The 57671-nt window shown below is 56.7% G+C and carries 57 protein-coding genes (2 of these 57 cut by a window edge); 46 read left to right on the top strand and 11 right to left on the bottom strand.

The genetic code is table 11. From position 1 onward, the window contains the following. Positions 1–1298, bottom strand: the 5' portion of a protein-coding gene (gene kup / locus QZ766_RS04795) for a low affinity potassium transporter Kup (protein ID WP_297198031.1). It extends 574 nt beyond the left edge of the window; only the first 1298 of its 1872 coding nucleotides appear in the window; it begins with the start codon at positions 1296–1298; its stop codon lies off the left edge, out of view. Between the two features lie 219 nt (positions 1299–1517). On the opposite strand from kup, the gene ravA reads away from it, so the two are divergent. Further along, entirely contained in the window at positions 1518–3014 is a 1497-nt protein-coding gene (gene ravA, locus QZ766_RS04790; RefSeq protein ID WP_297198029.1) for an ATPase RavA, read from the top strand. Next, positions 3014–4465, top strand: a complete 1452-nt coding sequence (viaA, locus tag QZ766_RS04785) for an ATPase RavA stimulator ViaA (protein ID WP_297198027.1) — start codon at positions 3014–3016, stop codon at positions 4463–4465. Before ravA ends, viaA begins: the two co-directional genes overlap by 1 nt. On the opposite strand, the gene asnA is transcribed toward viaA, so the two are convergent. Continuing rightward, complete coding sequence (gene asnA / locus QZ766_RS04780) at positions 4466–5458, bottom strand: aspartate--ammonia ligase (protein WP_297198024.1); 993 nt, start codon at positions 5456–5458, stop codon at positions 4466–4468. A gap of 149 nt (positions 5459–5607) precedes the next feature. On the opposite strand from asnA, the gene asnC reads away from it, so the two are divergent. The 22 genes from asnC (at position 5608) to phoU (ending at position 27481) form a co-directional block, all read left to right on the top strand. Next, positions 5608–6066: a transcriptional regulator AsnC gene (gene asnC, locus QZ766_RS04775; RefSeq protein ID WP_045853727.1), complete on the top strand. Its 459-nt coding sequence runs from the start codon at positions 5608–5610 to the stop codon at positions 6064–6066. 89 nt (positions 6067–6155) lie between these two features. Next, positions 6156–6596 (top strand): FMN-binding protein MioC, encoded by a 441-nt coding sequence (gene mioC / locus QZ766_RS04770; protein ID WP_297198016.1) that lies wholly within the window; start codon positions 6156–6158, stop codon positions 6594–6596. A 382-nt stretch (positions 6597–6978) separates the two neighbouring features. Further along, positions 6979–8868, top strand: coding sequence for a tRNA uridine-5-carboxymethylaminomethyl(34) synthesis enzyme MnmG (gene mnmG / locus QZ766_RS04765; protein WP_297198012.1), 1890 nt, complete (start codon positions 6979–6981; stop codon positions 8866–8868). 101 nt (positions 8869–8969) lie between these two features. Continuing rightward, entirely contained in the window at positions 8970–9593 is a 624-nt protein-coding gene (gene rsmG / locus QZ766_RS04760) for a 16S rRNA (guanine(527)-N(7))-methyltransferase RsmG (RefSeq protein WP_297198009.1), read from the top strand. Between the two features lie 613 nt (positions 9594–10206). Beyond that, a complete protein-coding gene (atpI, locus tag QZ766_RS04755; RefSeq protein ID WP_297198006.1) occupies positions 10207–10587 on the top strand; it encodes a F0F1 ATP synthase subunit I in 381 nt (126 codons plus the stop codon). Between the two features lie 7 nt (positions 10588–10594). After that, the gene (gene atpB / locus QZ766_RS04750; RefSeq protein WP_297198003.1) at positions 10595–11413 is read left to right on the top strand and encodes a F0F1 ATP synthase subunit A; all 819 of its coding nucleotides are present in this window, start codon (positions 10595–10597) and stop codon (positions 11411–11413) included. Between the two features lie 49 nt (positions 11414–11462). Then, the gene (atpE, locus tag QZ766_RS04745; RefSeq protein ID WP_000429386.1) at positions 11463–11702 is read left to right on the top strand and encodes a F0F1 ATP synthase subunit C; all 240 of its coding nucleotides are present in this window, start codon (positions 11463–11465) and stop codon (positions 11700–11702) included. A gap of 35 nt (positions 11703–11737) precedes the next feature. Beyond that, positions 11738–12208, top strand: coding sequence for a F0F1 ATP synthase subunit B (gene atpF / locus QZ766_RS04740; RefSeq protein WP_297197987.1), 471 nt, complete (start codon positions 11738–11740; stop codon positions 12206–12208). Positions 12209–12222: 14 nt separating this feature from the next. Further along, positions 12223–12756, top strand: coding sequence for a F0F1 ATP synthase subunit delta (gene atpH, locus QZ766_RS04735; RefSeq protein WP_297197985.1), 534 nt, complete (start codon positions 12223–12225; stop codon positions 12754–12756). A 12-nt stretch (positions 12757–12768) separates the two neighbouring features. After that, the gene (gene atpA, locus QZ766_RS04730; protein ID WP_297197982.1) at positions 12769–14310 is read left to right on the top strand and encodes a F0F1 ATP synthase subunit alpha; all 1542 of its coding nucleotides are present in this window, start codon (positions 12769–12771) and stop codon (positions 14308–14310) included. Between the two features lie 50 nt (positions 14311–14360). Beyond that, positions 14361–15224 (top strand): F0F1 ATP synthase subunit gamma, encoded by an 864-nt coding sequence (gene atpG, locus QZ766_RS04725; RefSeq protein WP_297197979.1) that lies wholly within the window; start codon positions 14361–14363, stop codon positions 15222–15224. Positions 15225–15250: 26 nt separating this feature from the next. After that, positions 15251–16633, top strand: coding sequence for a F0F1 ATP synthase subunit beta (atpD, locus tag QZ766_RS04720; RefSeq protein ID WP_297197976.1), 1383 nt, complete (start codon positions 15251–15253; stop codon positions 16631–16633). A gap of 20 nt (positions 16634–16653) precedes the next feature. Beyond that, positions 16654–17073 carry a F0F1 ATP synthase subunit epsilon gene (locus tag QZ766_RS04715; protein ID WP_297197973.1) on the top strand — a complete coding sequence of 140 codons (420 nt, stop codon included), beginning with the start codon at positions 16654–16656 and terminating at the stop codon, positions 17071–17073. A gap of 538 nt (positions 17074–17611) precedes the next feature. Further along, a complete protein-coding gene (glmU, locus tag QZ766_RS04710) occupies positions 17612–18982 on the top strand; it encodes a bifunctional UDP-N-acetylglucosamine diphosphorylase/glucosamine-1-phosphate N-acetyltransferase GlmU (RefSeq protein ID WP_297197970.1) in 1371 nt (456 codons plus the stop codon). Positions 18983–19199: 217 nt separating this feature from the next. Further along, positions 19200–21029: a glutamine--fructose-6-phosphate transaminase (isomerizing) gene (gene glmS / locus QZ766_RS04705; RefSeq protein WP_297197966.1), complete on the top strand. Its 1830-nt coding sequence runs from the start codon at positions 19200–19202 to the stop codon at positions 21027–21029. Positions 21030–21470: 441 nt separating this feature from the next. Then, complete coding sequence (locus tag QZ766_RS04700; RefSeq protein WP_297197963.1) at positions 21471–22154, top strand: hypothetical protein; 684 nt, start codon at positions 21471–21473, stop codon at positions 22152–22154. A 14-nt stretch (positions 22155–22168) separates the two neighbouring features. Further along, positions 22169–22603, top strand: coding sequence for a hypothetical protein (locus QZ766_RS04695; RefSeq protein ID WP_297197960.1), 435 nt, complete (start codon positions 22169–22171; stop codon positions 22601–22603). Positions 22604–22972: 369 nt separating this feature from the next. Next, complete coding sequence (pstS, locus tag QZ766_RS04690) at positions 22973–24013, top strand: phosphate ABC transporter substrate-binding protein PstS (RefSeq protein ID WP_297197957.1); 1041 nt, start codon at positions 22973–22975, stop codon at positions 24011–24013. Between the two features lie 61 nt (positions 24014–24074). Continuing rightward, entirely contained in the window at positions 24075–25034 is a 960-nt protein-coding gene (gene pstC, locus QZ766_RS04685) for a phosphate ABC transporter permease PstC (RefSeq protein ID WP_297197954.1), read from the top strand. Further along, entirely contained in the window at positions 25034–25924 is an 891-nt protein-coding gene (gene pstA / locus QZ766_RS04680) for a phosphate ABC transporter permease PstA (protein ID WP_297197951.1), read from the top strand. Before pstC ends, pstA begins: the two co-directional genes overlap by 1 nt. A 45-nt stretch (positions 25925–25969) precedes the next feature. Then, the gene (gene pstB / locus QZ766_RS04675; RefSeq protein WP_297197948.1) at positions 25970–26743 is read left to right on the top strand and encodes a phosphate ABC transporter ATP-binding protein PstB; all 774 of its coding nucleotides are present in this window, start codon (positions 25970–25972) and stop codon (positions 26741–26743) included. Positions 26744–26755: 12 nt separating this feature from the next. Next, a complete protein-coding gene (phoU, locus tag QZ766_RS04670; RefSeq protein WP_297197945.1) occupies positions 26756–27481 on the top strand; it encodes a phosphate signaling complex protein PhoU in 726 nt (241 codons plus the stop codon). A gap of 41 nt (positions 27482–27522) precedes the next feature. Here the strand turns inward: phoU and yieH are convergent, their stop codons facing one another. Continuing rightward, positions 27523–28188, bottom strand: coding sequence for a 6-phosphogluconate phosphatase (gene yieH, locus QZ766_RS04665; protein WP_297197942.1), 666 nt, complete (start codon positions 28186–28188; stop codon positions 27523–27525). A gap of 169 nt (positions 28189–28357) precedes the next feature. On the opposite strand from yieH, the gene QZ766_RS04660 reads away from it, so the two are divergent. Then, positions 28358–29686 (top strand): NCS2 family permease, encoded by a 1329-nt coding sequence (locus QZ766_RS04660; RefSeq protein WP_297197939.1) that lies wholly within the window; start codon positions 28358–28360, stop codon positions 29684–29686. A gap of 47 nt (positions 29687–29733) precedes the next feature. On the opposite strand, the gene QZ766_RS04655 is transcribed toward QZ766_RS04660, so the two are convergent. Both QZ766_RS04655 and QZ766_RS04650 read right to left on the bottom strand, forming a co-directional pair. Continuing rightward, a complete protein-coding gene (locus QZ766_RS04655) occupies positions 29734–30300 on the bottom strand; it encodes an NADPH-dependent FMN reductase (RefSeq protein ID WP_297197936.1) in 567 nt (188 codons plus the stop codon). 27 nt (positions 30301–30327) lie between these two features. Then, on the bottom strand, positions 30328–31062 hold the full coding sequence (locus tag QZ766_RS04650) for a phosphopantetheinyl transferase (protein WP_297197933.1): 735 nt from the start codon (positions 31060–31062) through the stop codon (positions 30328–30330). Between the two features lie 299 nt (positions 31063–31361). Between QZ766_RS04650 and QZ766_RS04645 the strand changes: the two genes are divergently transcribed. From QZ766_RS04645 to QZ766_RS04620, 6 genes are all read left to right on the top strand, one after another. Continuing rightward, positions 31362–32273, top strand: coding sequence for a metal ABC transporter substrate-binding protein (locus QZ766_RS04645; RefSeq protein WP_297197931.1), 912 nt, complete (start codon positions 31362–31364; stop codon positions 32271–32273). Between the two features lie 2 nt (positions 32274–32275). Next, a complete protein-coding gene (locus tag QZ766_RS04640) occupies positions 32276–33067 on the top strand; it encodes a manganese/iron ABC transporter ATP-binding protein (RefSeq protein WP_297197928.1) in 792 nt (263 codons plus the stop codon). Beyond that, positions 33064–33921 carry an iron/manganese ABC transporter permease subunit SitC gene (gene sitC / locus QZ766_RS04635; protein WP_297197924.1) on the top strand — a complete coding sequence of 286 codons (858 nt, stop codon included), beginning with the start codon at positions 33064–33066 and terminating at the stop codon, positions 33919–33921. Before QZ766_RS04640 ends, sitC begins: the two co-directional genes overlap by 4 nt. Next, complete coding sequence (locus QZ766_RS04630) at positions 33918–34757, top strand: metal ABC transporter permease (RefSeq protein ID WP_297197922.1); 840 nt, start codon at positions 33918–33920, stop codon at positions 34755–34757. Before sitC ends, QZ766_RS04630 begins: the two co-directional genes overlap by 4 nt. Before the next feature lie 243 nt (positions 34758–35000). Then, complete coding sequence (locus QZ766_RS04625) at positions 35001–35444, top strand: DMT family transporter (protein ID WP_297197919.1); 444 nt, start codon at positions 35001–35003, stop codon at positions 35442–35444. Then, positions 35438–35902 (top strand): DMT family transporter, encoded by a 465-nt coding sequence (locus QZ766_RS04620; protein WP_297198072.1) that lies wholly within the window; start codon positions 35438–35440, stop codon positions 35900–35902. The genes QZ766_RS04625 and QZ766_RS04620 overlap by 7 nt, the downstream gene beginning before the upstream one ends. A 6-nt stretch (positions 35903–35908) precedes the next feature. Here the strand turns inward: QZ766_RS04620 and QZ766_RS04615 are convergent, their stop codons facing one another. The 6 genes from QZ766_RS04615 to rpmH all read right to left on the bottom strand — a co-directional run bounded on the left by QZ766_RS04615 (position 35909) and on the right by rpmH (position 40683). Continuing rightward, positions 35909–36832 carry a LysR family transcriptional regulator gene (locus QZ766_RS04615; protein WP_297197917.1) on the bottom strand — a complete coding sequence of 308 codons (924 nt, stop codon included), beginning with the start codon at positions 36830–36832 and terminating at the stop codon, positions 35909–35911. A gap of 38 nt (positions 36833–36870) precedes the next feature. Next, positions 36871–38235: a tRNA uridine-5-carboxymethylaminomethyl(34) synthesis GTPase MnmE gene (gene mnmE / locus QZ766_RS04610; RefSeq protein WP_297197914.1), complete on the bottom strand. Its 1365-nt coding sequence runs from the start codon at positions 38233–38235 to the stop codon at positions 36871–36873. 69 nt (positions 38236–38304) lie between these two features. Beyond that, positions 38305–39948, bottom strand: a complete 1644-nt coding sequence (gene yidC / locus QZ766_RS04605) for a membrane protein insertase YidC (RefSeq protein WP_297197911.1) — start codon at positions 39946–39948, stop codon at positions 38305–38307. 2 nt (positions 39949–39950) lie between these two features. Beyond that, on the bottom strand, positions 39951–40202 hold the full coding sequence (gene yidD / locus QZ766_RS04600; protein ID WP_297197908.1) for a membrane protein insertion efficiency factor YidD: 252 nt from the start codon (positions 40200–40202) through the stop codon (positions 39951–39953). Then, complete coding sequence (rnpA, locus tag QZ766_RS04595) at positions 40166–40525, bottom strand: ribonuclease P protein component (protein WP_297197905.1); 360 nt, start codon at positions 40523–40525, stop codon at positions 40166–40168. The genes yidD and rnpA overlap by 37 nt, the downstream gene beginning before the upstream one ends. A gap of 17 nt (positions 40526–40542) precedes the next feature. Further along, a complete protein-coding gene (rpmH, locus tag QZ766_RS04590; RefSeq protein ID WP_000831330.1) occupies positions 40543–40683 on the bottom strand; it encodes a 50S ribosomal protein L34 in 141 nt (46 codons plus the stop codon). Between the two features lie 608 nt (positions 40684–41291). Here rpmH and dnaA point away from each other — a divergent pair. From dnaA to QZ766_RS04515, 15 genes are all read left to right on the top strand, one after another. Next, a complete protein-coding gene (gene dnaA / locus QZ766_RS04585) occupies positions 41292–42686 on the top strand; it encodes a chromosomal replication initiator protein DnaA (protein WP_297197888.1) in 1395 nt (464 codons plus the stop codon). A gap of 4 nt (positions 42687–42690) precedes the next feature. Then, complete coding sequence (dnaN, locus tag QZ766_RS04580) at positions 42691–43791, top strand: DNA polymerase III subunit beta (protein WP_297197883.1); 1101 nt, start codon at positions 42691–42693, stop codon at positions 43789–43791. A gap of 188 nt (positions 43792–43979) precedes the next feature. Continuing rightward, on the top strand, positions 43980–45053 hold the full coding sequence (gene recF / locus QZ766_RS04575; protein ID WP_297197880.1) for a DNA replication/repair protein RecF: 1074 nt from the start codon (positions 43980–43982) through the stop codon (positions 45051–45053). Positions 45054–45082: 29 nt separating this feature from the next. Beyond that, positions 45083–47497 carry a DNA topoisomerase (ATP-hydrolyzing) subunit B gene (gyrB, locus tag QZ766_RS04570; protein ID WP_297197877.1) on the top strand — a complete coding sequence of 805 codons (2415 nt, stop codon included), beginning with the start codon at positions 45083–45085 and terminating at the stop codon, positions 47495–47497. A 101-nt stretch (positions 47498–47598) separates the two neighbouring features. Further along, positions 47599–47994: a YidB family protein gene (locus QZ766_RS04565; protein ID WP_297197874.1), complete on the top strand. Its 396-nt coding sequence runs from the start codon at positions 47599–47601 to the stop codon at positions 47992–47994. 163 nt (positions 47995–48157) lie between these two features. Then, complete coding sequence (gene yidA / locus QZ766_RS04560) at positions 48158–48970, top strand: sugar-phosphatase (RefSeq protein WP_297197871.1); 813 nt, start codon at positions 48158–48160, stop codon at positions 48968–48970. A 186-nt stretch (positions 48971–49156) separates the two neighbouring features. Next, on the top strand, positions 49157–50152 hold the full coding sequence (locus tag QZ766_RS04555; protein ID WP_297197868.1) for a hypothetical protein: 996 nt from the start codon (positions 49157–49159) through the stop codon (positions 50150–50152). Next, on the top strand, positions 50152–51294 hold the full coding sequence (locus QZ766_RS04550) for a BamA/TamA family outer membrane protein (RefSeq protein ID WP_297197865.1): 1143 nt from the start codon (positions 50152–50154) through the stop codon (positions 51292–51294). The genes QZ766_RS04555 and QZ766_RS04550 overlap by 1 nt, the downstream gene beginning before the upstream one ends. Positions 51295–51371: 77 nt before the next feature. After that, positions 51372–52421: a DUF4056 domain-containing protein gene (locus tag QZ766_RS04545; protein ID WP_297198069.1), complete on the top strand. Its 1050-nt coding sequence runs from the start codon at positions 51372–51374 to the stop codon at positions 52419–52421. 224 nt (positions 52422–52645) lie between these two features. Next, complete coding sequence (gene dgoR / locus QZ766_RS04540; protein WP_297197862.1) at positions 52646–53335, top strand: D-galactonate utilization transcriptional regulator DgoR; 690 nt, start codon at positions 52646–52648, stop codon at positions 53333–53335. Further along, a complete protein-coding gene (locus QZ766_RS04535; RefSeq protein WP_297197858.1) occupies positions 53332–54210 on the top strand; it encodes a 2-dehydro-3-deoxygalactonokinase in 879 nt (292 codons plus the stop codon). Before dgoR ends, QZ766_RS04535 begins: the two co-directional genes overlap by 4 nt. Then, positions 54194–54811: a 2-dehydro-3-deoxy-6-phosphogalactonate aldolase gene (locus tag QZ766_RS04530; protein ID WP_297197855.1), complete on the top strand. Its 618-nt coding sequence runs from the start codon at positions 54194–54196 to the stop codon at positions 54809–54811. Before QZ766_RS04535 ends, QZ766_RS04530 begins: the two co-directional genes overlap by 17 nt. Further along, positions 54808–55956, top strand: coding sequence for a galactonate dehydratase (gene dgoD / locus QZ766_RS04525; protein WP_297197852.1), 1149 nt, complete (start codon positions 54808–54810; stop codon positions 55954–55956). Before QZ766_RS04530 ends, dgoD begins: the two co-directional genes overlap by 4 nt. Before the next feature lie 79 nt (positions 55957–56035). Continuing rightward, positions 56036–57373, top strand: coding sequence for an MFS transporter (locus QZ766_RS04520; RefSeq protein ID WP_297197849.1), 1338 nt, complete (start codon positions 56036–56038; stop codon positions 57371–57373). A 54-nt stretch (positions 57374–57427) separates the two neighbouring features. Beyond that, positions 57428–57671 carry the 5' end (the start) of a DUF3748 domain-containing protein gene (locus QZ766_RS04515; RefSeq protein WP_297197846.1) on the top strand. It continues 977 nt past the right edge of the window, so 244 of the gene's 1221 nt are visible here — the first part of the coding sequence; its start codon is at positions 57428–57430; its stop codon lies off the right edge, out of view.

Raw genomic sequence — 57671 nt, 5'->3', positions numbered from 1 at the left:
ATCACCAGCCCCAGGCTCAGCGGCAGCCAGCCGCCGGAGAGCAGCTTATCGAGGTTGGCGGAGAACAGCGGCACGTCGATGCACAGGAACGCCAGCATCAGCAGCCCGACCAGGTATTTATTCCAGTGCCAGTTCTTGCGCGCGACGGTGGAGAACAGAATAGTGGTCAGCACCATGGTGCCGGTTACCGCGATACCGTAGGCCGCCGCCAGATTGCTGGAGTGTTCGAAGCTGACAATCACAATCACTACCGCCACGTACAGCAGCCAGTTAATGAAAGGAATGTAGATCTGCCCGGACTCCATTTCGGAGGTGTGGATAATGCGCATCGGCGACAGATAGCCCAGGCGGACGGCCTGACGCGTCAGGGAGAAGACGCCGGAGATAACCGCCTGGGAGGCGATAACCGTGGCCAGCGCCGCCAGAATCAGCAGCGGGATCAGCGCCCAGTCCGGCGCCAGCAGGAAGAAGGGGTTTTTAATCGCTTCCGGATGCTTGAGCAGCAGCGCGCCCTGGCCGAAGTAGTTCAGCACCAGCGACGGCAGCACTACGCAAAACCACGCCACGCGGATAGGCAGCTTGCCGAAGTGGCCCATGTCCGCATACAGCGCCTCAACCCCGGTGATTGAAAGCACAACCGCGCCCAGCGCCACGAAGGAGACGGTTTTATACTCCATAAAGAAGTGTATCGCCCAGTAAGGATTTAGCGCCTGTAACACGATTGGGTTGTCGATAATGCTGCGCACGCCGAGTCCGGCCAGCAGCACAAACCAGATAAGCATAATTGGGGCAAACAGCTTGCCGACCATGCCGGTCCCGTGCTTTTGAATGGCAAACAGCAGCGTCAGGACGACAATGGAGATCGGTACTATCCAGGTATCCAGCTGTGGCGCGACTATCTCAAGACCTTCAATCGCCGACATCACCGAAATCGCCGGGGTGATGACCACCTCGCCGTAGAAGAAGCTACCGCCAATGAGCCCGAGGATCACCAGAAACGACGTGGCCCGAGCCGAGGTGTTGCGGCCCGCCAGCGACATCAGCGTCAGGATCCCGCCTTCGCCGGCGTTGTCTGCCCGCATAACGAAGGTAATGTACTTCAGTGAAACGGTGAAAATTAACAGCCAAAGAATAAGAGAGAGGAAGCCAAAAACCGCATCCTGCTCAACGCCGAAGCCAAACTGGCCTGACAGGCACTCGCGGAGCGTATACAGCGGGCTGGTGCCAATATCACCATACACCACGCCTATTGCCGCCAGCGTAACTGCCGGTAATGATTGCTTATTATCAGTGCTCATAGACTCGTCTTTCATTTAATAAGACAAATGTGACCCTGATCCCTGGACCCACGAAAAGCGCACAGTATGCACGATTCATCACTAAATCGTACTCTAAAATGAGCCCACATTAACCTTGCTCAAAGAAAGCAGTATCACCGATCGCTCTGTTATCCACCAATAGCAAACGGCTATAATCCGTTGAAAGCTGGATAGATAGAGAAAGGACATCACTCAATTATGGCCCAACCGCACTTATTAGCAGAAAGAATTTCCCGCCTCAGCAGCGCGCTGGAAAAGGGGCTTTTTGAGCGTAGCCACGCGATTCGCCTGTGCCTGCTGGCGGCCCTTAGCGGAGAAAGCGTCTTTCTGCTCGGTCCGCCGGGCATCGCGAAAAGCCTGATTGCCCGCCGCCTGAAATTCGCCTTCCGCAGCGCCCGCGCCTTTGAATATTTGATGACGCGCTTCTCCACGCCGGAAGAGGTGTTTGGCCCGCTGTCCATTCAGGCCCTTAAAGATGAAGGCCGCTACGAGCGGCTTACAGACGGCTATTTACCCGAGGCCGAGATTGTTTTTCTGGATGAGATCTGGAAAGCCGGCCCGGCGATTCTTAATACGCTACTAACCGCGATTAACGAACGCAGCTTCCGCAACGGCGCCAGCGAGGAAAAAATCCCGATGCGCCTGCTGGTGGCCGCGTCCAACGAGCTGCCGGAGTCGGACAGCAGCCTCGAAGCGCTGTATGACCGCCTGCTGATCCGCCTGTGGCTCGATAAGGTGCAGGAAAAAGCCAATTTCCGCTCGCTGCTGGCCAGCCAGCAGGACGAAAACGCGAATCCGGTGGCGGAAAGCCTGCAGGTTACCGATCAAGAGTTCAGCCAGTGGCAGACCGCCATCAACAATATCGCGCTGCCCGACAGCGTGTTTGAGCTGATCTACCAGCTGCGCCAGCAGCTCGACGCGCTGCCTGATGCGCCCTATGTATCGGATCGCCGCTGGAAAAAGGCGGTGCGCCTGCTCCAGGCCTGCGCCTTCTTTAGCGGCCGGGAAACGATCGCCCCTATCGATCTTATTCTGCTGAAAGACTGCCTGTGGCACGATGCTAAGAGCATGAATCTTCTACAGAACCAGCTAGAATTATTGATGACCGGTCATGCATGGCAGCAGCAGGCCATGTTGACCAAACTCGGCGCGATAACCCAGCACCGCCTGCAGCTCCAGCAGCAGCAGAGCGATAAAACCGCGCTAAAGGTAACCCGCGCGGGCAGCATGTTTAGCCGCAGGCCGCACTATCAGCTGCCTGACGAGGTGCAGGAGCCGGTGTTGACCCTGCTTTTGCAGCAGCCGCTGAAGCTGCACGATATGAACGTCGTCCACGTTACGCTTGAACGCCCGGCGCTGGTCCAGTGGCTGGAAAAAGGCGGCGAGATCCGCGGCAAGCTCAACGGTATTGGCTTCGCGCAAGTGTTGAATATGGAAGTCGATCAGAGCCTGCACCTGGTGGTGCGCGACGTCAGTTTGCAGGGATCGCGCCTGGCGCTGCCGGGATCCGCATCGCCGGAAAATATGCCGGCGGAAGTCAGGCAGCAGCTTGATGCCCTGCTTGAGGAGTGGCATCAGCAGCACAACCGCTTTAGCGAGCAGCAGAAGTGCCTGTTTATTCAAAACGACTGGCTGGGGCGGATTGAAGCCAGCCTGCAGGATGTCGGCAGCCAGATTAAGCAGGCGCGTCAGTAATGCTCAGCCTGGACACGCTGAACGTCATGCTGGCCGTCAGCGAAGACGGGCTTATTGAAGAAACCATCCTCGCACTGCTGGCTTCTCCGCAGCTGGCAGCGTTCTTCAAAAAATTTCCGCGCCTCAAAAATGCGCTGGCAGAAGATCTTCCCCGCTGGCGGCAAACCATCAAGAGCCGCTTCAAAGAGACGCTGGTGCCGCAGGAGCTCAGCGATGAGATCGCCTGTTTCCAGCAAAGCCTGCCGCTTTCCACCTCTCAGTTTACGATCCAGCTCCCGCAGATCCTTGAACTCCTGAAGCGTGTTCACTCCCCTTTTGCGGGTCAGGCGCAGCAGCTGGTCAGCGGCAATCCGCGCTTCACGCCAGCGCTGCATACGCTGTTCCTGCAGCGCTGGCGCCTGAGCCTGGTGGTGCAGGCCACCAGCCTTAACCAGCAGCTGCTGGACGACGAGCGCGAGCAGCTGCTGAGCGAAGTGCAGGAGCGGATGACCCTCAGCGGGCAGCTGGAGCCGCTGCTGGTGGATAACGATACCGCCGCCGGCAGGTTGTGGGACATGAGCGAAGGCCAGCTCAAGCGCGGCGACTGGCGGCTTATCGTCAAATACGGCGATTTCCTCAGCGACCAGCCGGAGCTGCTGCAGCTGGCGAAGCAGCTTGGCCGCTCCCGGGAGGCGAAATCGGTCCCCAAAAAAGATTCACCGATGGAGACTTTTCGCACTCTGGTGCGCGAGCCCTCCAGCGTGCCGGAGCAGGTGGACGGCCTGCAGCAGAGCGACGATATTCTGCGCCTGCTGCCGCCGGAGTTGGCCACGCTCGGCATCAGCGAGCTGGAGTATGAATTTTACCGGCGGCTGGTGGAAAAGCAGCTCCTGACCTATCGCCTGCACGGCGACGCCTGGCGGGAGAAGGTCAGCGAGCGGCCGGTGGTCCATCAGGACGTCGACGAACAGCCCCGCGGGCCGTTTGTGGTCTGCGTGGACACCTCCGGTTCGATGGGCGGCTTTAACGAGCAGTGCGCAAAAGCATTTTGCCTGGCGCTGATGCGGGTGGCGCTGGCGGATAATCGCCGCTGCTTTATTATGCTGTTCTCCAGCGAGGTGGTGAGCTACGAGCTGACCGGCTCGCTCGGTCTTGAGCAGGCGATCCGCTTTCTGAGCCAGCGCTTTCGCGGCGGCACCGACATGGCGCGCTGCTTTCGTGCAGTAATAGAAAAGCTGCAGGAGCCCGCCTGGGCCGATGCAGACGCGGTAGTTATTTCAGATTTTATTGCCCAGCGGCTGCCGGATGAGGTGGTCAATAGCGTTGCGGAACTGCAGCACCGGCACCAGCACCGCTTTCACGCGGTGGCGATGTCGAAGCACGGTAAACCCGGGATCATGCGCATCTTCGATCACGTATGGCGCTTTGATACCGGGCTGCGCAGCAGGCTGCTGCGCCGCTGGAAGCGTTAATCAGAGCAGCTCGCCTACGCTCTCTCTTACCTGCTTTGGCCACACGCCGCACTGAACCTGACCGATATGCGGCAGCTGCAGCAGCAGCATGGTCAGGCGCGACTGGCCGATACCGCCGCCGATGGTCTGCGGCATTTCCCCTCTCAGCAGTGCCTGGTGCCACTCCAGCGCCATACGGTCTTCATCACCGGTTAACGCCAGCTGGCGCTTCAGGGTCTGCGCATCCACGCGAATGCCCATTGATGAGAGTTCGGTGGCATCTTCCAGCGTCGGGTTCCACACCAGAATGTCACCGTTCAGTCCCGCCAGCCCGGCTTCGCCTTGTGTGCTCCAGTCATCGTAGTCCGGGGCGCGAACGTCGTGGCGCTTACCGTCAGACAGCGCGCCGCCGATGCCAATCAGGAAAACTGCGCCCAGCTCTTTGGCAATAGCGCGCTCGCGGCCTTTGGCATCAAGTCCCGGATAGCGGCTCAGCAGCGTTTCGCTATGCACAAAATGAATTTTTTCCGGCAGGAAGGGAACAAGGCCAAACGCTTCGCTCACGGCGGCTTCGGTGGCTTTGATCCCGGCATAAATAGCTTCTACGGTGGCTTTTAGCGTGCCGGTATGGCGTTCGCCGTCGCCCATAACCCGCTCCCAGTCCCACTGATCCACGTATACAGAATGAATGGGGGAGAGTCTGTCTTCATCGGGGCGAAGGGCCTTCATGTGCGTGTACAGCCCTTCGCCCGCGCTGAAGTCGTGCTGGCCCAGCGTCTGACGCTTCCACTTCGCAAGGGAGTGAACCACTTCGAAGCTGGCATCAGGCAGGGCTTTCACTTTCACCTGCACCGCTTTCTCGCAGCCAGACAGGTTGTCCTGAGTGCCGTCGCCCACGCGGCTTAAGATCGGCGCCTGCACTTCAATGAGTCCAAGTCTGTCTTCGAGCTCGCGGGAGAAATGGGATTTCACGAAACTGATCTGGCGTTGTTTTGCAATATAAGCGGTTTTCATGGTGTTACTCCTCTGTCCTGTGCAAATGATTAAGCAACAGAATTGCAGTGGAATTCAATAATCAACAACTAAAAAGGCCATGTGACTTTCAAATAATTAAAATAACGCGCTAATATTGGATGATTGATTAATTAACATAAGAAAAAGCTATGGAAAATTATCAGATCGACAATCTGGACCGCGGCATCCTTGAGGCGTTAATGGCCAATGCGCGCACGGCCTACGCCGAACTGGCAAAACAGTTTGGCGTCAGTCCCGGCACGATCCACGTGCGGGTAGAGAAAATGAAGCAGGCCGGCATTATCACTGGCGCGCGCATTGACGTAAATCCGAAGCAGCTCGGCTACGACGTATGCTGCTTTATCGGCATTATTCTCAAGAGCGCTAAAGATTATCCCTCCGCGCTGGCCAGGCTTGAGAGTCTCGATGAGGTGACCGAGGCGTACTACACCACCGGGCACTACAGTATCTTTATAAAGGTGATGTGCCGGTCGATCGACGCTCTGCAGCAGGTACTTATCAACAAGATCCAAACAATCGATGAAATTCAGTCCACTGAGACGCTGATCTCCCTGCAGAACCCGATCATGCGCACTATTCGTCCCTGATCCGCCTTTTTAATCCCACAGCTTTCCACAGGTAGATCCCAGCTCATACACAGCGTACAATGCCACCTCGGCAAAATGGGGTGGTATTCATGGCAGACATTACACTGATCAGCGGCAGCACGCTCGGCGGCGCTGAATACGTGGCGGAACATCTGGCGGAGAAGCTGGAAGACGCGGGTTTTTCAACCGATACGCAGCATGGTCCTCTGCTGGAAGATCTCACGCTATCTGGTATCTGGCTGTTGGTAAGCTCTACCCACGGCGCTGGCGATATACCCGATAACCTCCTGCCTTTATATGAAGAGCTGCAGGCCCAGTCACCGGATCTTTCCGCAGTGCGGTTTGGCTCTGTCGGTATCGGCAGCCGCGAATACGACACCTTTTGTGGCGCTATCGATAAGTTAGACGAGGCGCTCGTCGCCTGCGGGGCTAAACAGATCGGTGAAACCCTCAAGATCAACGTGCTCGAACACGAAATTCCGGAGGATCCGGCAGAGGTTTGGCTGGGATCCTGGAAGAATTTGCTCTGAGAATTGTAAAGATCGTCTCTTTTTCTGTGGATAACTCTGGTTAAAAGCTTGGATCAACCGGTAGTTATCCAAAGTATAAGGGCTGGTTAGTTTTTGAGTTGTGCATAACCCCGCATTCTGACCCCAGCTTATACGCCCCGGGATCACCGATCATTCACAGCTAACGATCCTGCCTAAACACATGATCCTTAAAGCCGGATCTTACTTATCCACAAGAGAAGCCGATCCTAATAAGAGATCACAGTAAAAGAGATCTCTTTAAAAGATCTTCTTTTTAATTAAGCAGGATCCCGGGTGCTTCCTCCCTCGACTAAAGTTGAGTAGAATCCACGGCCCGGGCTTCAAACCCTCTTTCAAACCGCTTTAGGCGAGGCAGATCACCATGTTTTATCAGGATCCTTTTGACGTCATCATCATTGGCGGGGGTCATGCAGGCACCGAGGCCGCGATGGCCGCGGCGCGTATGGGTCAACAGACCCTGCTGTTAACCCACAATATCGACACTCTGGGGCAGATGAGCTGCAACCCGGCGATCGGCGGTATCGGGAAGGGACACCTGGTAAAAGAAGTGGACGCACTCGGCGGACTGATGGCAGCGGCAATTGACCAGGCAGGCATCCAGTTTAGGATACTAAACGCCAGCAAAGGGCCGGCCGTTCGCGCTACCCGCGCCCAGGCAGATCGGGTGCTCTATCGCCAGGCGGTACGCACCGCGCTGGAGAACCAGCCAAACCTGATGATCTTCCAGCAGGCGGTTGAAGATCTGATCGTCGAAAACGATCGCGTGGTAGGCGCCGTTACTCAGATGGGCCTTAAATTCCGCGCTAAAGCGGTTGTGCTCACCGTAGGCACCTTCCTCGATGGCAAAATCCATATCGGGCTGGATAACTACAGCGGCGGCCGGGCGGGCGATCCGCCGTCCATTTCGCTGTCGCACCGCCTGCGCGAGCTGCCGCTGCGCGTTAACCGCCTGAAAACCGGCACGCCGCCGCGCATTGATGCCCGCACCATTGATTTTAGCGTACTGGCCCAGCAGCACGGCGATACGCCTGTACCGGTCTTTTCGTTCATGGGCAACGCGGCTCAGCATCCGCGCCAGGTACCGTGCTACATCACGTACACCAATGAAAAAACCCATGACGTGATCCGTAACAACCTCGACCGTAGCCCAATGTATGCCGGCGTGATTGAAGGTATCGGCCCGCGCTACTGCCCGTCGATCGAAGACAAGGTGATGCGTTTTGCCGACAGAAACCAGCACCAGATTTTCCTCGAGCCAGAAGGCCTGACGTCCAATGAAGTCTATCCGAACGGCATCTCCACCAGCCTGCCGTTCGACGTGCAGATGCAGATCGTCCGCTCGATGCAGGGGATGGAAAACGCGAAGATCGTTCGCCCTGGTTACGCCATCGAGTATGACTTCTTCGATCCGCGCGATCTGAAGCCGACGCTGGAGAGTAAGTTTATTCAGGGCCTGTTCTTCGCAGGTCAGATTAACGGCACCACCGGTTACGAAGAGGCTGCGGCACAGGGTCTGCTGGCCGGTCTTAACGCCGCGCGTTTCTCGGCGGAAAAAGAGGGCTGGGCACCTGCACGTTCTGAAGCCTACCTTGGCGTGCTGGTGGACGACCTGTGTACTCTCGGCACGAAAGAGCCGTACCGCATGTTTACCTCCCGCGCCGAATACCGCCTGATGCTGCGCGAAGACAACGCCGACCTGCGCCTGACGGCGCAGGGCCGCGAGCTTGGCCTGGTGGACGACGCGCGCTGGGCGCGTTTCAACGAGAAGCTGGAAAGCATCGAGCAGGAGCGCCAGCGTCTGAAAACCAGCTGGGTTGCCCCTGCGCATCAGGCTGCAGCCGAAGTGAATACTCACCTGACTGCGCCGCTTTCCCGCGAAGCCAGCGGTGAAGATCTGCTTCGCCGCCCGGAAATGACCTACGCGCAGCTGGTGCAGCTGTCGCCGTTCGCCCCAGGCCTTGCAGATCCTCAGGCTGCCGAGCAGGTTGAGATCCAGGTGAAGTACGAAGGCTACATTGCCCGTCAGCAGGATGAAATCGAAAAGCAGCAGCGCAATGAAAATACGCTACTGCCGGCGACCCTCGACTATCGCCAGGTCAGCGGCCTCTCTAACGAGGTGATTGCCAAGCTGAACGATCACAAACCATCGTCTATAGGCCAGGCCTCGCGGATTTCCGGCGTTACGCCGGCCGCTATCTCAATTTTGCTGGTATGGCTTAAGAAACAGGGTATGCTGCGCCGCAGCGCCTGATTCTTTAACGCAGTGCGCCGGTTTTGTTCCGGCGCGCCGCGTGTTTTACAGTGCAGGAAGGCATTAGCTTTCTGCAAATACGCTTTTTAACAGGTAATAACGTGCTCAATAAACTCGCTCGTCTGCTTGCTGAGGCAGGCATTTCGCTGACCGATCGCCAGCAGAAGCAGCTGGTGGCCTACGTCGAACTGCTCAATAAATGGAATAAAGCCTATAACCTGACGTCCGTGCGGGATCCGAACGAGATGCTGGTGCGCCATATTCTCGACAGCATTGTTGTTGCTCCGCACCTTGCAGGTCAGCGCTTTATTGACGTGGGTACCGGCCCCGGTCTGCCGGGCATTCCGCTGGCTATCGTTTTGCCCGAGGCGCAATTTACGCTGCTCGACAGTCTCGGCAAGCGGGTACGCTTCCTGCGCCAGGTGCAGCACGAGTTGAAACTGGAAAACGTCACGCCGGTGCAGAGCAGGGTAGAGGAGTTTAGCGCAGAGCCGCCGTTTGATGGCGTTATCAGCCGCGCCTTTGCCTCATTGACGGATATGGTGACCTGGTGCCACCATCTGCCCGCAAAGACCGGACGCTTCTATGCCCTGAAAGGGATGCTGCCAGAAGATGAAATTGCGCAGCTGCCGGCCGGTTTCTCCGTAGAAAACATTATCAAACTACAGGTTCCGCAGTTGGATGGTGAACGTCATCTGGTCACGATTGAAGCTGATGAAATTTAATTTTTATCAAAAAATGTGAAGTTTAAATGTACAGGTGAGTGTTAAAAACGGGCAAAAAAGGCAGAGACAGACCGCGCGGCATTCAACGAGGGTGATACCTAATTTTAGCTTTCTGTTAACCTGCCGCCTTTTACTTAGCATGAAAATAGTCAACTATGAAAATATCATCCAACTAAAAATACCCGACTAAACTACCTGGATATGTTAAATGTTGGCTATAAATGTCAAATAAAGGTTTTCATCGTGTATGCACTCATTTTGAGAAGCTTTGCGCTTAATTGTTAAATAATTCATGCATATAGTTTGAGAAAGATTCTTAAGTGCTAAATTTCAGAAATGGCAAAAATGTTTTATTTGTGATCTTTATCACGCTTTAAGCCGCGTATTTTCGCGATGTTTGCACTTTTGCATGAAGGCTCGCCGTTTTCTTAAAATTGGGAAAATGGGGGTAACGAAAAATATTTAAACATTTATTCACCTTTTGGCTACTTATTGTTTGAATTCGCGGGGCGCGCCCGTATAATTTGTCCGCTTTTTGATGCTTGACTCCGGGCCTTAAAGAACGTTTTATACGACACGCGGCATACCTCGAAGTGAGCAGGAGTTATACAAAATGACAGTGTCGCTGTTGAGTAGAAATGTCGCTCGTAAGCTACTGTTCATTCAGCTTCTGGCAGTAACGGTAAGTGGACTGCTGTTTTGCTTCAAAGACCCTTTCTGGGGCGTCTCCGCGGTGAGCGGAGGTCTGGCAGTGATTCTGCCTAATGCATTGTTTATGATATTTGCCTGGCGTCATCAGGTGCATACACCCGCTCAAGGCCGCGTGGCCTGGTCTTTCGCCCTCGGTGAAGTCCTCAAGGTGTTGCTGACCTTTGCCTTACTTGCGATGGCGCTGGCTGTTTTGAAAGTGGTATTTCTGCCGCTGATAGTGACATGGGTTTTGGTGCTGGTGGTACAAGTTCTGGCGCCAGCTGTAATTAACAACAAAGGGTAAAGGCATCATGTCTGCAGGAGAAATCTCGACACCGCAGGAGTACATAGGCCACCATCTGAAGAACCTTCAGATTGACCTGCGTACCTTCTCGCTGGTGGATCCGCACCATCCCCCGGCCACCTTCTGGACGCTCAATATTGACTCCATGTTCTTTTCGGTGGTTCTGGGTCTGCTGTTTCTTGCCATGTTCCGCAGCGTTGCGAAAAAAGCGACCAGCGGCGTTCCGGGCAAGTTTCAGACAGCCATAGAGATGGTCATCGGCTTCGTTCATGGCAGCGTCAAAGACATGTACCACGGCAAAAGCAAGGTGATTGCACCGCTGGCGCTGACCGTGTTTGTCTGGGTATTCCTGATGAACCTGATGGACCTGCTGCCTATCGACCTGCTTCCGTGGGTTGGCGAACACATTTTTGGCCTGCCGGCCCTGCGCGTGGTGCCGTCTGCGGACGTGAATATCACCCTGTCGATGGCGCTCGGCGTGTTTATCCTGATTATTTTCTACAGCATCAAAATGAAAGGCGTTGGCGGCTTTGTTAAAGAGCTTACCCTGCAGCCGTTCAATCACTGGGCGTTCATTCCTGTTAACCTTATCCTGGAAGGCGTTAGCCTGCTGTCCAAGCCGGTATCTCTCGGCCTGCGACTGTTCGGCAACATGTATGCCGGTGAGCTGATTTTCATTCTGATCGCGGGTCTTCTGCCGTGGTGGTCACAGTGGCTTCTGAATGTGCCTTGGGCCATTTTCCACATCCTGATTATCACGCTGCAAGCCTTTATCTTCATGGTTCTGACGATCGTCTATCTGTCGATGGCGTCTGAAGAGCACTGATTCTTTACCAACACTACTACGTTTTTACTGAAACAAACTGGAGACTGTCATGGAAAACCTGAATATGGATCTGCTGTACATGGCTGCCGCTGTGATGATGGGTCTGGCGGCAATCGGTGCTGCGATCGGTATCGGCATCCTCGGGGGTAAATTCCTGGAAGGCGCAGCGCGCCAGCCGGATCTGATCCCTCTGCTGCGTACTCAGTTCTTTATCGTTATGGGTCTGGTGGATGCTATCCCGATGATCGCTGTAGGTCTGGGTCTGTACGTGATGTTTGCTGTCGCGTAGTAAGTTAGTCGTAACTTTTTAAGAGGTATTGTGCTGTGAACATGAACGCAACAATCCTCGGCCAGGCCATCGCGTTTGTTCTCTTTGTCTGGTTCTGCATGAAGTACGTATGGCCGCCGTTAATCGCTGCCATCGAAAAGCGTCAGAAAGAAATTGCTGATGGCCTGTCTTCTGCAGAACGCGCTAAGAAAGATTTGGACCTTGCACAGGCCAACGCGACTGACCAGCTGAAAAAAGCCAAAGCGGAAGCCCAGGTGATCATTGAGCAGGCGAACAAACGCCGCGCTCAGATCGTGGACGAAGCGAAGGTTGAAGCAGAACAGGAACGTAGCAAAATCGTTGCCCAGGCGCAGGCTGAGATTGACGCCGAGCGTAAACGCGCTCGCGAAGAACTTCGCAAGCAGGTCGCGATTCTGGCTGTTGCTGGTGCCGAGAAGATCATCGAACGTTCCGTGGATGAAGCTGCTAACAGCGACATCGTGGATAAACTTGTCGCTGAACTGTAAGGAGGGAGGGGCTGATGTCTGAATTTGTAACGGTAGCTCGCCCCTACGCCAAAGCAGCTTTTGACTTTGCGGTCGAACACCAGAGCGTAGACAACTGGCAGAACATGCTGGGGTTTGCCGCCGAGGTAACGAAGAACGAACAAATGGCAGATTTGCTTTCTGGCGCCCTGGCGCCGGAAACGCTCGCGGATGCTTTTATCGCAATCTGCGGCGATCAGCTCGATAGCCATGCCCAGAATCTGATTCGGGTTATGGCTGAGAATGGTCGTCTGATCACCCTCCCGGATGTTCTTGAGCAGTTCGTGCAATTGCGCGCGCTAAGTGAAGCAACGGTGGATGTCGAAGTCACCTCCGCTGCTGCACTGAGTGATGAACAGCTCGCGAAAATTACCGCCGCGATGGAAAAACGTCTGTCACGCAAAGTGAAGCTGAATTGCAATATCGATAAGTCTGTAATGGCAGGCCTCATCATCCGAGCGGGTGATACGGTCATTGATGGTAGCGTACGCGGCCGTCTTGAACGCCTTGCAGACGTCTTGCAGTCTTAAGGGGACTGGAGCATGCAACTGAATTCCACCGAAATCAGCGAACTGATCAAGCAGCGCATTGCTCAGTTCAATGTTGTGAGCGAGGCTCACAACGAAGGTACTATCGTTTCCGTCAGTGACGGTGTTATCCGTATCCACGGTCTTGCTGACTGTATGCAGGGTGAAATGATCTCCCTGCCGGGTAACCGTTACGCTATCGCATTGAACCTGGAGCGCGACTCCGTAGGTGCCGTTGTTATGGGCCCTTACGCTGACCTCGCCGAAGGCATGAAAGTCAAATGCACCGGTCGTATCCTTGAAGTACCGGTAGGCCGTGGCCTGCTGGGCCGCGTATTGAACACCCTGGGTTCGCCAATCGACGGTAAAGGTCCGGTTGAGCACGACGGCTTCTCGCCGATCGAAGTTATCGCCCCGGGCGTAATCGATCGTCAGTCAGTCGATCAGCCGGTTCAGACAGGTTATAAATCTGTCGATGCCATGATCCCAATCGGCCGCGGCCAGCGTGAGCTGATCATCGGCGACCGCCAGACCGGTAAAACCGCGATGGCTATCGATGCGATCATCAACCAGCGCGATTCCGGCATCAAATGCGTTTACGTCGCTATCGGCCAGAAAGCCTCTACCATTGCTAACGTGGTACGTAAGCTGGAAGAGCACGGCGCGCTGTCCAACACTATCGTTGTTGTGGCAACCGCTTCTGAGTCCGCAGCGCTGCAGTATCTGGCACCGTATGCCGGCTGCGCGATGGGCGAATACTTCCGCGACCGCGGTGAAGATGCGCTGATTGTTTATGATGACCTGTCCAAGCAGGCCGTTGCTTATCGTCAGGTGTCCCTGCTGCTCCGCCGTCCGCCAGGACGTGAAGCATTCCCGGGCGACGTGTTCTACCTCCACTCCCGTCTGCTGGAACGCGCATCCCGCGTTAATGCGGAATACGTTGAGAACTTCACTAAAGGTGAAGTGAAAGGTAAAACCGGTTCCCTGACTGCGCTGCCGATCATCGAAACCCAGGCCGGCGACGTTTCTGCGTTCGTTCCGACTAACGTAATCTCGATTACCGACGGTCAGATCTTCCTGGAAACCAACCTGTTTAACTCCGGTATTCGTCCGGCAGTTAACCCGGGTATCTCCGTATCCCGCGTGGGTGGTGCTGCACAGACCAAGATCATCAAGAAACTGTCCGGTGGTATTCGTACCGCGCTGGCGCAGTATCGTGAGCTTGCAGCCTTCTCCCAGTTTGCATCCGATCTTGACGATGCAACCCGCAAACAGCTCGATCACGGTGTGAAAGTGACCGAACTCCTGAAGCAGAAACAGTATGCGCCGATGTCCGTTGCGCAGCAGGGTCTGGTTCTGTTTGCGGCAGAACGTGGCTATCTGGCCGATGTAGAACTGGCAAAAATCGGCAGCTTTGAAGCCGCTCTGCTGGCTTACGTTGACCGTGACCACGCTCCGCTGATGCAAGAGATCAACCAGTCCGGTGGCTATAACGACGAAATCGAAGGCAAGCTGAAAGGCATCCTCGATTCCTTCAAAGCAACCCAATCCTGGTAACGTCTGGCGGCTTGCCTTAGGGCAGGCCGCAAGGCATTGAGGAGAAGCTCATGGCCGGCGCAAAAGAGATACGTAGTAAGATCGCAAGCGTCCAGAACACGCAGAAGATCACTAAAGCGATGGAGATGGTCGCCGCTTCCAAAATGCGTAAATCGCAGGATCGCATGGCAGCCAGCCGTCCTTATGCAGATACCATGCGCAAAGTGATTGGTCACCTTGCTACCGGTAATCTGGAATATAAGCACCCTTACCTGGAAGAACGCGACGTTAAGCGCGTGGGCTACCTGGTAGTGTCCACTGACCGTGGGCTGTGCGGTGGCTTGAACATCAACCTGTTCAAAAAGCTGCTTGCGGATATGAAAGCATGGTCCGATAAAGGCGTTCAGAGCGACCTCGCGATGATCGGCTCAAAAGGCGTGTCTTTCTTTAATTCCGTTGGTGGTAACGTGGTTGCTCAGGTAACCGGCATGGGAGATAAACCTTCCCTGTCCGAACTGATTGGCCCGGTAAAAGTGATGTTGCAGGCCTACGACGAAGGCCGTCTTGACAGACTTTACGTGGTCAGCAACAAATTTATTAACACCATGTCTCAGGCTCCAACCATCACTCAGCTGCTGCCGCTGCCGGCATCAGAAGATGAGGATCTGAAGCGTAAGTCCTGGGACTACCTGTACGAACCCGATCCGAAAGCGCTGCTGGACACGTTACTGCGTCGTTATGTCGAATCACAGGTTTATCAGGGCGTAGTAGAAAACCTGGCCAGCGAGCAGGCCGCGCGTATGGTGGCGATGAAAGCCGCGACCGATAATGGCGGCAGCCTGATTAAAGAGCTGCAGTTGGTATACAACAAAGCTCGTCAGGCCAGCATTACTCAGGAACTCACCGAAATCGTCGGTGGTGCATCCGCGGTATAACCAGGTTAATTCGTAGAGGATTCAAGATGGCTACTGGAAAAATTGTCCAGGTAATCGGCGCCGTGGTTGACGTCGAATTCCCTCAGGATGCCGTACCGCGCGTGTACGATGCTCTTGAGGTACAAAATGGTAACGAGAGCCTGGTGCTGGAAGTTCAGCAGCAGCTCGGCGGTGGTATCGTACGTACTATCGCAATGGGTTCCTCCGACGGTTTGCGTCGCGGTCTGGAAGTAAAAGACCTCGAGCACCCGATCGAAGTCCCGGTAGGTAAAGCAACTCTCGGCCGTATCATGAACGTGCTGGGACAGCCGATCGATATGAAAGGCGATATCGGCGAAGAAGAGCGCTGGGCGATTCACCGCGCTGCGCCGTCCTATGAAGACCTGTCCAGTTCTCAGGAACTGCTGGAAACCGGTATCAAAGTAATGGACCTGATTTGCCCGTTCGCTAAGGGCGGTAAAGTCGGTCTGTTCGGTGGTGCGGGCGTAGGTAAAACCGTAAACATGATGGAGCTTATCCGTAACATCGCGATTGAGCACTCCGGCTACTCCGTATTTGCGGGCGTCGGCGAGCGTACTCGTGAGGGTAACGACTTCTATCATGAAATGACCGACTCCAACGTACTGGATAAAGTATCCCTGGTGTACGGCCAGATGAACGAGCCGCCGGGAAACCGTCTGCGCGTTGCGCTGACCGGCCTGACTATGGCTGAGAAATTCCGTGATGAAGGTCGTGACGTTCTGCTGTTCGTCGATAACATCTACCGTTATACCCTGGCCGGTACAGAAGTATCTGCACTGCTGGGCCGTATGCCTTCTGCGGTAGGTTATCAGCCGACGCTGGCGGAAGAGATGGGCGTTCTGCAGGAACGTATCACCTCCACCAAAACCGGTTCTATCACCTCCGTTCAGGCGGTATACGTACCTGCGGATGACCTTACTGACCCGTCTCCGGCAACCACCTTTGCGCACCTTGATGCAACCGTGGTACTGAGCCGTCAGATCGCCTCTCTGGGTATCTACCCGGCCGTTGACCCGCTGGATTCCACCAGCCGTCAGCTGGATCCGCTGGTGGTTGGCCAGGAGCACTATGATGTTGCTCGCGGCGTGCAGTCTATTCTGCAGCGCTACCAGGAGCTGAAAGACATCATCGCGATTCTGGGTATGGACGAACTGTCTGAAGAAGACAAACTGGTGGTAGCCCGCGCGCGTAAAATTCAGCGCTTCCTGTCCCAGCCGTTCTTCGTTGCAGAAGTGTTTACCGGTGCGCCAGGTAAATTCGTATCGCTGAAAGAAACCATCCGCGGCTTTAAAGGCATCATGGACGGTGAATACGATCACCTGCCGGAGCAGGCGTTCTACATGGTTGGCACCATCGACGAAGCCGTTGAGAAAGCCAAAAAACTTTAACGCCTTAATCGGAGGGTGATATGGCAATGACTTACCACCTGGATGTTGTCAGCGCAGAGCAGGAGATGTTTTCCGGCCTGGTTGAGAAGATTCAGGTAACGGGTAGCGAAGGTGAGCTGGGTATTTACCCGGGGCACGCCCCGCTGCTCACCGCCATTAAGCCTGGTATGATTCGCATCGTGAAGCAGCACGGACAAGAAGAGTTTATCTATCTGTCCGGCGGCGTGCTGGAAGTTCAGCCGTCAAACGTGACCGTGCTGGCTGATACCGCTATTCGCGGCCAGGATCTCGACGAAGCGCGAGCCATGGAAGCGAAACGCAAAGCGGAAGAGCACATCAAGAGCTCTCACGGCGATGTGGATTACGCTCAGGCTTCAGCTGAGCTGGCCAAAGCGATCGCCAAACTGCGCGTTATCGAGTTGACCAAAAAAGCGATGTAACACCGGCTTGAAAGTACAGAAGCCAGTCCGACTACCGGGCTGGCTTTTTTTTCGTTTGTATCCCTTGTGTGATCTTAATCACATAAATATTTGATCGGGTCAAAACGCTGGCGTAGACTCTGTTTTGTGATTTAAATCACGAAATAAACCCGCTATGCAGGATCCATACAATGAAAAAACGCTTGCACAAATTCATCGCCATGTTCAGCAATATGAGCTTCTAATAGCCTGTATTCCCGAACATTAATGACAAAGAGGCTGCCGACAGGCGGCTTTTTTTATCTTTGTCGTCTCCAGTGCTGTTACTTTATTTCGCAACTGAAAATAACCTTTAAATCAAAGGTATGAGCTGTATTTATCAACTATCCGAGCCTGAAAGCGTGATTTTTTAACCTTTACCTACAGCAATACCGCGCTTCCAGAGTAAAATTTCCCAATGCCGGATGATTTTCCAGCGGTACGTTTCGTAATGCAAAATATGTAGAATTTTCAACGCGAAAGCTATTTACTTCTTTAACTCAACGGATTCAGGACAGTTATGTCAAACAGCGTGATGAGCGTAGTGATCCTTGCGGCAGGCAAAGGCACGCGCATGTATTCCGACCTTCCGAAAGTGCTGCATACCCTGGCAGGTAAGCCAATGGTGCAGCACGTCATTGATGTCGCCGCAGATTCCGGGGCTCAAAACGTGCACCTGGTTTACGGCCACGGCGGCGATTTGCTCAAGCAAACTCTCAAAGCCGATAATCTGAACTGGGTTTTGCAGGCCGAGCAGCTCGGAACCGGTCACGCCATGCAGCAGGCGGCACCGTTCTTCGGCGATGATGAAGACATCATGATGCTTTATGGCGATGTGCCGCTGATCTCAGCCGAAACGCTGCAGCGCCTGCGCCATGCTAAACCGCAGGGTGGCATCGGCCTGCTGACGGTCAGGCTGGACGATCCTACAGGCTACGGACGCATTACCCGCGAAAACGGCAAAGTGACCGGCATCGTTGAGCAAAAAGATGCCACCGACGCCCAGCGCGAAATTCAGGAAATTAACACCGGCATCCTGATTGCCGGCGGCGCGGATCTCAAGCGCTGGCTTAGCGGGCTCACCAACAACAATGCCCAGGGCGAATACTACATTACCGATATTATCGCGATGGCCTACCGGGAAGGACGTGAGATCGTTGCCGTGCATCCGCAGCGCCTGAGCGAAGTGGAAGGCGTAAACAACCGCCTCCAGCTCTCCCGTCTCGAGCGCGAGTATCAGCGCGAACAGGCGGACAAGCTGCTGCTGGCTGGCGTGATGCTGCGGGATCCGGCGCGTTTTGACCTGCGCGGCACCCTTGCGCACGGGCGCGATGTGGAAATCGATCCCGGCGTTATCCTTGAAGGCAGCGTCACCCTGGGCGATCGGGTAAAAATCGGCGCGGGCTGCATTATCAAAAACAGCGCTATCGGCGACGACTGCATTATTAGCCCATACTCGGTGATTGAGGATGCCGAACTGCATCCTGCATGCACCGTCGGGCCGTTTGCCCGCCTGCGCCCCGGCAGCGAGCTGCTGGAAGGCGCCCACGTCGGTAACTTCGTTGAAATGAAAAAGGCGCGGCTGGGTAAAGAGTCGAAGGCCGGGCATCTGAGCTATCTCGGCGACGCCGAGATCGGCGATAACGTCAATATCGGCGCGGGAACCATTACCTGCAACTACGACGGGGCCAACAAGCATCAGACGATTATCGGCGACGATGTCTTCGTCGGCTCCGACAGCCAGCTGGTGGCGCCGGTTACCATCGGTAGCGGCGTGACTATCGCCGCAGGTACGACGGTAACGCGCGATATTAACGACAATGAACTGGTATTGAGCCGGGTGCCGATGACCCATAAAGCGGGCTGGCAGCGTCCGGTAAAACAGAAATAAGCGTTCCCGTCAGGGGACGTCAGGGATGAGGGGATAAGATAATCCCCCGCCCGCAGGCAGTACCAAAAAAATAACCCCACTCTCTACAAGGCTCGGGGTCCCGGTAACGGGCTTATCCACGTTTTTTTCACCGCGGCAATGACCGCAGGCGAAAGGCGCGGGATAAATACAGGTCAGCGACAACGCATGGCATCATGCCATCTCAGGAAATTTAACTATGTGTGGAATTGTTGGCGCAGTCGCGCAGCGTGATATTGCTGAAATCCTTCTCGAAGGACTTCGTCGTCTGGAATACCGTGGTTACGACTCTGCCGGTCTGGCAGTGGTTGATGCTGAAGGTCACATGACCCGCCTGCGTCGCCTCGGAAAAGTACAAATGCTGGCCCAGGCGGCAGCAGAACAGCCGCTGCACGGCGGTACCGGTATTGCCCATACCCGCTGGGCGACCCACGGCGAGCCGTCAGAAGGCAACGCGCACCCGCATGTCTCTGACGATATTGTGGTGGTGCACAATGGCATTATTGAAAACCACGAGCCGTTGCGCGAGCTATTGCAGTCCCGCGGATACGTCTTCGTTTCAGAAACCGACACCGAAGTGATTGCTCACCTGGTTCACTGGGAGCTGAAACAGGGCGGCACCCTGCGCGAGGCGGTACTGCGCGCGATCCCGCAGCTGCGCGGTGCCTACGGCACGGTGATTATGGATACCCGCAATCCGGATACATTGCTGGCCGCCCGCTCCGGCAGCCCGCTGGTGATAGGCCTGGGCGTAGGCGAGAACTTTATCGCCTCCGATCAGCTGGCGCTGCTGCCGGTAACGCGCCGCTTCATCTTCCTCGAAGAGGGCGATATCGCGGAGGTCACCCGCCAGAACATCACTATTTTCGATAAAACCGGCGAGCACATTCAGCGCCCGGATATCGAATCTACCCTGCAGTACGACGCCGGTGACAAAGGCATCTACCGCCACTACATGCAGAAAGAGATCTACGAGCAGCCGAATGCCATCAAAAATACCCTGACCGGGCGCATCAGCCACGGCCGGGTGGATTTGAGCGAGCTGGGCGCCAGCGCCAACGAAATGCTCTCTCAGGTTGAGCATATCCAGATTGTGGCCTGCGGCACCTCGTACAACTCCGGCATGGTGTCCCGCTACTGGTTCGAGGCGCTGGCGGGCGTTCCCTGCGACGTCGAGATCGCCTCCGAGTTCCGCTACCGTAAATCAGCGGTGCGCCGCAACAGCCTGATGATCACCCTTTCCCAGTCCGGTGAAACCGCCGATACGCTGGCGGCGCTGCGCCTGTCTAAAGAGCTGGGCTATCTCGGTTCGCTGGCCGTCTGCAACGTTCCCGGCTCTTCGCTGGTGCGCGAGTCCGATCTGGCGATGATGACCAATGCCGGCACTGAAATCGGCGTGGCCTCTACCAAAGCCTTCACCACCCAGCTTACCGTTCTGTTGATGCTGGTGGCCAAACTGGCCAGCCTGAAAGGTCAGGATGCTGCTATTGAGCAGGATATCGTTCACGGCCTGCAGGCGCTGCCGAGCCGCATCGAGCAGATGCTGTCTCAGGATAAGCGTATTGAAGCGCTGGCTGAGGACTTCTCTGACAAGCACCACGCCCTGTTCCTCGGCCGCGGCGATCAGTACCCCATCGCTCTGGAAGGGGCGCTGAAGCTGAAAGAGATCTCCTACATTCATGCGGAAGCCTACGCAGCAGGCGAGCTTAAGCATGGCCCGCTGGCGCTGATTGACGCCGATATGCCGGTGATTGTGGTGGCACCTAATAATGAGCTGCTGGAGAAGCTGAAATCCAACATCGAAGAAGTGCGCGCGCGCGGCGGCGTGCTGTATGTCTTCGCTGACCAGGATGCCGGCTTTAACAGCAGCGAAAACATGCACATCATCGAGATGCCGCACGTTGAAGAGGTTATTGCGCCGATTTTCTACACCGTTCCGCTGCAGCTGCTGGCCTATCACGTGGCGCTGATTAAAGGTACCGATGTGGATCAGCCGCGCAACCTGGCGAAATCGGTGACGGTGGAGTAAGTCATCTTCCTGCAGTAAAAATGAAAGGGTTATGTGTTCCGCACATAACCCTTTTTTAAGATATCCCGGATTGATGTTATTTCCTAATGCTGATTCAGGTCGATGTTTTTTATATTAATTTGTTTATGGTTTATCGACTAACAATATTAATTAACGTAATGCTGTTAGTCTTTTCATTTATATGTGAAGGTGTGATTTATAAGGTTGAGTTTTTGAGTTAATAATTAAATTAACATGCTCTAGTATTTTTAAAATATCTTAAGCGCTAATTAGTGAGTTTTCTTATTGCTCGCCGCTCTAATTGTATGCTATATCTTAATCATATAGTTCAATGCTGTGGGGAAATTTGAACCTATTAATAATAAAAAACCAAGGTTATTGAACTCAGGAAATAAATGTCCGATTTTTCTCTGGATACTTTAAAATAGAAAGGATGCAAGAGTGAGTAATAGAAACGATATCATTGATGGCAGTCTGGCGCATAGCCGTTCATATGGATTAATATATACTGAAGTATTGGGCTGGATCGATCTTGGGCATGCTCAGGGTTCTGATATCCGTAGTTTGTGGGGGCAAATGCTCCGTGGTGAGTCACAAAGTGCACAAACTTATGATGTTACCTATAAACAATCGATGGTTGGGCTGAAAAGGCATTTGACTATAGGTAAATCAATTACATGGAGATTAAGAAAAGGTCTGTCATATCAACAAAAGCAAAGCATAGCTCTCACCATGATGATAACTGTGGCACGAAGATTTGAGGCTCTACAAGGATCGTTTCCATTTAACTGGGCTACAGATAGTGGATTTAGTGGTGAAGATCTGGTATCGGACCTGCTCGGTTTTTATCGTGTTATGGCATGTATGAGTAATGTGTTCTACTACCTCAAACCCGTAAGTAAAGAAGAGGCGTTAAAAAGGTGGGATCATTACGGAAAGATAGGGGCATGGAAAAATGAAACTTTTAAACCATTGCTATTCCCAGCCCCGGGAAGTTTCCCTTACGGCAGACCGTACTTCGGGCACTTACCCAATTTTATGAAAGCCATTGTGCCTTATAATGGATGGTCATCGAAAGATGTGTCCATTATTGATGCCAATCGAAATGTTATTCATTTTAAATAAAAGGAGTCATTTGTATGAGAGGCTCGTTGAAAATAGCACTGTCTGTATTAGCGATTTTCTTTGTTGTTTTATATTGTGGCCTGCAATACTTTAAAATGGAATTTGCTGATAGCAGTGATTATACAGAAACGGATCGATTGGAGTATTATTTTTACACACCGAAGCTGCTGAAAAGCATGCCGCGCATTAGTAATAACTACAGCTTTCACTACAGTAATGTATCAGGGCCAAACCCGACGCTGATTTATCAGGTAAACTTTGTTGGCACAGCGGACATTAGCAAAATCGAAAAATACCTTGAGAAAAATGGATATAAAAAAGATGAGCAGTGCAGCTTCTCCCAGGGATGCTGGGTTAGGTCGGAGCCAAATATAACCGTAACGATTGAGATTGAAGACAATCCTGTCACTGTTCATATCGAGATGGTAGATAACCAAGAATCGCATTAAGAGGTCATGGTGAGCCGCCATCAAGAAGAGCTGCTGTATTGCCGACTGGTTTCGACAACAACACCGCTGAGCTGAATGTAGCTCTACCTGCATGCCCTTTATGACGCAGGAGCGTTCATATAGCGTTCTTTAGACAGGTATACTTCCCATTATGGTTTTGTCGCAGGTTTTGAAGGGCCAGTTTTATCCATTATGGACCGACCAGCCTACCGCTTCTCACGCCACGTAAATCCCAATATTTGGGAAAAGACCCTAACGGTCACACTGTCATCAAACCGTCACAATACCTGCATATAACTGTCATCAAAGTGTCCTATTTTGCTCAACATAGCTTCTAAACAACGATTTACGGACCCTGCAGGAGACATTATGAAAGTTATGCGTACCACTGTCGCAACTGTTGTCGCCGCGACCTTATCCCTGAGCGCGTTCTCTGCCCTGGCGGCAGCGAGCCTGACGGGTGCAGGTGCAACCTTCCCCGCGCCGGTGTATGCCAAATGGGCGGATACCTACCAGAAGGCGACCGGCAACAAGGTCAACTATCAGGGTATAGGCTCCTCCGGCGGCGTAAAGCAGATCACCGCTAACACCGTAGATTTCGGCGCCTCCGATGCGCCGCTGTCCGATGAGAAGCTGAGCCAGGAAGGCCTGTTCCAGTTCCCCACCGTGATCGGTGGGGTGGTGCTGGCGGTAAACCTGCCGGGATTTAAGTCCGGCGACCTGGTGCTCGACGGCAAAACGCTGGGCGATATCTACCTGGGCAAAATCAAGAAGTGGGACGATGCGGCGATTGCCAAACTGAACCCGGGCAAAACGCTGCCGGCGCAGAACATCGCCGTGGTGCGCCGCGCTGACGGTTCCGGCACCTCCTTCGTTTTCACCAGCTACCTGGCGAAAGTTAGCGACGAGTGGAAATCTAAAATTGGCGCCGGCTCCACGGTAAACTGGCCGACCGGCCTCGGCGGCAAGGGTAACGACGGCGTTGCCGCCTTCGTTCAGCGCCTGCCGGGCTCCATTGGCTATGTGGAATACGCCTATGCCAAGCAGAATAACCTGGCCTATACCAAACTGATCGATGCCGACGGCAAGGCGGTGAGCCCAACGGAAGAGAGCTTCGCTAACGCGGCGAAAGGTGCCGACTGGAGTAAATCCTTCGCCCAGGACCTGACCAATCAGAAAGGTGACAACGCGTGGCCTATTACTTCCACCACCTTCATCCTGGTGCACAAAGCGCAGACGCGGCCGGAGCAGGGCGCGGAAGTGCTGAAGTTCTTCGACTGGGCGTACAAAAATGGCGCCAAAGAAGCGAACGCGCTGGATTACGCGACGCTGCCGGATAGCGTGGTTGAACAGGTCCGCGCGGCCTGGAAGACCAGCGTCAAAGACAGCAGCGGCAAAGCGCTCTACTGATCCTAACGCATCACTCCTGAGGGCGGCTCGTTCGCCCTCAGACTAACGGAAAGCGGAATTTATGGCTGCAACCACGCCGGCATTTAACCCCCCGGGCAAAAAGGGTGACATTCTCTTCAGCGCGCTGGTCAAACTGGCAGCGCTGATTGTGCTATTGATGCTGGGCGGCATCATCGTTTCCCTGCTCATCTCCTCCTGGCCGAGCATTGAGAAATTTGGTTTCTCCTTCCTGTGGACCAAAGAGTGGGATGCGCCCAACGATACCTACGGCGCGCTGGTGCCCATCTACGGTACGCTGGTGACCTCCTTTATCGCGCTGCTGATCGCCGTTCCGGTGAGCTTCGGCATCGCGCTGTTCCTCACCGAGCTGGCCCCGAACTGGCTGAAGCGCCCGCTCGGCATTGCCATTGAGCTGCTGGCGGCTATTCCCAGCATCGTCTACGGCATGTGGGGACTTTTTATCTTCGCCCCGCTGTTCGCTACCTGGTTTCAGGAGCCGGTGGGCAACGTCCTGTCGACCATTCCGTTCGTCGGCGCCCTGTTCGCCGGCCCGGCGTTTGGCATCGGCCTGCTGGCGGCGGGGGTTATTCTCGCCATCATGATCATTCCCTATATCGCCGCGGTAATGCGCGATGTGTTCGAGCAGACGCCGGTGATGATGAAAGAGTCGGCCTACGGCATCGGCTGCACCACCTGGGAAGTTATCTGGCGCATCGTGCTGCCGTTCACCAAAAATGGCGTGATCGGCGGGGTGATGCTCGGACTGGGCCGCGCGCTGGGCGAGACAATGGCGGTCACCTTTATCATCGGCAACACCTACCAGCTCGACAGCGCCTCGCTGTACATGCCGGGCAACAGCATCACCTCGGCGCTGGCCAACGAGTTTGCCGAAGCTGACTCCGGTCTTCACGTCGCGGTGCTGATGGAACTGGGGCTTATTCTGTTTGTTATCACCTTTATCGTGCTGGCGATTTCCCGGCTGATGGTGCGCCGGTTGGCGAAAAATGAGGGGGCGCGCTAATGACCACGCTTGAGCTGCAAACCTCCGCGGCGCTGCACGCCTCGCGGCAAAAAATGCAGGCCCGCCGCCGCCTGAAAAACCGCATCGCCCTGACGCTGTCGATGGCGACCATGATTTTCGGCCTCTTCTGGCTGGTGTGGATCCTTTTCTCAACCGTAACCCGCGGCATCGACGGCATGTCGCTGGCGCTGTTTACGGAAATGACGCCGCCGCCGAACACCGACGGCGGCGGGCTGGCGAACGCGCTGGCCGGCAGCGGGCTGCTGATCCTGTGGGCCACGGTTTTCGGCACCCCGCTGGGGATCATGGCCGGCATCTATCTGGCGGAGTACGGGCGCAAGTCGTGGCTGGCGGAAATAATCCGCTTCATCAACGATATCCTGCTGTCCGCGCCGTCTATTGTGGTGGGCCTGTTTGTTTACACTCTGGTGGTGGCGCAGATGCAGCACTTTTCCGGCTGGGCGGGGGTTATCGCGCTGGCGCTGCTGCAGGTGCCGATTGTTATCCGCACCACCGAGAACATGCTCAAGCTGGTGCCGGACAGCCTGCGGGAAGCGGCCTACGCCCTCGGCACGCCGAAGTGGAAAATGATTTCGGCGATCACCTTGAAAGCATCCGTCTCCGGGATCATGACCGGTGTGCTGCTGGCTATCGCGCGTATTGCCGGGGAAACGGCACCGCTGCTGTTCACCGCGCTCTCCAACCAGTTCTGGAGCACCGACATGATGCAGCCAATCGCCAACCTGCCGGTCACCATCTTTAAATTTGCGATGAGCCCGTTTGCGCAGTGGCAGGAGCTGGCGTGGGCCGGCGTGCTGATCATTACCCTGTGCGTCCTGCTGTTGAACATTCTGGCGCGCGTGATTTTTGCGAAGAAGAAACACGGTTAATTTTAGCGGCGCGGCCAACGCGGCGCCGGATGAGGAAATACTGAGATGAGTATGGTTGAAACAGCGCCGGGCAAAATTTCCGTTCGCGATCTGAACTTCTACTACGGCAAATTCCACGCCCTGAAGAACATCAACCTGGATATAGCCAAAAACCAGGTGACGGCGTTTATCGGCCCGTCGGGCTGCGGTAAATCGACGCTGCTGCGCACCTTCAACAAGATGTTTTCGCTCTATCCCGACCAGCGCGCGGAAGGCGAGATCCTGCTGGATGGCGACAACATCCTCACCAACACCCAGGATATCGCCCTGCTGCGCGCCCGGGTCGGGATGGTCTTCCAGAAGCCGACGCCGTTCCCGATGTCGATTTACGACAATATCGCCTTCGGCGTGCGCCTGTTTGAAAAGCTCTCCCGCCCGGATATGGACGAGCGCGTACAGTGGGCGCTCACTAAGGCGGCGCTGTGGAACGAAACCAAAGACAAGCTGCATCAGAGCGGCTATTCACTCTCCGGCGGCCAGCAGCAGCGCCTGTGTATCGCCCGCGGGATTGCCATTCGTCCGGAGGTGCTGCTGCTGGATGAGCCCTGCTCGGCGCTGGATCCCATCTCTACCGGCCGCATCGAGGAACTTATCACCGAGCTGAAGCAGGATTACACCGTGGTGATCGTTACCCACAACATGCAGCAGGCCGCCCGCTGCTCGGATCACACCGCGTTCATGTATCTCGGAGAGCTGATTGAGTTCAGCGATACCGATTCTCTTTTCACCCGGCCTGCGCAGAAGCAGACCGAAGACTACATTACCGGCCGCTACGGCTGATCGGGAGTTCTCATGGACAATCTGAACCTTAACAAACACATTTCCGGTCAGTTTAACGCCGAGCTGGAGCATATCCGCACCCAGGTCATGACCATGGGCGGGCTGGTGGAGAAGCAGCTTTCCGATGCCATTACGGCGATGCACAACCAGGATAGCGAGCTGGCGCACCGGGTGATTGACGGCGACCGGCAGGTCAACATGATGGAAGTGGCGATCGATGAAGCCTGCGTGCGCATTATCGCCAAGCGCCAGCCCACCGCCAGCGACCTGCGGCTGGTGATGGCTATCATCAAAACCATCGCCGAGCTGGAGCGCATGGGCGACGTGGCGGATAAAATCTGCCGCACCGCGCTGGAGAAGTTCTCCAAACAGCACCAGCCGCTGCTGGTCAGCCTGGAGTCGCTGGGCCGCCACACGGTGCAGATGCTGCACGACGTGCTGGACGCCTTCGCACGCATGGATCTTGATGAAGCGGTGCGTATCTACCGCGAAGATAAGAAGGTCGATCAGGAATATGAAGGCATTGTCCGCCAGCTGATGACCTACATGATGGAAGACTCGCGCACCATTCCCAGCGTGCTGACCGCCCTGTTCTGCGCCCGCTCTATCGAGCGCATCGGCGACCGCTGCCAGAATATCTGCGAGTATATTTTCTACTTCGTGAAGGGTCAGGACTTCCGCCACGTGGGCGGTGACGCGCTGGACAAGCTGCTGGCGGGAAGCGATCCCAAAGAATAACGGACCGGCCTTCTCCCGCGCGGAGAAGGCCGCTGGCGCATTTAGCGGGTTATCTGCCAGCCGCGCGCCTGCCACAGGGCAGGCAGCTGATCCAGTGCGGTAAACGTCGTCACTTTCGGGTGGCTAATCGGCTTATTGTGCGGATCGGCGCAGAAGTAGAACACCTCCATGCCCGCCGCCACGCCGGACTGCGCGCCGGCGACGGAATCGTCCACCAGAATGCAGTTCTCCACGTTCACCTTCATCGCTTTTGCCGCATGAAACATCAGCGCCGGATCGGGCTTCCAGCACTGAATGTCGTAGCCGCTGTACAGCGCATCCGGGAAGTGGTGCAGCATGCCGGTATTGCCCAGCGAATGCTGCATTTTGCTGACCGGCCCGTTGGAGACCACGCACATCGGCACCGTAATGGCGTCCAGCAGCGCGGCGGCGCCGGGAATAACCTCCAGCTCGCTGTCAAACAGGCGCGCCACTTCCGCGCGGTAAATCTGCTCAAGCTCCGGTTTGTTCAGGCTTACGCCGCGCTCTGCGCTAATGGTGTCGATAATTTCGTAGAGCTTAACGCCCTTAAAACGCTTGAAAACCTCGTCGAGATCGAGGGCGATATCAAACGCCTTAAACATATGCACATAGGCGCGGGAACAGATGACTTCACTGTCGACCAGCGTGCCGTCACAGTCGAAAAATACTGCTTCAATTTCGGACATGCTCTTTCCTGTTATCGTAAGTTTAACGTTTTCGTAATAAAAAATGCGCCGCGCAATCGTTGCCGTATAAGCAAATTCGATGAAAAAAAGTGGGCTGCCAATGTCCTTATTGTCGCATTTTGGTATAGGATAGCGACGATTTTTTCCCTCCTTTCTCTGGAACCAGAAGATGAGCCAACAACATTCCACCCAGGCTTCGGGTCTGCTCGAGCGCGTGTTCAAACTGCGCGATCACGGTACCACCGCCCGTACCGAAGTTATCGCCGGGTTTACCACCTTCCTGACGATGGTCTATATCGTTTTTGTGAACCCGCAAATTCTGGGCGTAGCCGGCATGGACACCAGCGCCGTCTTTGTCACCACCTGCCTTATTGCCGCTTTCGGCAGTATTTTAATGGGCCTTTTCGCCAACCTGCCGGTGGCGCTGGCGCCGGCGATGGGGCTGAACGCCTTTTTTGCCTTTGTGGTGGTTAAAGCGATGGGGCTGCCGTGGCAGGTGGGCATGGGTGCCATCTTCTGGGGCGCCATCGGGCTGCTGCTGCTGACTATTTTCCGCGTGCGCTACTGGATGATTGCCAATATCCCGGTCAGCCTGCGGGTAGGTATCACCAGCGGTATCGGACTGTTTGTCGGCATGATGGGCCTGAAAAACGCTGGGGTGATTGTTTCTAACGCCGATACGCTGGTCAGCATCGGTAAGCTCACTTCCCACAGCGTGCTGCTGGGCGTGCTGGGCTTCTTTATTATCGCCATTCTCGCCTCGCGGAATATTCACGCCGCGGTGCTGATCTCGATTATTGTCACCACCGTCCTCGGCCTGCTGCTGGGCGACGTGCAGTACGGCGGCATTGTGTCCCGTCCGCCGGACGTGACCTCGGTTATTGGTCACGTGGACTTGATGGGATCGCTGAACGTTGGCCTGGCCGGGGTGATTTTCTCTTTTATGTTGGTCAATCTGTTCGACTCTTCCGGCACCCTGATGGGCGTGACTGACAAAGCGGGACTGACCGACGAGAAAGGCAAATTCCCGCGCATGAAGCAGGCGCTGTACGTCGACAGTATCTCTTCCGTGGCGGGCTCGTTTATCGGTACCTCTTCCGTCACCGCCTATATTGAGTCTACCTCCGGCGTTTCCGTCGGCGGGCGCACCGGTCTCACCGCGGTGGTGGTGGGCATTCTGTTCCTGCTGGTGATTTTCCTCTCGCCGCTGGCGGGCATGGTGCCGCCTTACGCTGCTGCCGGGGCGCTGATTTACGTCGGCGTGCTGATGACCTCAAGCCTCGCCCGCGTGAAATGGGACGATCTGACCGAAGCGGTTCCCGCCTTTATTACCGCGGTGATGATGCCGTTCAGCTTCTCGATTACCGAAGGGATTGCGCTGGGCTTTATCTCTTACTGCGTGATGAAAATCGGCACCGGCCGCCTGCGGGATCTCAGCCCGTGCGTGGTGATTGTGGCGCTGCTGTTCGTATTAAAAATCGCGTTTATCGACGCCTGATGGCGTCTGGAAATGAAAACCCGCAGCCGTCCGGCCGCGGGTTTTTTTTAGGCTCTGACCCGGCGAATATAGTCCGCAAAGGCGCTGAGCTGGCTGGAAAGGTGTTCCATCGTGGCCGGATCGACAATCTCGTCGGTCTGCGGATCGACTTTATTCTGAATAATTCCGCCCATAAACTCTGGCTTGTTCATCACCATCGCGTCGAGGAAAACCAGGATCTGGCGCAGGTGATACTGGCAGCGCGCGCCGCCGATGGCGCCCATTGAGTTGGTCTGGATCAGCACCGGCTTGCGCGCCAGCGGCTGTTCCGCCACGCGTGACAGCCAGTCGATGGCGTTTTTCAGGCCGCCCGGCACCGAGTAGTTATATTCGGGGGTAACGATCACTACGCCGTCCGCTTCGCGGATCAGCGCGGCAATCTCTTCAACCCGCTGGGGCACCCCTTCTTCTTCCTGAATATCGGCATCGTAAAGCGGGATCGCGGCAATCGATGGCAGTTCAGAGATCGTCATCCCCTCCGGCGCGAGCTTCGGCAGTGCGCGAGCCACAATGCCGTTAAATGAGCCTTTGCGCAGGCTCCCGAGCAGGGTAACAATCTTCAAATCGTCTGACATGATTACTCCTTTTTTCATCATGGTAAGTTAACTGAGTATAGGTGTTCTCTCTCCCGGCAGGCTGGTAAAGCGCATCAGACTGGCGGAAGGCTCGCTGGCCCTGAGGGAGATGTCGGGCAGTCCGCGCCAGCCGCTGCCGCTGTCAAACTCCCAGATTTTAAGCCTTTCAATGGCGGGAGAGGCCGCCACTGACCACACCAGCACATCCTCCGCATCGCAAATCGCTTCCACCGGCGCCCGCTCGGCGGTGCTCAGGCGCCCGGCGCCCGGCAGCAGCTGGAGCCGCTCGGGGCTGACGCCGAGCTTTAATACGCTCTGGCGCAGGGCCAGCATCTGGGTTCTGGCTTCTTCGGGATCGCTCTGGTTCTCGATCCACAGCGTTTCAGCGCGGCTAAGAGGTGTGATGTTCGCGCTGTCGTCCACAGGAGCGCGTCGGGTGGCCGGCTGAAGCGCCATACCCAGCCCGCACTCGCTGACGGTAGACAGCGCCACGCCGACAATATTCCCGGCATAGGCGATGGAAAAGCGCGGCTGGCTGCTGCCGGTAAATTCAGGTTTGCCGCCGTCGCGGGTGACGATATCGGGAAGCTCGGCGGTGCCGTACAGCATAAAGATGAGTTCAGCCAGCAGCGTCCGGGCGGCGAGAAAGCGCGCCCGCAGGTGCGCCGGCAGCGCTCTCGCCTGCGCGTGGCAGTCCGGGGATAGCCGGGCCGGCAAAAGATGTCCGCAGTTCAAAATCCCTCTAGCAAAGTGCGTCGCCATTATGTCGCTCCATGATTAATGGTCTGTGAATCAGCAATGATAAGAATAACTATCAATTAAACCAATGTGTTTTGATGATGAATAGCTTTCGTGAATAAATTTCGATCAAATTCGCGCTGGCGCACGGGTCGCCTGCCTCATTTTGACCATTAAAAGCTTGCAGGGTTGCGGTGCAGAAGGGGATTACGCACTGCATTAGTGTGGAAATGATTATTATTTTCATTAAAAGATAGCTTGTGCTATAAAAAATAGCTCAGGCTATAAATGCGCTTTTTATAATCACTTGCTGAGGTCCCACTATGTCCCCGATCGCCGCTGTTCGGGCTCTGATCCTCGGAGCCGCTATTGTTTCCACCTGCACGCTTTCGGCGCAGGCGCAGGAAAAATTCAAGGTTATCACCACCTTTACCGTCATCGCCGACATGGCTAAAAACGTTGCCGGAGACGCGGCGGAGGTCAGCGCCATTACCAAACCCGGCGCGGAGATTCATGAATATCAGCCGACGCCCGGCGACATCAAGCGCGCTCAGGGTGCCCGGCTAATTTTGGTGAACGGCTTAAATCTCGAGCGCTGGTTTACGCGCTTTTATCAGCACCTCGACGGCGTGCCGGAGGCGGTGGTCACCACCGGCATCACGCCCATCGGCATCACCGAAGGGCCCTATAACGGCAAGCCCAACCCGCACGCATGGATGTCTCCGGACAACGCGCTTATCTACGTGAATAACATTCGCGATGCGCTGGTGAAATACGATCCAGCGCATGCCGACGTCTACCGGCGCAACGCCGAGGCCTACAAGGCGCAAATCAGCAGTCGGGTGGCGCCGCTGCGCGCGCAGGTGGCGACGATCCCCGAGGGGCAGCGCTGGCTGGTCTCCAGCGAAGGGGCTTTCTCCTACCTCGCTCGCGACCTCGGCCTGAAAGAGCTGTACCTGTGGCCGGTCAACGCCGACAGCCAGGGCACGCCGCAGCAGGTGCGCAAGGTCGTCGATCTGGTGAAAAAAAATCATATTCCCGCCGTCTTTAGTGAGAGCACCGTGTCCGACAAGCCTGCCCGCCAGGTCGCCCGGGAAACTGGCGCGCACTACGGTGGCGTGCTGTACGTTGACTCTCTCAGCGCCGCGGACGGTCCGGTGCCTACCTACCTCGATCTGCTGACGGTGACTACCGGCACGCTGGTGAAAGGGCTGAAAGAGGGCATGAAGGAGTGAGCATGGGAGAAGCCGCAGGCATCAGCGTCACCGACGTCACCGTCACCTACCGCAACGGCCACACTGCGCTATACGACGCCAGCTTCGAGATCCCGGGCGGCTCCATCGCCGCCCTGGTGGGGGTAAACGGCGCCGGAAAATCAACGCTGTTCAAGGCGATCATGGGCTTTGTCCGCCCCGCGCGTGGCCGCATTGCCATTCTCGGGATGGAAACAAATCAGGCGCTGCGTAAAAATCGGGTCGCCTATGTGCCGCAGTCCGAAGAGGTGGACTGGTCTTTCCCGGTGCTGGTGGAGGATGTGGTAATGATGGGGCGCTACGGGCACATGGGCCTGCTGCGCATCCCGAAAGCGGAGGATCGCCGGATAGTCACCGAGGCGCTGGAGCGGGTCGATATGGCCGGGTTTCGCCAGCGCCAGATTGGCGAGCTCTCCGGCGGCCAGAAAAAGCGCGTGTTTCTCGCCCGCGCTATCGCCCAGCAGGGACAGGTGATCCTGCTGGATGAGCCCTTTACCGGCGTGGACGTTAACACCGAGGCCAATATCATCACGCTGCTGCGGGCGCTGCGCGACGAGGGTAAAACGCTGCTGGTCTCGACGCACAACCTCGATGCCGTTACGGCATTTTGCGATCGCGCGGTGATTGTCAAAGGGACGGTGCTGGCCAGCGGGCTCATCGACGCGGTCTTTACCCCGGAAAATCTGGCGCGGGCTTTCGGCGGCGCGCTGCGTCCGGTGATATCGGGCGACAGCGAAGCGCTGGCAGCCGTTCGCCGCGCGGGAGGGATGCGGTGAGCGCGCTGCTGGAGCCGTTTAGCTACGACTATATGCTCAACGCCATGTGGGTCTCGGCGATGGTGGGTGGCTTGTGTGCGTTCCTCTCCTGCTACCTGATGCTCAAGGGCTGGTCGCTGATGGGCGATGCGCTGTCTCACGCCATTGTGCCCGGCGTAGCGGGTGCCTACATGCTGGCACTGCCGTTCTCGCTGGGCGCTTTTTTCTCCGGCGGGCTGGCAGCGGCGGCGATGTTATTTCTCAACCAGCGCACCCGGCTGAAAGAGGATGCGATTATCGGGCTGATCTTCTCTTCGTTCTTCGGGCTGGGGCTGTTTATGGTTTCCCTTAACCCGACGGCGGTCAACATTCAGAGCATTGTGCTCGGCAACATTCTGGCGATCGCGCCGGAAGATATTCTCCAGCTGGCTATCATCGGCGGTGTCTCGGCGATGGTGCTGATCTTTACGTGGAAAGATCTGCTGGTGACCTTTTTCGATGAAAATCACGCCCGCGCTATTGGCCTGCGCCCGGCGCGGCTGAAAGTGCTGTTTTTTACCCTGCTGGCGGTGTCCGCTGTGGCGGCGCTGCAAACTGTCGGCGCGTTTCTGGTCATCAGCCTGCTGGTGGCACCCGGCGCCACCGCGTGGCTGCTGACCGACCGCTTTCCTCGCCTGCTGCTGATCGCGGTACTTATCGGCAGCGTGACCAGCTTCCTCGGCGCCTGGGCCAGCTACTATCTGGACGGTGCCACCGGCGCGATTATCGTGATTGCCCAAACGCTGCTGTTTCTGCTGGCGTTTGTCTTCGCGCCCCGGCACGGTGTGCTGGCCGCGCGGCGCCGCAGCCGACAGATACCGGAGGTGCAGCCATGATAAGCCTGCTGCTGGAGCCGCTGTCGTTTGGTTTTATGCGCACCGCGCTGCTGGTTGCCCTGGTGGTGGCGGTTCCCTGCGCGCTGCTGTCGGTGCTGCTGGTGCTGAAGGGCTGGGCGCTGATGGGCGACGCTATGAGCCACGCGGTGTTTCCCGGCGTGGTGCTGGCGTGGATGCTGGGGCTGCCGCTGGGCGTCGGCGCGTTTGCCGCCGGTTTGCTCTGTGCGCTGGCGACCGGCTACCTGAAGGACAATAGCCGCATCAAGCAGGATACGGTAATGGGGATCGTCTTCTCCGGCATGTTCGCCAGCGGCCTGCTCCTCTATCTCGCCGTCAGGCCAGAAGTCCACCTGGACCACATCCTGTTTGGCGATATGCTGGGGGTTAACGCGGCCGATATTGTGCAGGCAATGGTGATTGCCGCAGCGATTGCGCTGGTCTATGCGCTAAAGTGGCGCGATTTGATGCTGTTTTGCTTCGATCCGGTACAGGCGCGCGCCAGCGGCCTGCGCGTGGGGTGGCTGCACTACGGACTGCTGTGTCTGGTGGCGCTGGCCATCGTGGCGGCGCTAAAGGCGGTGGGTATTATTCTGTCGGTTTCGCTGCTTATTGCCCCGGGGGCGATTGCCATCTTGCTTACCCGCCGCTTCCACCGCGCGCTGCTGCTGGCGGTGGCAGTGTCGGTGCTGGTGTCGCTGTGCGGCGTGTATCTGTCGTTCTTTATCGACAGCGCGCCCGCCCCAACCATCGTGGTGCTGTTCGCGCTGGTTTTTATCCTCGTTTTCCTCATGACCAGCTTGCAGACGGCGCGGCGGGAGAGGGCGAGGCACCACTAGCCCGCGCGCCGGGGCTAACCTGTGCAGATCCTGCATAAGTGATGTTCCCGGCGGCGGGTTTTTCAATTCATTCCGCGACTTACAATGAGCCTCATCGCTGCGGCGACTCACTCTATTACCGATGAGGCATCCATTCATGTTTCCTTTCTTTGTACCTGATCCTCGACGGGCGGAGCAGGCGAATGACGTCCGTGTCCGATCCGGCATAACCCATGCGGTATCCGCCGCGGGGAGGGCAGCATCATGAACCTATTCTCTGTATTGCTGGTGGTCTTCGCCGGTATGGGGCTGTCATTTGAAGCAGGCCTTCTGGGGCCGCTGGGCGAGCAGGTCGGACACCTGTGGGCCACGCTGAGCATCTTTGGGGTTGGCGCCGCGCTGCTGTGGCTGCTGCGCTTTTTTATTCCGCAAAAGCCGTTCCCCGGCTGGCAGGCGGTGCCGCGCTGGCAGCTGATCGGCGGCTTTCTTGGCCCGATATACGTGGTTGCGCTGACCCTGTCGACGCCGGTGCTCGGGGTGGCGATGACCATGATCTGCGTACTGTTTGGCCAGGTAACTAAAAGCTTCGCCATTGATTATTTCGGCTGGTTCGGCATGCCGAAGCGCGCCATGCGCCCGCTTCGGGTCGCGGCGCTGGGCTTTATCGCCCTCGCCCTGATTTTCACTTATCTGGGAGCACAATCATGATCCTGATTATTCTGCTGGCGATAGCCTCGGGGATGGCACTCAGCATGCAGGCGGCGGTCAACGGCCAGCTCGGCGAGCGCGTCGGCGTGGTGCAGAGCGCTTTGCTGACCTTTTCCGTGGGCGCGGTGGTGACGGCGCTGCTGATCTTCTTCTTCGCCCCGCCGGCGTCGGCAACGCTGCTGAACGTGCCGAAGTGGCAGCTGGCGGGAGCCCTGTTCGGCATTGTTTATATGCTGGTGATGGTGGCTGCGATCCCGCGAATAGGCGTGGCTATTGCCACCGTGGCGACCATTCTGGGCCAGATGGTGATGAGCCTGCTGATCGATACCATGGGATGGCTCGGCAACGCGCCCATCGCTTTTAACTTCTGGCGACTTGCGGCGATGATCGCGGTAGCCTGCGCGCTGGCGTGCATCTATCTCGCCAACCGCCCGCAGGCGCGGGGAGAAAAAACGTAACGCCGTTCAGACGGTATCCCAGTAGCAGGGCGAGCCGTACTTCTGCGCCAGAAAATCAATAACCACTCTGACTTTAGTGGCCAGCCGATCTGTTTCCAGATAGAGCGCGGCAATGGCCTGCTGCTCTATGCTGGTAGAGACAGCGTAATCGGTCATAACCGGACGGAGCTGGCCGCTTTTCAGCGCGTCGCCGATAAGCCAGCTGGGAAAGACTACCAGCCCGGCGCCGTCCACGGCGCTCTGCACCAGTGAATCGGCGTTATTACTGTAAAGCGTGCCGCTGACGTCATAGGGCTGCGGCCTGTCGCGGCCGATAAACCAGCGCTGCAGCCCGTGCCTGCCCTTAAAGACCAGGCAGTTATGCTGCGTCAGATCCCCGGGCGTCGCGGGCTCGCCGTGGCGATGCAGATACTCCGGGCTGGCGGCCATCAAAAAGCGCTGCTGGCCGAAGGTCTTCATTTTCAGCGAGGAGTCCTGCGATACGCCGATACGGATCAGCAGGTCGATTGATTCGGCCGCCGGATCGATAAAGGTATCGGTTTGCAGCAGTTCCACCCGCAGCAGCGGATAGCGCTCGAGAAGCTCGGCCAGATAGGGCGCAATGTGCCGTCTGCCAAAGGCGACCGGCGCGCTGATCCTGATGGTGCCTCGCGGCGTGTCGGCCCGCTGCTCAATCTGCCCCACCGTTCGCTCATACTGCTGCAAAATATCCGCGCACTGCCGGGCAAAGGCCTGTCCTTCTTCCGTGAGCGACAGCGCGCGGGTATGGCGATGCAGCAGCTTTGCGCCGACCTTCTGCTCCAGCTGCGCCATCTTGCGCGATACCGAGGAGGGCGTCATGTCCTCCCGGCGGGCAACCTCCGAGAAGCTGCAAAACCGGGTGGTCATCAGAAACAGCTTCATTTCCTGAAGCGAAACGTTGTAGTTCACCGGTTACCTCTTTGCGCGGCGGGCGGGCTGTCCGCGCGTTATTTACCAATACAGAAGCTGGAGAAGATGCGTCCCAGCAGGTCGTCAGAGGTGAATTCGCCAGTGATTTCGCTCAGGCTCTGCTGGGCCAGGCGCAGCTCTTCGGCCAGCAGCTCGCCGGCCCAGGCGCCGACCAGCTGGGCCTTGCCCTGCTGCAGGTGATCTGCGGCGATTTCCAGCGCCTGCAGGTGGCGGCGGCGGGCGAGGAAGCCGCCCTCCATGTTGGTGTCAAAGCCCATGCTCTGCTTGAGATGGTTGCGCAGGACATCAATCCCGTCGCCCTGGCGCGCCGAGAGGCGGATTAGCGAGTGGCCATTCACTTCCGTCAGGCCCGCGGCTTCACCGGTCATGTCGGCTTTGTTACGCACCACGGTAATCGGTAAATTCTCCGGCAGGCGGGCGATAAAATCGGGCCAGATGTCCGCCGGATCGACGGCCTCGGTAGTGGTGCTGTCCACCATAAACAGCACCCGGTCGGCCTGGGCTATCTCCTGCCAGGCGCGCTCGATGCCGATGCGCTCCACTTCGTCGCTGGCGTCGCGCAGCCCGGCGGTGTCGATGATGTGCAGCGGCATGCCGTCGATGTGAATGTGCTCGCGCAGCACGTCGCGGGTGGTACCGGCGATATCGGTGACGATCGCCGCCTCGCGGCCGGCCAGCGCGTTGAGCAGGCTGGATTTACCGGCGTTGGGCCGTCCGGCGATCACTACCTTCATGCCTTCGCGCAGCAGGCTGCCCTGGCGTGCCTCGGCGCGTACGGCATCCAGATCGGCCATCACGTCGTTGAGCTGGGCCTCAATTTTACCGTCCGAAAGAAAGTCTATCTCTTCGTCGGGAAAGTCGATGGCGGCCTCTACATAGATCCGCAGGTGAGTGAGCGCTTCCACAAGATGGTTAACCCGGGCGGAAAACGCGCCCTGCAGCGAGCTCATGGCCGAGCGCGCCGCCTGCTCGGAGCTGGCGTCAATCAGGTCGGCAATCGCTTCTGCCTGGGCCAGGTCGAGCTTGTCATTGAGAAATGCCCGCTCGGAGAACTCGCCCGGATTGGCGATGCGCACGCCGGGTAGGGTCAGAATACGCTTGAGCAGCAGATCGAGAATGACCGGGCCGCCGTGGCCCTGCAGCTCCAGCACGTCTTCGCCGGTGAACGAGTTCGGGCCGGGGAACCATAACGCAATGCCCTGATCCAGCGTGTTGCCCTGCGCGTCGCGAAACGGCAGATAGTCGGCGTAGCGCGGCTTGGGCAGCTTGCCCAGCACCGCCTGCGCCACGTCGGCGGCTTTCAGGCCGGAGATGCGCAGAATGCCGACGCCGCCGCGTCCGGGAGGCGTTGCCTGAGCGATAATGGTGTCGTTATGGTTCATGGCTTTTCTCTTACTCTTGAAATGAAAAAAGGCGGTCATCTGACCGCCTTTTCGCTATTGCCTACCGAATCAGGATTTTTTCTTATCGCGGCTGTGCAGCCCGCGCTTCTCCAGACCACGGTAAATCAGCTGCTGCTGCAGGATGGTCACCAGGTTACTGACGATATAGTACAGCACCAGACCGGACGGGAACCACAGGAAGAAGACCGTAAAGATGACCGGCATAAAGGTCATGATCTTCTGCTGCATCGGGTCGGTCACGGTGGTTGGCGACATCTTCTGGATGAAGAACATCGTTACGCCCATCAGGATCGGCAGAATGTAGTACGGGTCCTGCGCGGACAGATCGTGGATCCACAGGGCGAATGGTGCGTGGCGCAGCTCAATGGAGCCCATCAGCATGTAGTACAGCGCAAGGAAGATTGGCATCTGGATAACCAGCGGGAAACAGCCGCCCAGCGGGTTAACCTTCTCAGCTTTGTACAGCGCCATCATCTCCTGGCTCTGACGCTGCTTGTCGTCGCCCAGGCGCTCGCGCATTGCCTGAATCTTCGGCTGCAGCATGCGCATCTTCGCCATCGAGGTGTACTGCGCCTTCGTCAGCGGATACATGATGCCGCGCACGATAAAGGTGATGACGATGATCGAGAAGCCCCAGTTGCCGAGGAAGCTGTGGATAAATTTCAGCAGTTTAAACAGCGGCTGAGAGATGAACCACAGCCAGCCGTAATCCACGGTGAGATCCAGGTGCGGCGCCACAGCGGCCATTTTGTCCTGAATTTCCGGGCCGACCCACAGGGTGCTGCCTACGGTTGTTGCCTGACCCGGCTGAACCAGCGTCGGCTGAGACTTATAGCCGATAGCGGCAACGCCGTTGCCCAGGTTAGCGGTGTAGAAGTTGCTGGTGCTGTCGCTGCGCGGAACCCACGCGGTGGCGAAGTACTGCTGCAGCATCGCAACCCAGCCGCCTTTGGCGCTCAGGTTCAGGTTTTCGTTATCGGCAATGGTATCGAACTTATACTTCTCGTATTTTTCGTCCGGCGTAGAGTACGCCGCGCCGCGGAAGGTGTGCAGCGCGAAGTTGCTGCTGCCGGTATCGCGGTGAGAAGGCAGTTTGATGGACTGTTTCAGCTGGCCGAACGTGGAGATTTCCAGCGGCTTGTCGCCCACGTTCTTCACGTTGTAGTCAACGTTCACCGCGTATTCACCGCGCTTGAACACGAAGTTCTTGGTGAAGGTGTTGCCTGCTTTGTCGGTATAAGTCAGCGGGATGGTCAGCGTGTCCTGGCCGTCTGCCAGCACAAACGCATCTTTATCAACGTTATACAGCGGACGCGGGCCGTTAGCCGGGTTATCCGGGCCGTCGCGACCGGTCAGGCCGCTCTGCGCCTGGTAGATAAACTCAGGTGTGGTTTCCAGCAGCTGGAACGGTTGGTTAGAGCCCAGCTCTTTCGGGTACGCCAGCAGATGCGCCTGCTCAACATCACCACCGCGGGTGTTGATGGTCAGCTCGAGCACGTCGGTCTTAACGGTAATCAGTTTCCCCTGGCCACTGGCCGGTACGCCCTGGTCGGCGGCGCTACCCGCTGCGGTGGTCGTAGTCTGCGTGGTCTGCTGCTGGGGCTGAGGATTTTTATCCTGCTCCCATGCCTGCCAGATCATGAAAGACACGAACAACAAAGCGATGACTAGAAGATTGCGTTGCGAATCCATCGTTAGTGTTCTCTGGTTTTAGATGGTGGGACGGGGTCGTCTCCACCCGGGTGTAAAGGGTGGCATTTTAATACGCGTTTCACCGTCAACCAACTGCCTTTTATCACACCAAACCTGCGCAATGCCTCAATTCCGTATTGCGAACAGGTGGGGGTAAAACGGCAGTGTGGCCCGAGTAGCGGACTAATCAGGCGTTGATAAACCCGGATAAGGGCTATCAGGAACCGCGAGCCAGGCGACAGTGACGGCGCCATAATTTTTCCAACGCTTCTGTCAGTGCACGGTTATCGAGATCGGCAACCCCTTTTTTCGCCACAACCACGAAATCCATTGCCGGAAGTTCGTGCTGGCGTAAACGAAAGCTTTCCCGCGTCAGACGTTTAATCCGATTGCGTTCATGGGCGCGCTTGACGTTTTTCTTGGCGACGGTGAGACCGATACGGGGATGCCCCAGCGAATTTTGGCGGCCGAGAATAGTGATTTGCGGCGTGCCGGCCCGTAATGGCTGCTGGAAGACGAAGGTGAAATGAGTGGGAGTTAGCAAACGTAACTCCCTGGGAAAAGCGAGCTTAACCACGCAGGGGTTAGCTTTTATTACTTGGAAACGGTCAGACGAGCGCGGCCTTTAGCACGACGACGTGCCAGAACCTGACGACCATTTTTAGTAGCCATACGAGCACGGAAGCCGTGAGAACGGTTGCGCTTCAGTACAGACGGTTGAAAAGTGCGTTTCATGGCGATTTCTACCTAAACTTGAATAAATTCACTGACTTTTGCGTATACCCGAACGAGTTTCGAACGACTAACGCCTCAGCGTGGGTGATTAAAGAGGCCGGATTGTAATAATTGTACACTCCGGAGTCAATTCTCTTTACCTTGTTTCCCGCCTATTTCCGCACGTTTTCACGCGGAAAGCGCCTGGAAAATGAGCATTGTACGGCGCGCGTTTCACGTTGCGCGTACCGGGCTGGCGATTATACGTCCTGGGATCCAAATCGCAAGGATCGCCGGGATCTTTATAAGATCGATTCCGCTGGAAATTAGCCGTATTAAGTCAATTTTCCGATATTGGCGAGGAAATCACCGCAGGGCTGCCAGGATCGATTACACTAAACCGGCTCGGATCTGAGCCTGTGGATAACCAGGCAAGAATCTGTGAGAAACAGAAGATCTCTGGCTCTGTTTAGGCTATGATCCGCGGTCCCGATCGGGATCCTCGATCCTGAACGGGGAAAACAACCGCTGATAGCGGTTCGCGCGTCACCCTCATGCACTGGGTCTTTTCGGCGCGTGTCACAATCACTAATTCAGTTTCACCCTTTTTTGTTCGAGTGGAGTCCGCCGTGTCACTTTCGCTTTGGCAGCAGTGTCTTGCCCGATTGCAGGATGAGTTACCAGCCACAGAATTCAGCATGTGGATCCGCCCCTTGCAGGCGGAACTGAGCGATAACACGCTGGCTTTGTATGCGCCAAACCGTTTCGTCCTCGATTGGGTAAGGGATAAATACCTAAATAATATCAATGGATTGTTGAACGATTTTTGCGGATCCGATGCGCCTCAGCTGCGCTTCGAAGTGGGCGCCAGGCCCGCCGCTCGCGTAACAAGAGAGACGGCCCAGGTGGCCGTTCAGGCGCAGGCGCCGGTTCAGGCTGCCCGCGCGGCACCGCAGGCGCGCCACGGCTGGGATAACGTGCCGGCCCCGGCGGAGCCGTCCTACCGCTCCAACGTCAATTTTAAAAATACCTTCGATAACTTCGTTGAAGGTAAATCGAACCAGCTGGCCCGCGCGGCGGCACGCCAGGTCGCGGACAACCCGGGCGGCGCCTATAACCCGCTGTTCCTTTATGGCGGCACCGGCCTCGGTAAAACGCACCTGCTGCACGCCGTCGGCAACGGCATTATTGCCCGCAAGCCGAATGCGAAAGTGGTGTACATGCACTCTGAGCGCTTTGTGCAGGACATGGTTAAGGCCCTTCAGAACAACGCCATTGAAGAGTTCAAGCGCTACTACCGCTCCGTCGACGCGCTGCTGATCGATGACATCCAGTTTTTTGCCAATAAAGAACGATCCCAGGAAGAGTTTTTCCACACCTTCAACGCCCTGCTGGAAGGCAATCAGCAGATCATCCTGACCTCCGATCGCTATCCAAAAGAGATCAATGGCGTTGAGGATCGTCTGAAATCGCGCTTCGGCTGGGGCTTAACGGTGGCCATTGAGCCGCCGGAGCTGGAAACCCGCGTAGCGATCCTGATGAAGAAAGCGGACGAAAACGACATTCGTCTGCCGGGAGAAGTGGCGTTCTTTATTGCCAAACGTCTGCGATCAAACGTGCGCGAGCTCGAAGGGGCGCTGAACCGCGTCATCGCCAACGCCAACTTTACCGGCCGGGCGATCACCATTGATTTCGTGCGCGAGGCGCTCAGGGATCTGCTGGCGCTGCAGGAAAAGCTGGTCACCATCGACAATATTCAGAAAACGGTGGCGGAGTATTATAAAATTAAGGTCGCCGACCTGCTCTCGAAGCGGCGATCGCGTTCCGTCGCGCGTCCGCGCCAGATGGCGATGGCGCTGGCGAAAGAGCTGACGAACCACAGCCTGCCGGAAATCGGCGATGCATTTGGTGGCCGTGACCATACAACCGTGCTGCACGCCTGCCGCAAGATCGAGCAGCTGCGTGAAGAGAGCCACGACATCAAAGAAGATTTTTCCAATTTAATCAGAACATTATCTTCGTGACGCTATGAAATTTACCGTTGAACGTGAACACTTATTAAAACCGCTGCAGCAGGTAAGCGGTCCGCTAGGCGGGCGTCCGACGCTGCCTATCCTCGGTAACCTGCTGCTGCAGGTCGCCGACGGCGCGCTGTCGCTGACCGGGACCGATCTTGAAATGGAAATGGTTGCCCGCGTCGCGCTGATCCAGCCGCACGAGCCGGGCGCGACCACCGTGCCGGCGCGCAAGTTCTTTGATATCTGCCGCGGCCTGCCGGAAGGCGCCGAGATTGCCGTACAGCTTGAGGGCGACCGCATGCTGGTGCGCTCCGGGCGCAGCCGCTTCTCGCTGTCCACGCTGCCTGCCGCCGACTTCCCGAATCTCGACGACTGGCAGAGCGAAGTGGAGTTTACGCTGCCGCAGGCCACCATGAAGCGCTTGATTGAAGCGACCCAGTTTTCAATGGCCCATCAGGACGTACGCTATTACCTGAACGGTATGCTGTTCGAAACCGAAGGCGAAGAGCTGCGCACGGTCGCCACCGACGGACACCGCCTGGCGGTCTGCTCGATGCCGATTGGCGAAACGCTGCCGAACCATTCGGTGATCGTGCCGCGTAAAGGGGTTATCGAACTGATGCGCATGCTCGACGGCGGCGATAACCCGCTGCGGGTGCAGATCGGCAGTAATAACATCCGCGCCCACGTTGGCGATTTTATCTTTACTTCCAAGCTGGTCGACGGCCGCTTCCCGGACTACCGCCGCGTGCTGCCGAAAAATCCGGACAAGCACCTGGTTGCGGGCTGCGACATCCTCAAGCAGGCTTTTGCCCGCGCGGCGATCCTCTCCAACGAGAAATTCCGCGGCGTGCGCCTGTACGTGAGCGAGAACCAGCTCAAGATCACTGCCAATAACCCGGAACAGGAAGAGGCGGAAGAGATCCTCGACGTCACCTACAGCGGCACCGAAATGGAAATCGGCTTTAACGTCAGCTACGTGCTGGACGTGCTCAACGCGCTGAAGTGTGAAAATGTCCGCATTTTGCTGACCGATTCCGTTTCCAGCGTGCAGATTGAAGACGCCGCCAGCCAGAGCGCGGCCTATGTCGTCATGCCGATGCGGCTGTAGAAAATAGCGGGCTATCCTACTTGTTATTCTGGTTCCGGGCGGTGCTCGCACACAACGCGCAGTATGTTGGACGTCCTGCGGGACGGCCCGGAGTGCGAGCGCTGCGGGCAATTCCCGTGAACGTCGCTACGTTCTGCTGGCCGTATCCAGATTAAACTCGCCGATCACGCCCTGGATATGACTAAACCATGTCGCTGACCCGATTACTGATCAAAGACTTCCGCAATATTGAAAATGCGGATCTCGCTCTCTCTCCCGGTTTTAACTTTCTGGTCGGCGCCAACGGCAGCGGTAAAACCAGCGTGCTGGAGGCTATCTACACCCTCGGCCACGGCCGGGCATTTCGCAGCCTGCAAATAGGGCGCGTTATTCGCCACGAGCAGGACGCTTTCGTCCTGCACGGCCGCCTGAAGGGCTTGGAGCGCGAAATCTCACTGGGTCTGACCAAAGATAAGCAGGGCGACAGCAAGGTACGCATTGACGGCACCGACGGACATAAGGTGGCCGAGCTGGCGCTGCTGATGCCGATGCAGCTGATTACCCCCGAGGGGTTTACTTTACTCAACGGCGGCCCCAAATACAGAAGAGCGTTCCTCGACTGGGGATGCTTTCACAATGAGCCCGGATTTTTCACCGCCTGGAGCAATCTCAAGCGTCTGGTGAAGCAGCGCAACGCCGCCCTGCGCCAGGTAAGCCGCTACGCGCAGCTGCGCCCCTGGGATACCGAACTTATTCCGCTGGCGGAGCAAATAAGCCGCTGGCGCGCCGAGTACAGCGCGGCGATCGCCGAAGATATGGCGGACACCTGCAAGCAGTTTTTGCCTGAGTTCAGCCTCACCTTCTCCTTCCAGCGCGGCTGGGAGAAAGAGACCGATTATGCCGACGTGCTGGAGCGCAGCTTCGAGCGCGATCGGATGCTGACCTACACCGCCCACGGGCCGCACAAAGCCGATTTTCGTATTCGCGCCGACGGCGCGCCGGTGGAGGATACCCTGTCTCGCGGGCAGCTCAAGCTGCTGATGTGCGCCCTGAGGCTGGCGCAGGGCGAGTTTTTAACCCGGCAGAGCGGACGGCGCTGCCTGTATCTAATTGATGATTTTGCCTCAGAGCTTGATGACGCCCGACGGAGCCTGCTTGCCAGCAGGCTTAAGGCGACCGAATCTCAGGTTTTCGTCAGCGCCATCAGCGCTGAGCACGTTATAGACATGTCGGACGAAAATTCGAAGATGTTTACCGTGGAAAAAGGTAAAATAGCGGATTAACCCAAGTTGAAAATGAGCGAGAAACGTTGATGTCGAATTCTTATGACTCCTCCAGTATCAAAGTCCTGAAAGGGCTGGATGCGGTGCGTAAGCGCCCGGGTATGTATATCGGCGACACGGATGACGGCACCGGTCTGCACCACATGGTATTCGAGGTCGTGGATAACGCAATCGACGAAGCGCTCGCGGGTCACTGCTCTGATATTGTTGTTACTATTCACGCGGATAACTCCGTCTCCGTACAGGATGATGGCCGCGGTATTCCGACCGGTATTCACCCGGAAGAGGGCGTCTCGGCGGCGGAAGTGATCATGACCGTCCTGCACGCGGGTGGCAAGTTTGACGACAACTCCTATAAAGTCTCTGGCGGCCTGCACGGCGTAGGGGTTTCAGTGGTTAACGCCCTGTCCCAGAAGCTGGAGCTGATGATCAACCGCGAAGGAAAAACACACCGCCAGATTTATGTTCACGGCGTTCCGCAGGCACCGCTGGCGGTGACCGGCGAAACAGAAAAAACCGGTACCACCGTACGTTTCTGGCCAAGCCACGAAACGTTCACCAACGTGACCGACTTTGAATACGAAATTCTGGCGAAGCGCCTGCGCGAGCTCTCCTTCCTGAACTCCGGCGTTTCCATTCGCCTGCGCGACAAGCGCGACAACAAAGAAGACCACTTCCACTACGAAGGCGGCATCAAAGCGTTTGTTGAGTATCTCAACAAGAACAAAACGCCTATCCATCCTAACGTCTTCTACTTCTCCACCGAGAAAGACGGCATTGGCGTTGAAGTGGCGCTGCAGTGGAACGACGGCTTCCAGGAAAACATCTACTGCTTTACCAACAACATTCCGCAGCGCGACGGCGGTACGCACCTTGCGGGTTTCCGCGCGGCGATGACCCGCACGCTGAACGCCTACATGGATAAAGAAGGCTACAGCAAAAAAGCGAAGGTTAGTGCCACCGGCGACGACGCGCGTGAAGGCCTGATTGCCGTCGTTTCCGTAAAAGTACCGGACCCGAAATTCTCCTCCCAGACCAAAGATAAGCTGGTATCTTCCGAGGTGAAAAGCGCGGTCGAGCAGCAGATGAACGAGCTGCTGAGCGAGTACCTGCTGGAAAACCCGTCCGACGCCAAAATCGTGGTAGGCAAAATCATTGATGCGGCACGCGCCCGCGAAGCGGCCCGCCGCGCTCGTGAAATGACCCGCCGTAAAGGCGCGCTGGATCTGGCCGGCCTGCCGGGTAAACTGGCGGATTGCCAGGAGCGCGATCCGGCGCTGTCCGAACTGTACCTGGTGGAAGGGGACTCCGCGGGCGGATCTGCTAAGCAGGGCCGCAACCGCAAGAACCAGGCGATCCTGCCGCTGAAGGGTAAAATCCTCAACGTCGAGAAGGCGCGCTTCGACAAGATGCTCGCCTCGCAGGAAGTGGCAACGCTTATCACCGCTCTGGGCTGCGGCATTGGCCGCGACGAGTACAACCCGGACAAGCTGCGCTATCACAGCATCATCATCATGACCGATGCCGACGTGGATGGCTCGCACATCCGCACTCTGCTGCTGACCTTCTTCTACCGTCAGATGCCGGAGATTGTCGAGCGCGGCCACGTCTACATTGCCCAGCCGCCGCTCTATAAAGTGAAGAAAGGCAAGCAGGAGCAGTACATCAAAGACGATGAGGCGATGGATCAGTATCAGATCTCTATCGCCCTCGACGGCGCGACGCTGCACACCAATGCCAGCGCCCCGGCGCTGGCGGGCGAAGCCCTTGAGAAGCTGGTGGCCGAATACAACGCTGCCCAGAAGATGATCGGCCGCATGGAGCGTCGCTTCCCGAAAATCCTGCTCAAAGAGCTGGTGTATCAGCCGACGCTGACGGAAGAGTCTCTGCGCGATGAGCAGACCGTAACCCGCTGGATTAACGCGCTGATCACCGATCTGAACGAAGACGAGCAGCACGGCAGCCTGTGGAAGTTCGACGTACGTGAAAACACCGAGCTGCAAATTTTTGAGCCGATCGTTCGCGTGCGCACCCACGGCGTCGACACCGACTATCCGCTGGACCACGAGTTTGTGACCGGCGGCGAGTACCGTCGCCTCTGCGCCCTGGGCGAGAAGCTGCGCGGGCTGATTGAAGACGATGCCTTCATCGAGCGCGGCGAGCGCCGCCAGCCGATCGCCAGCTTCGAGCAGGCGCTGGAGTGGCTGGTGAAAGAGTCCCGCCGCGGCCTCTCTGTGCAGCGTTATAAAGGTCTGGGCGAGATGAACCCGGAGCAGCTGTGGGAAACCACCATGGATCCGGAAAGCCGCCGCATGCTGCGCGTCACCGTTAAAGACGCGATTGCCGCCGACCAGCTGTTCACCACCCTGATGGGCGATGCAGTTGAACCGCGCCGCGCCTTTATCGAAGAAAATGCCCTGAAAGCGGCGAACATCGATATTTAAGTATTACGAAAACCAACAGCCGCATTTTCAGATGCGGCTTTTTTTTAGCCAGTGCTACAGTTATGAAGTATTTTGGCTGCAACAAAACCAGGAGAGTTTATATGGGTCTTTTCGATCAGGTTGCTGGCATGCTGGGCGGCGACGCAGGTAAATACCAGGCGATCCTCAGCTGGGTTAACGAACAGGGCGGCGTTCAGGCGCTGCTGGAAAAACTGCGCAGCGGCGGTCTTCACGACGTAGTGGAATCCTGGCTTGCCAACGATGCCACGAACCATCTGATCAGCGGCGAGCAGGTTATTGCCGCGCTCGGCAGCCCGGCTGTTGCCAACCTCGGCGCGAAGCTCGGGATTGATACTGCGGCAGCCTCCGGCATGCTGGCGGAATATCTGCCGAAAGTGATTGATGCGCTGTCCCCGCACGGCGAAGTCACCGCAGATTCCGGCAACGATCTGCTGTCTGCCGGCATGAATTTGCTGAAAGGTAAGCTGTTTAGCTAATCTTGCCTGTCGGGCAGAGAGGCGCGCGCCCTCTGCCTGAAATTCCCGCGCCAAATGATGAAGCCTCGCGTTTTTTTGCTCCCCGTTTAAACCCCATATCGCTGCTGTTTTTTGAGCTAAATCGCGTTAGCATGAGTAAGAACTCACTCATCTTGGGGATCCTATGGCTATTAAACTCATTGCAATCGACATGGACGGGACGTTGCTGCTGCCGGACCACACTATATCTCCGGCGGTTAAGCAGGCCATTAGCGCGGCACGCGAGCGCGGCGTCAAAGTTGTGCTCACCACCGGCCGGCCCTATGCCGGTGTGCACAAATATCTGGAAGAGCTGGATATGAACCGCCCGGGTGATTACTGCATCACCTACAACGGCGCGCTGGTGCAGAACGCGGGCGACGCCAGCACCGTCGCGCAGACCACGCTCAGCTATGACGACTATCGCTATCTTGAGCAGCTGTCCCGCGAAGTCGGCTCCCACTTTCACGCTCTGGATCGCCACACTCTCTACACCGCCAACCGCGACATCAGCTACTACACGGTGCACGAATCCTACGTTGCCACCATTCCACTGGTGTTCTGCGAAGCTGAAAAAATGGATAAGGACATTCAGCTGCTGAAAGTGATGATGATTGACGAGCCCGCCATCCTCGATGACGCGATTACCCGCATCCCGGCAAGCGTTCGTGAGAAATACACGGTGATGAAAAGCTCGCCGTACTTCCTTGAAATCCTCGACAAGCGCGTCAACAAAGGCACCGGCGTGAAGTCGCTGGCCGATACGCTGGGTATCAAGCCGGAAGAGGTGATGGCGCTTGGGGATCAGGAAAATGATATAGCCATGCTGCAGTATGCTGGTATTGGCGCGGCGATGGACAATGCGATCCCGTCGGTAAAAGCGGCGGCCAACTTTGTCACAAAATCTAACCTTGAAGACGGTGTTGCCTACGCCATTGAAAAATTTGTTCTCTCCTGATTAGCGCCTACAGCGTCCGGTATTCCGGGCGCTCGGCCGCCGCCACTGCCATAAAACGCCCCGCAATGGTGCATTAATTTGTTATTTAATGTTAAAGCGCATGGATATACACGCATAAAGTAAGTGGATTTACGTAAGCTTAGTCTTCCCGTTTACCAGCTTCCTTGCCAAACACGCTTATTAACTATGAATAACTCCTTGTGCACCGCGCTTTTGAGTCTGCTTTGCGTCGGCCTTCCGTCATGGGCGTCTGAAACTTCAACTGCTTCTCCGGCGTCTGCGCCGCAAAGCGATCCCGCTATTAAAAAAACCGAATCATCCGATATAAAGTCGGATTCGTCGTCGATCCTGCCGTTTTTTGGCGATGAGGCGCGCGCGCGAGGCTACGATCTGCCGGAGCCGTTCGGTGTTAGCATCAACTACATGAATATTCGCCAGAATTTAAATGTTAACAGCATCAAATTCAATGGACTGGCGCTCGGTTCGCTCCCGCTGGACAACCTCTTTAAAATTGACGTTGGCCACACTCGTGAAAGAAGCAAAACAGAAACCCTGAAGCTGGATACCTGGCTATTTCCCTTTATGGATATTTACGGGCTGGTTGGCCATACCAAAGGCCATTCCGTTTCCAATATCGGCGTCGGTATCGATGCGTTAGGCAAAACGATGTACCCGCCTAGTCTGCAAAACATGAAGTTCCAGCTCGATTTTAAAGGCACCACTTACGGCGTCGGGACCACGCTGGTCGGCGGCTACGACAACTGGTTCACGTCAGTAGATGCGAACTACACCGAGACGCGCTTTGATATTCTCGACGGTAGTATCAACGCTTTTACGCTGTCGCCGCGCGTAGGATACAGCTTTACCACCCCCGGGATGGACACGCTTCACATGCCTGACGGCAAGCTGAACGTGTGGGTCGGCACCATGTATCAGGACGTGCAGCAGGAGTTTAAAGGCAAGCTCAGCGACCTGCATATGCCTTCGGCCGATCTCGATCAGATGGTTAATATGGCGAATAAAAGCGGGCGCGGCCGCTTTGATGTTAAGCAGCACCTGACCTCGCCGTGGAACGTGCTGGTGGGGGCGCAATATGCGCTGACGCGCAATATTAATATCACTTCCGAAGTGGGCTTTGCCGCGCGGAACAGCTTTTTCGTCTCGGGTGAGTATCGCTTCTGATGCGCCGGCTGACGTGCGCGCTGCTCGGCGCGCTGGGGATAGCCGCTTTTCCCGCGTCGGCGCAGTCGGTATTGCCTGACCGAAACAGTATCGATCGCTGGCTGGCGCCGCTGGGTGCCGGCAGTGGTTTTGATGCCGCGAAAGGCATCGACTGGGGCGTAATGCCCGGCCCGTTTTATACGCCGGAGCTGGGCATCGGCGTCGGTGTGGCTGCCGTAGGCATGTACCGTCCCGATAAAAAAGATACTGTAAGCCAGAACTCAACGCTGTCGCTCAGCGGCTACGCCAGTGCGACCGGCGCATTTGGACTTAATTTTAATAACTATGCTTTTTTCGCCGACGATCGCTGGCGTTTCTTTCTCGATGGCGATATTCGCAATACGCCAACCTACTACTGGGGCCGCGGCTTTTCTGCGGGCGAGCACAATCACGATAAGCAAAAGTACACCTCAAAAGCGCTGGACGTGCGGCCAATGATCTATCGCCGGCTGGCGGAAAGCGCCTATATTGGCGTGGGTAGCGCGCTGTCGGTGCTGGATGCCGCGCATATCAGGCACGGCGATCCACGGCGAATAGAGAACGCGCCCGGCGGTGCCTCGGTGCTAAGCTCTGGCCTGAGCGTGGCGCTGAGCTGGGACGATCGCGATTTTGTGCCCAATCCCCGCACCGGGCAGACGGCAAATATTCGCTATACAAGGTATTCTCCGAAAATTGGCAGCGACACACGATTTGATGCCTGGTCTCTGCATGCCAGCCGCTATCATCCGCTGAGCCAGAAAAGCGTGCTGGCGTGGGAAGTTAACGGTGATTTCACCCAGGGCCACGTGCCGTGGAATATGCTGCCGCTGCTCGGCAGCAATCAGCGCATGCGCGGCTATTATGAAGGGCGCTATCGTGATAGAAATGTGGTCAGCGGCCAGCTGGAGTATCGCCGCAAGCTGGCCTGGCGACACGGTGTTGTTGCGTGGCTGGGCGCGGGTACAATGGCTCCCGCCGTCCGTGAGTTAGATAACCGGCGGATTTTGCCCTCTGCGGGCGTGGGATATCGCTTTGAGTTTAAGCCGCGGATGAATGTCCGGCTGGACTACGGCGTCGGTAAAGGCAGTAGCGGATTTTATTTTCAGGTAGGAGAAGCATTTTGAGGAAAGGGAAAGCCCTGCTGGCAGGATTATTGCTGTTAGGCGTGGGCACGGTGGCGCAGGCGGCGCTGCCCGTGTCGCTGCAGCTTAAAGACGATCTGGAGCGAATCTACGATACCGCGTGGCCCACCACGCCGCCGCTGCCGCAGCCCAAAGGCCTGCGGCCCTGCTGCGCGTTTGGCTACGATCTCAAGGCTGAACTGCTCAATATTCCGGTGCCGTTTTACGAGCTGGATAACGTGATTACTGTCGATGGTCTTGGCCACCACCGCTATAACGACAATATGCTGCTGGGGCTGGCGAACCTTGCCGGGATAGGCAGTGAAAACAACGGCATTATCTATACCGCCCGCGGCGGGTTTATTGATACCGCCCACGTGCGCGATACCGCAGACTTAACGCTGTTTATTTTCAGCCACCTGCAGCCGAAACTGGGACAGGCATTTACCCTGCGCCTGAAGAGTGAGCTGGCGAAGCGCCGGATCGTGTTTAACGCCTTCACGCCGCCCGACAATGCGCTCGACCGCTACACGCTGGCCGCCTGGATTTCGGCCCGGCTGGCGTTCCAGCTTGCCGCGTGGCACGAAATCGCCCAGTGGTACGGCTGGGAATCCGTTCCGGGCTTCTCTGAAGGTGTGTCCGCGTTTTCACCAGAAGATCTCTACTCTAACCTGCTCGGCGCCCGCATCGCCGTGTCGCTGATCCGCAGTGGGCAAACCGCCAGCCTGGAGATGTACGATGCGGCGATGGACAACGCGTTAATGCAGGCGCTTACAGTACTGGATGCGAAGCCGGCACAGATGACGCGCTTCCAGTTCGATATGCTGGACGGGCACTGGTGGAACAGCCAGCGCCGGGTGCCGGAAAAGTACCTGGTGCTCCACCGTAACTACGACGTCAGCGATGCCCGCATCCCGACGCCGGTCCCGGGCGAGAAGGCTGCGCCGCTGCCGCTTTCCCTGCCGCAGCGCTGGGAAAACTACAGCCTCGACTCCCTGGCGACCCTGAAGCTATTGCCCGGCAAACGCATGGCCCGCCTGCCGGCGCCAAAAAGCTATTACACCGCGGCGAGCTTCTCCCGGCTCGCGGCTTTCGCGAAAAAAAGCGATATCGCTGAAAAAAGCCGGTAGCGCCCACTTTCCCATCCTCTCGCGCTGACCCTGACGGGTCGGCGCTTTTTTTTGCCTGCGAGATGTTCTTTTTGTGATCTAAATTGTAGTACAACAATAATGGTTTGTACTACATTGCTGACATTGGAAACAAACAGTGAACATCATCTGTACTGCAATGTTGCATCTGAATTAAACAATCGCGGTAAAGTAGCGGAGAGAAAAACAGAGCATAAGGACTCTCCATGACCCTGAATAAAACCGACCGCATTGTTATTACGCTCGGCCAGCAAATTGTTGGCGGCAAATACATCCCCGGCTCCCCGCTACCTGCAGAAGCGGAGCTGTGCGAAGAGTTTGAAACGTCGCGCAATATTATTCGCGAAGTGTACCGCTCGCTGATGGCGAAGCGGCTGATAGAGATGAAGCGCTATCGCGGCGCGTTCGTAACGCCCCGCAATCAGTGGAACTACCTCGATACAGAGGTGCTCCAGTGGGTGCTGGAAAATGACTATGACCCGCGGCTTATCAGCGCGATGAGTGAAGTGCGTAACCTGGTAGAGCCCGCGATTGCCCGCTGGGCCGCCGAGCGGGCAACGTCCGGCGACCTTGCGCTTATCGAGGCGGCGCTGAATGACATGATTGCCAACAATCAGGATCGTGACGCGTTTAACGAGGCTGATATCCGCTATCACGAAGCGGTTCTGGGTTCGGTGCATAACCCGGTATTGCAGCAATTAAGCGTCGCTATCAGCTCACTGCAGCGAGCGGTGTTTGAACGAACCTGGATGGGAGATGAGGCCAATATGCCCAAAACCCTGCAGGAGCATAAGGCGCTGTTTGACGCCATCCGGCATCAGGACAGCGATGCGGCAGAGCAGGCGGCGCTCACCATGATCGCCAGCTCGACACAGAGGCTTAAGGAAATTACATGACATCACGCTACATCGCTATTGACTGGGGATCGACCAACCTGCGCGCCTGGCTGTATGAAGGCGATAAATGCCGGGATAGCCGGCAGTCCGAAGCGGGGGTAACCCGGCTCAATGGAAGATCTCCCCGGGCGGTGTTAGCTGAAATAACCGAAGGCTGGCGGCAGGATGCTACGCCCGTCGTGATGGCGGGGATGGTCGGCAGCAACGTCGGCTGGATCAACGTGCCCTACCTTGAGGTACCGGCTGCCTTTTCCGCCATCGGGCAGCAGCTGACGTCCGCCGATGATGGCGTCTGGATTGTGCCCGGCCTTTCTGTTTCTCGCGAAGATAACAACAACGTGATGCGCGGTGAAGAGACTCAGCTTCTTGGGGCAAAAGAACTGGCCCCTGCCGAGCTGTACGTCATGCCGGGCACCCACTGCAAATGGGTACAGGCCGACAGGCAGCAGATCCTGGATTTTCGCACCGTGCTGACCGGTGAGCTGCATCACCTGCTGCTTCATTACTCCCTGATTGGCGCTGGCCTGCCAGAACAGCAGCCGTCGTCACAGGCGTTTGCTTCAGGGCTGGATAAAGGCCTTAACGACCTGACGCTGCTTCCTCAGCTCTTTGAGGTGCGCGCCCGCCACGTGCTGGGTGCGCTGCCCCGCGAACAGGTGAGCGAATTTCTTTCTGGTCTGCTGATTGGTGCAGAAGTGGCGAGTATGTGCGCCCGCTTCCCCGGTCTGCAGGCCATTACGCTCGTTGCCGGACCTTCACTGGCGGTGCGCTACCAGCAGGCGCTCCGCGCCGCAGGACGCATTGTCACTGCGGTTTCCGGCGATGCGGCATTCCAGGCAGGTATAAGGAGCATCGCCTATGCAGTGGCCAACTAAACTTCCGCTGATCGCTATTTTACGCGGCATCACCCCCGAAGAGGTTCACGATCACGTTGCCGCCGTCCTCGACGCCGGATTTGATGCCGTGGAAATTCCGCTCAACTCTCCCGAGTGGGAAACCAGCATTGCCGCAACGGTAGCCGCATTTGCCGATCGGGCGCTGATTGGCGCCGGAACAGTACTCACTCCGGCGCACGTTGATAGCCTGGCGCGCATTGGCAGCCGGCTGGTGGTGACGCCCAATACCCAGCCGGAGGTTATTCGCCGGGCGGTATCTTCTGGCATGACGGTCTGTGCGGGCTGCGCCACCGCCTCTGAAGCGTTTGCAGCCCTGGAGGCCGGCGCGCAGGCGCTAAAAATCTTCCCCTCTTCGGCCTTTGGCCCGGACTACATCAAGGCGCTGAAAGCGGTACTTCCCGCCGATGTTCCGGTGTTTGCCGTCGGCGGCGTAACGCCGGAGAACCTCGCCGTCTGGCTGAAAGCCGGCTGCGCCGGTGCCGGGTTGGGCAGTGATTTATACCGTGCAGGCCAGCCAGTTACGCGCACCGCGCAGCAGGCTGCCGCATTTGTGAAAGCGTACCGAGAGGCAGTGCAATGAAAATAACCAAACTCACGACGTATCGTTTACCCCCGCGCTGGATGTTTCTGAAGATTGAAACCGATGAAGGCATCGTTGGCTGGGGCGAGCCGGTGATTGAAGGTCGCGCGCGTACGGTGGAAGCCGCCGTGCACGAATTTGGCGATTACCTGGTGGGTCAGGATCCCGCCCGCATTAACGATTTATGGCAGGTGATGTACCGCGGCGGCTTTTATCGTGGTGGGCCCATTATGATGAGCGCCATCGCCGGTATCGATCAGGCGCTGTGGGATATCAAAGGCAAAGTGCTTAACGCGCCGGTCTGGCAGCTGATGGGCGGTCTGGTGCGCGATAAAATTAAAGCGTACAGCTGGGTGGGCGGCGACCGCCCGGCAGAGGTTATCGACGGAATTAAAACCCTGCGCAATATCGGTTTTGATACGTTTAAGCTCAACGGCTGCGAAGAGATGGGCATCATTGATGATTCGCGCAAAGTCGACGCCGCGGTGAATACCGTCGCGCAGATCCGCGAAGCTTTTGGTAGCGACATAGAGTTTGGTCTCGATTTCCACGGTCGCGTTAGCGCACCAATGGCCAGAGTGCTTATCAAGGAGCTTGAGCCATACCGCCCGCTGTTTATCGAAGAGCCGGTGCTGGCCGAGCAGGCCGAATACTATCCCAAACTGGCTGAGCAGACTTCCATTCCAATTGCTGCCGGAGAGCGTATGTTCTCCCGCTTTGAGTTCAAGCGCGTGCTGGAAGCGGGTGGCCTGTCCATTCTACAGCCCGATCTCTCTCATGCCGGCGGTATCACCGAGTGCTACAAAATCGCCGCAATGGCGGAAGCCTACGATGTGGCGCTGGCACCGCACTGCCCGCTGGGGCCGATTGCGCTGGCGGCCTGCCTGCACCTGGACTTTGTTTCCCGCAATGCCGTTCTACAGGAGCAGAGTATGGGCATTCACTATAACAAAGGCGCGGAGCTGCTCGATTTTGTAAAAAATAAAGAGGACTTCAGCATGGACGGCGGCTTCTTTAAACCGCTGATGAAGCCGGGCCTCGGCGTTGAGGTTGATGAAGAGAAAGTGATTGAAATGAGTAAAAACGCACCGGACTGGCGCAACCCGCTGTGGCGCTATCAGGATGGCAGCGTCGCTGAATGGTAAATCTCCTGTCGTAATACCGGCAGCGCGCCGGGAATTAAATTTTAAATAAAAACATAACCCTCTGTACTTACTACAGGGCATGGTGAGCGGCTTCGCTATGCCCAAAATCTGGAGACGGATAGCGATGGATATTCCTGTTACAGCCTCAAAACCCGGCCGTCGGCGTTACCTGACGCTGCTGATGATCTTTATTACCGTGGTGATTTGCTACGTTGACCGCGCCAATCTTGCCGTCGCTTCAGCGCATATTCAGGAGGAGTTTGGGATCACAAAAGCGGAGATGGGCTATATCTTTTCCGCCTTTGCCTGGCTGTATACGCTGTGCCAGATCCCCGGCGGCTGGTTCCTGGACCGGGTCGGCTCTCGTCTGACCTATTTTATTGCTATTTTCGGCTGGTCGGTTGCCACCCTCTTTCAGGGATTTGCTACCGGGCTGATGTCGCTGATTGGCCTGCGCGCCATCACCGGGATTTTTGAAGCTCCGGCATTTCCCACCAACAACCGCATGGTGACCAGCTGGTTTCCGGAACACGAGCGCGCATCGGCGGTCGGTTTTTACACCTCCGGACAGTTTGTCGGGCTGGCCTTTCTAACGCCGCTGCTGATCTGGATCCAGGAGCTTTTAAGCTGGCACTGGGTGTTTATTGTCACCGGCGGGATCGGCATCATCTGGTCGCTGATTTGGTTCAAGGTTTATCAGCCGCCGCGCCTGACTAAAAGCATTAGCCAGGCAGAGCTGGAGTATATCCGCGAAGGCGGGGGGCTGGTGGACGGTGATGCGCCGGTGAAAAAATCTGCGCGCCAGCCCATGACCAGGGCCGACTGGAAGCTGGTATTCCACCGCAAGCTGGTAGGTGTTTATCTCGGGCAGTTTGCCGTCACCTCAACGCTGTGGTTCTTCCTGACCTGGTTCCCGAACTATCTGACGCAGGAAAAGGGAATTACCGCCCTGAAAGCGGGCTTTATGACCACCGTTCCGTTTCTGGCGGCCTTTTTTGGCGTGCTGCTTTCCGGCTGGCTCGCGGATAAGCTGGTGAAAAAAGGCTTTTCGCTTGGCGCAGCGCGTAAAACGCCAATTATTTGCGGCCTGCTGATTTCCACCTGCATCATGGGCGCGAACTACACTAACGATCCTATCTGGATCATGACGCTGATGGCCGTTGCGTTCTTCGGTAACGGCTTTGCGTCTATCACCTGGTCGCTGGTTTCCTCTCTGGCGCCGATGCGCCTGATTGGCTTAACCGGCGGGATGTTTAACTTTGTCGGCGGTTTAGGCGGTATTACCGTTCCGCTGGTTATTGGCTACCTTGCGCAGGACTACGGTTTTGGTCCGGCGCTGGTTTATATCTCTGCGGTGGCGCTGCTCGGCGCGCTCTCTTATATCCTGCTGGTTGGGGATGTTAAACGGGTGGGCTAATCTTTGTAGTTGCTATACCCTGATGCCAACACCGCGCATCAGGGTTTTTTATTTATGAAACAGGTAACCTTCGCTTCCCGCCACCACCAGCTCACCAACACCCGAACCTGGACTGCCGACAGCCGCTGGCTGGTGTTCGACGTGCGTCCTTCCGGTGCCTCCTTTACCGGCGAGACGATTGAGCGGGTGAATGTTGATACCGGCGAGGTGCAGGTGATTTACCGCGCCGGTGCGGGCGCGCACGTTGGCGTGGTAACCGTGCATCCCTCGCGGGATGAATACGTGTTTATTCACGGGC

It is taken from the genome of uncultured Pluralibacter sp. (assembly GCF_913775985.1).
Taxonomy (GTDB): Bacteria; Pseudomonadota; Gammaproteobacteria; order Enterobacterales; family Enterobacteriaceae; genus Pluralibacter.
The sequence above is the reverse complement of the archived record's forward strand: the minus strand, read 5'-3'. Positions and strand labels throughout refer to the sequence as shown.

Bases quoted from the DNA above. Each gene is read 5' to 3' on its own strand.
- ravA (WP_297198029.1), top strand. From the start codon at position 1,518: ATGGCCCAACCGCACTTATTAGCAGAAAGAATTTCCCGCCTCAGCAGC.
- viaA (WP_297198027.1), top strand. From the start codon at position 3,014: ATGCTCAGCCTGGACACGCTGAACGTCATGCTGGCCGTCAGCGAAGAC.
- asnA (WP_297198024.1), bottom strand. From the start codon at position 5,458: ATGAAAACCGCTTATATTGCAAAACAACGCCAGATCAGTTTCGTGAAA.
- asnC (WP_045853727.1), top strand. From the start codon at position 5,608: ATGGAAAATTATCAGATCGACAATCTGGACCGCGGCATCCTTGAGGCG.
- mioC (WP_297198016.1), top strand. From the start codon at position 6,156: ATGGCAGACATTACACTGATCAGCGGCAGCACGCTCGGCGGCGCTGAA.
- mnmG (WP_297198012.1), top strand. From the start codon at position 6,979: ATGTTTTATCAGGATCCTTTTGACGTCATCATCATTGGCGGGGGTCAT.
- atpI (WP_297198006.1), top strand. From the start codon at position 10,207: ATGACAGTGTCGCTGTTGAGTAGAAATGTCGCTCGTAAGCTACTGTTC.
- atpB (WP_297198003.1), top strand. From the start codon at position 10,595: ATGTCTGCAGGAGAAATCTCGACACCGCAGGAGTACATAGGCCACCAT.
- atpE (WP_000429386.1), top strand. From the start codon at position 11,463: ATGGAAAACCTGAATATGGATCTGCTGTACATGGCTGCCGCTGTGATG.
- atpH (WP_297197985.1), top strand. From the start codon at position 12,223: ATGTCTGAATTTGTAACGGTAGCTCGCCCCTACGCCAAAGCAGCTTTT.
- atpA (WP_297197982.1), top strand. From the start codon at position 12,769: ATGCAACTGAATTCCACCGAAATCAGCGAACTGATCAAGCAGCGCATT.
- atpG (WP_297197979.1), top strand. From the start codon at position 14,361: ATGGCCGGCGCAAAAGAGATACGTAGTAAGATCGCAAGCGTCCAGAAC.
- atpD (WP_297197976.1), top strand. From the start codon at position 15,251: ATGGCTACTGGAAAAATTGTCCAGGTAATCGGCGCCGTGGTTGACGTC.
- QZ766_RS04715 (WP_297197973.1), top strand. From the start codon at position 16,654: ATGGCAATGACTTACCACCTGGATGTTGTCAGCGCAGAGCAGGAGATG.
- glmU (WP_297197970.1), top strand. From the start codon at position 17,612: ATGTCAAACAGCGTGATGAGCGTAGTGATCCTTGCGGCAGGCAAAGGC.
- glmS (WP_297197966.1), top strand. From the start codon at position 19,200: ATGTGTGGAATTGTTGGCGCAGTCGCGCAGCGTGATATTGCTGAAATC.
- QZ766_RS04695 (WP_297197960.1), top strand. From the start codon at position 22,169: ATGAGAGGCTCGTTGAAAATAGCACTGTCTGTATTAGCGATTTTCTTT.
- pstS (WP_297197957.1), top strand. From the start codon at position 22,973: ATGAAAGTTATGCGTACCACTGTCGCAACTGTTGTCGCCGCGACCTTA.
- pstC (WP_297197954.1), top strand. From the start codon at position 24,075: ATGGCTGCAACCACGCCGGCATTTAACCCCCCGGGCAAAAAGGGTGAC.
- pstA (WP_297197951.1), top strand. From the start codon at position 25,034: ATGACCACGCTTGAGCTGCAAACCTCCGCGGCGCTGCACGCCTCGCGG.
- pstB (WP_297197948.1), top strand. From the start codon at position 25,970: ATGAGTATGGTTGAAACAGCGCCGGGCAAAATTTCCGTTCGCGATCTG.
- phoU (WP_297197945.1), top strand. From the start codon at position 26,756: ATGGACAATCTGAACCTTAACAAACACATTTCCGGTCAGTTTAACGCC.
- yieH (WP_297197942.1), bottom strand. From the start codon at position 28,188: ATGTCCGAAATTGAAGCAGTATTTTTCGACTGTGACGGCACGCTGGTC.
- QZ766_RS04660 (WP_297197939.1), top strand. From the start codon at position 28,358: ATGAGCCAACAACATTCCACCCAGGCTTCGGGTCTGCTCGAGCGCGTG.
- QZ766_RS04655 (WP_297197936.1), bottom strand. From the start codon at position 30,300: ATGTCAGACGATTTGAAGATTGTTACCCTGCTCGGGAGCCTGCGCAAA.
- QZ766_RS04650 (WP_297197933.1), bottom strand. From the start codon at position 31,062: ATGGCGACGCACTTTGCTAGAGGGATTTTGAACTGCGGACATCTTTTG.
- QZ766_RS04645 (WP_297197931.1), top strand. From the start codon at position 31,362: ATGTCCCCGATCGCCGCTGTTCGGGCTCTGATCCTCGGAGCCGCTATT.
- QZ766_RS04640 (WP_297197928.1), top strand. From the start codon at position 32,276: ATGGGAGAAGCCGCAGGCATCAGCGTCACCGACGTCACCGTCACCTAC.
- QZ766_RS04630 (WP_297197922.1), top strand. From the start codon at position 33,918: ATGATAAGCCTGCTGCTGGAGCCGCTGTCGTTTGGTTTTATGCGCACC.
- QZ766_RS04625 (WP_297197919.1), top strand. From the start codon at position 35,001: ATGAACCTATTCTCTGTATTGCTGGTGGTCTTCGCCGGTATGGGGCTG.
- mnmE (WP_297197914.1), bottom strand. From the start codon at position 38,235: ATGAACCATAACGACACCATTATCGCTCAGGCAACGCCTCCCGGACGC.
- yidC (WP_297197911.1), bottom strand. From the start codon at position 39,948: ATGGATTCGCAACGCAATCTTCTAGTCATCGCTTTGTTGTTCGTGTCT.
- yidD (WP_297197908.1), bottom strand. From the start codon at position 40,202: ATGGCGCCGTCACTGTCGCCTGGCTCGCGGTTCCTGATAGCCCTTATC.
- rpmH (WP_000831330.1), bottom strand. From the start codon at position 40,683: ATGAAACGCACTTTTCAACCGTCTGTACTGAAGCGCAACCGTTCTCAC.
- dnaN (WP_297197883.1), top strand. From the start codon at position 42,691: ATGAAATTTACCGTTGAACGTGAACACTTATTAAAACCGCTGCAGCAG.
- recF (WP_297197880.1), top strand. From the start codon at position 43,980: ATGTCGCTGACCCGATTACTGATCAAAGACTTCCGCAATATTGAAAAT.
- gyrB (WP_297197877.1), top strand. From the start codon at position 45,083: ATGTCGAATTCTTATGACTCCTCCAGTATCAAAGTCCTGAAAGGGCTG.
- QZ766_RS04565 (WP_297197874.1), top strand. From the start codon at position 47,599: ATGGGTCTTTTCGATCAGGTTGCTGGCATGCTGGGCGGCGACGCAGGT.
- yidA (WP_297197871.1), top strand. From the start codon at position 48,158: ATGGCTATTAAACTCATTGCAATCGACATGGACGGGACGTTGCTGCTG.
- QZ766_RS04555 (WP_297197868.1), top strand. From the start codon at position 49,157: ATGAATAACTCCTTGTGCACCGCGCTTTTGAGTCTGCTTTGCGTCGGC.
- QZ766_RS04550 (WP_297197865.1), top strand. From the start codon at position 50,152: ATGCGCCGGCTGACGTGCGCGCTGCTCGGCGCGCTGGGGATAGCCGCT.
- dgoR (WP_297197862.1), top strand. From the start codon at position 52,646: ATGACCCTGAATAAAACCGACCGCATTGTTATTACGCTCGGCCAGCAA.
- QZ766_RS04535 (WP_297197858.1), top strand. From the start codon at position 53,332: ATGACATCACGCTACATCGCTATTGACTGGGGATCGACCAACCTGCGC.
- QZ766_RS04530 (WP_297197855.1), top strand. From the start codon at position 54,194: ATGCAGTGGCCAACTAAACTTCCGCTGATCGCTATTTTACGCGGCATC.
- dgoD (WP_297197852.1), top strand. From the start codon at position 54,808: ATGAAAATAACCAAACTCACGACGTATCGTTTACCCCCGCGCTGGATG.
- QZ766_RS04520 (WP_297197849.1), top strand. From the start codon at position 56,036: ATGGTGAGCGGCTTCGCTATGCCCAAAATCTGGAGACGGATAGCGATG.